59 protein-coding genes and 1 riboswitch (1 of these 60 cut by a window edge) are annotated in these 50100 nt (G+C 37.4%); of the genes, 48 read left to right on the top strand and 11 right to left on the bottom strand.

Annotation, left to right across the window (positions count from 1 at the left end):
* Positions 1 to 275: 275 nt before the first annotated feature.
* From ACFQRG_RS15115 to ACFQRG_RS15095, 5 genes are all read right to left on the bottom strand, one after another.
* Positions 276 to 917 carry an SdpI family protein gene (locus ACFQRG_RS15115; RefSeq protein WP_380967464.1) on the bottom strand — a complete coding sequence of 214 codons (642 nt, stop codon included), beginning with the start codon at positions 915 to 917 and terminating at the stop codon, positions 276 to 278.
* Entirely contained in the window at positions 914 to 1186 is a 273-nt protein-coding gene (locus tag ACFQRG_RS15110; RefSeq protein WP_380967463.1) for an autorepressor SdpR family transcription factor, read from the bottom strand. Before ACFQRG_RS15110 ends, ACFQRG_RS15115 begins: the two co-directional genes overlap by 4 nt.
* A 128-nt stretch (positions 1187 to 1314) precedes the next feature.
* On the bottom strand, positions 1315 to 1908 hold the full coding sequence (locus ACFQRG_RS15105; RefSeq protein ID WP_380967461.1) for a sporulation delaying protein family toxin: 594 nt from the start codon (positions 1906 to 1908) through the stop codon (positions 1315 to 1317).
* A complete protein-coding gene (locus ACFQRG_RS15100) occupies positions 1905 to 2867 on the bottom strand; it encodes a sporulation-delaying protein SdpB family protein (RefSeq protein ID WP_380967459.1) in 963 nt (320 codons plus the stop codon). The genes ACFQRG_RS15105 and ACFQRG_RS15100 overlap by 4 nt, the downstream gene beginning before the upstream one ends.
* Entirely contained in the window at positions 2868 to 3305 is a 438-nt protein-coding gene (locus ACFQRG_RS15095; protein ID WP_380967457.1) for an SdpA family antimicrobial peptide system protein, read from the bottom strand. It lies immediately after the preceding gene.
* A gap of 445 nt (positions 3306 to 3750) precedes the next feature.
* Here ACFQRG_RS15095 and ACFQRG_RS15090 point away from each other — a divergent pair, with 445 nt between their 5' ends.
* Entirely contained in the window at positions 3751 to 4140 is a 390-nt protein-coding gene (locus ACFQRG_RS15090) for a thiol-disulfide oxidoreductase DCC family protein (RefSeq protein WP_380967455.1), read from the top strand.
* A gap of 38 nt (positions 4141 to 4178) precedes the next feature.
* On the top strand, positions 4179 to 4994 hold the full coding sequence (locus ACFQRG_RS15085) for a YhfC family intramembrane metalloprotease (RefSeq protein ID WP_380967453.1): 816 nt from the start codon (positions 4179 to 4181) through the stop codon (positions 4992 to 4994).
* A gap of 155 nt (positions 4995 to 5149) precedes the next feature.
* On the opposite strand, the gene ACFQRG_RS15080 is transcribed toward ACFQRG_RS15085, so the two are convergent.
* Positions 5150 to 5302 carry a hypothetical protein gene (locus tag ACFQRG_RS15080; RefSeq protein ID WP_380967452.1) on the bottom strand — a complete coding sequence of 51 codons (153 nt, stop codon included), beginning with the start codon at positions 5300 to 5302 and terminating at the stop codon, positions 5150 to 5152.
* 304 nt (positions 5303 to 5606) lie between these two features.
* Between ACFQRG_RS15080 and ACFQRG_RS15075 the strand changes: the two genes are divergently transcribed.
* The 18 genes from ACFQRG_RS15075 to moaA all read left to right on the top strand — a co-directional run bounded on the left by ACFQRG_RS15075 (position 5607) and on the right by moaA (position 17821).
* The gene (locus ACFQRG_RS15075) at positions 5607 to 5783 is read left to right on the top strand and encodes a hypothetical protein (RefSeq protein ID WP_380967450.1); all 177 of its coding nucleotides are present in this window, start codon (positions 5607 to 5609) and stop codon (positions 5781 to 5783) included.
* Between the two features lie 46 nt (positions 5784 to 5829).
* Positions 5830 to 7026, top strand: coding sequence for a DUF4062 domain-containing protein (locus tag ACFQRG_RS15070; RefSeq protein WP_380967448.1), 1197 nt, complete (start codon positions 5830 to 5832; stop codon positions 7024 to 7026).
* Positions 7026 to 7199: a hypothetical protein gene (locus tag ACFQRG_RS15065; protein WP_380967446.1), complete on the top strand. Its 174-nt coding sequence runs from the start codon at positions 7026 to 7028 to the stop codon at positions 7197 to 7199. The genes ACFQRG_RS15070 and ACFQRG_RS15065 overlap by 1 nt, the downstream gene beginning before the upstream one ends.
* A 309-nt stretch (positions 7200 to 7508) precedes the next feature.
* A complete protein-coding gene (locus ACFQRG_RS15060; protein ID WP_380967444.1) occupies positions 7509 to 8633 on the top strand; it encodes a pre-toxin TG domain-containing protein in 1125 nt (374 codons plus the stop codon).
* A 10-nt stretch (positions 8634 to 8643) separates the two neighbouring features.
* Positions 8644 to 9060 carry an immunity 70 family protein gene (locus ACFQRG_RS15055; protein WP_380967442.1) on the top strand — a complete coding sequence of 139 codons (417 nt, stop codon included), beginning with the start codon at positions 8644 to 8646 and terminating at the stop codon, positions 9058 to 9060.
* Positions 9061 to 9148: 88 nt separating this feature from the next.
* Complete coding sequence (locus tag ACFQRG_RS15050; protein WP_380967440.1) at positions 9149 to 9664, top strand: hypothetical protein; 516 nt, start codon at positions 9149 to 9151, stop codon at positions 9662 to 9664.
* A gap of 9 nt (positions 9665 to 9673) precedes the next feature.
* Complete coding sequence (locus ACFQRG_RS15045) at positions 9674 to 10231, top strand: hypothetical protein (RefSeq protein ID WP_380967437.1); 558 nt, start codon at positions 9674 to 9676, stop codon at positions 10229 to 10231.
* A 345-nt stretch (positions 10232 to 10576) separates the two neighbouring features.
* Positions 10577 to 11566 carry an alpha/beta hydrolase family protein gene (locus ACFQRG_RS15040; protein WP_380967435.1) on the top strand — a complete coding sequence of 330 codons (990 nt, stop codon included), beginning with the start codon at positions 10577 to 10579 and terminating at the stop codon, positions 11564 to 11566.
* 347 nt (positions 11567 to 11913) lie between these two features.
* Positions 11914 to 12984: a competence type IV pilus ATPase ComGA gene (gene comGA / locus ACFQRG_RS15035; protein ID WP_380967433.1), complete on the top strand. Its 1071-nt coding sequence runs from the start codon at positions 11914 to 11916 to the stop codon at positions 12982 to 12984.
* Positions 12971 to 14002 carry a competence type IV pilus assembly protein ComGB gene (comGB, locus tag ACFQRG_RS15030; RefSeq protein WP_380967430.1) on the top strand — a complete coding sequence of 344 codons (1032 nt, stop codon included), beginning with the start codon at positions 12971 to 12973 and terminating at the stop codon, positions 14000 to 14002. Before comGA ends, comGB begins: the two co-directional genes overlap by 14 nt.
* Before the next feature lie 17 nt (positions 14003 to 14019).
* Positions 14020 to 14340, top strand: a complete 321-nt coding sequence (gene comGC / locus ACFQRG_RS15025; protein WP_380967428.1) for a competence type IV pilus major pilin ComGC — start codon at positions 14020 to 14022, stop codon at positions 14338 to 14340.
* The gene (comGD, locus tag ACFQRG_RS15020) at positions 14337 to 14765 is read left to right on the top strand and encodes a competence type IV pilus minor pilin ComGD (protein WP_380967425.1); all 429 of its coding nucleotides are present in this window, start codon (positions 14337 to 14339) and stop codon (positions 14763 to 14765) included. Before comGC ends, comGD begins: the two co-directional genes overlap by 4 nt.
* Complete coding sequence (locus tag ACFQRG_RS15015; protein WP_380967422.1) at positions 14749 to 15081, top strand: hypothetical protein; 333 nt, start codon at positions 14749 to 14751, stop codon at positions 15079 to 15081. Before comGD ends, ACFQRG_RS15015 begins: the two co-directional genes overlap by 17 nt.
* Positions 15078 to 15509, top strand: a complete 432-nt coding sequence (comGF, locus tag ACFQRG_RS15010; RefSeq protein WP_380967420.1) for a competence type IV pilus minor pilin ComGF — start codon at positions 15078 to 15080, stop codon at positions 15507 to 15509. Before ACFQRG_RS15015 ends, comGF begins: the two co-directional genes overlap by 4 nt.
* Positions 15506 to 15877 carry a competence type IV pilus minor pilin ComGG gene (comGG, locus tag ACFQRG_RS15005; protein ID WP_380967418.1) on the top strand — a complete coding sequence of 124 codons (372 nt, stop codon included), beginning with the start codon at positions 15506 to 15508 and terminating at the stop codon, positions 15875 to 15877. The genes comGF and comGG overlap by 4 nt, the downstream gene beginning before the upstream one ends.
* The gene (locus tag ACFQRG_RS15000) at positions 15874 to 16404 is read left to right on the top strand and encodes a shikimate kinase (RefSeq protein WP_380967416.1); all 531 of its coding nucleotides are present in this window, start codon (positions 15874 to 15876) and stop codon (positions 16402 to 16404) included. Before comGG ends, ACFQRG_RS15000 begins: the two co-directional genes overlap by 4 nt.
* A gap of 8 nt (positions 16405 to 16412) precedes the next feature.
* Positions 16413 to 16619: a YqzE family protein gene (locus ACFQRG_RS14995; protein WP_380967414.1), complete on the top strand. Its 207-nt coding sequence runs from the start codon at positions 16413 to 16415 to the stop codon at positions 16617 to 16619.
* Between the two features lie 179 nt (positions 16620 to 16798).
* Positions 16799 to 17821 (top strand): GTP 3',8-cyclase MoaA, encoded by a 1023-nt coding sequence (gene moaA / locus ACFQRG_RS14990; protein ID WP_380967412.1) that lies wholly within the window; start codon positions 16799 to 16801, stop codon positions 17819 to 17821.
* A gap of 153 nt (positions 17822 to 17974) precedes the next feature.
* Here the strand turns inward: moaA and ACFQRG_RS14985 are convergent, their stop codons facing one another.
* A complete protein-coding gene (locus ACFQRG_RS14985; protein WP_380967410.1) occupies positions 17975 to 18775 on the bottom strand; it encodes a YqhG family protein in 801 nt (266 codons plus the stop codon).
* Positions 18753 to 20432 (bottom strand): DEAD/DEAH box helicase, encoded by a 1680-nt coding sequence (locus ACFQRG_RS14980; protein WP_380967409.1) that lies wholly within the window; start codon positions 20430 to 20432, stop codon positions 18753 to 18755. Before ACFQRG_RS14980 ends, ACFQRG_RS14985 begins: the two co-directional genes overlap by 23 nt.
* Positions 20433 to 20559: 127 nt before the next feature.
* A riboswitch (glycine riboswitch) is annotated at positions 20560 to 20665 on the top strand.
* A gap of 242 nt (positions 20666 to 20907) precedes the next feature.
* Here ACFQRG_RS14980 and gcvT point away from each other — a divergent pair.
* Genes gcvT through gcvPB form a run of 3 tightly spaced genes read left to right on the top strand, consistent with a single transcriptional unit; the run spans position 20908 to position 24838 of the window.
* A complete protein-coding gene (gene gcvT, locus ACFQRG_RS14975; RefSeq protein WP_380967407.1) occupies positions 20908 to 22002 on the top strand; it encodes a glycine cleavage system aminomethyltransferase GcvT in 1095 nt (364 codons plus the stop codon).
* Positions 22003 to 22017: 15 nt separating this feature from the next.
* Positions 22018 to 23373: an aminomethyl-transferring glycine dehydrogenase subunit GcvPA gene (gcvPA, locus tag ACFQRG_RS14970; protein ID WP_380967405.1), complete on the top strand. Its 1356-nt coding sequence runs from the start codon at positions 22018 to 22020 to the stop codon at positions 23371 to 23373.
* Entirely contained in the window at positions 23366 to 24838 is a 1473-nt protein-coding gene (gene gcvPB, locus ACFQRG_RS14965; protein WP_380967403.1) for an aminomethyl-transferring glycine dehydrogenase subunit GcvPB, read from the top strand. Before gcvPA ends, gcvPB begins: the two co-directional genes overlap by 8 nt.
* A 31-nt stretch (positions 24839 to 24869) precedes the next feature.
* Here the strand turns inward: gcvPB and ACFQRG_RS14960 are convergent, their stop codons facing one another.
* The gene (locus ACFQRG_RS14960; RefSeq protein WP_380967401.1) at positions 24870 to 25253 is read right to left on the bottom strand and encodes a rhodanese-like domain-containing protein; all 384 of its coding nucleotides are present in this window, start codon (positions 25251 to 25253) and stop codon (positions 24870 to 24872) included.
* A gap of 515 nt (positions 25254 to 25768) precedes the next feature.
* Between ACFQRG_RS14960 and ACFQRG_RS14955 the strand changes: the two genes are divergently transcribed.
* From ACFQRG_RS14955 to ACFQRG_RS14945, 3 genes are all read left to right on the top strand, one after another.
* Entirely contained in the window at positions 25769 to 28333 is a 2565-nt protein-coding gene (locus ACFQRG_RS14955; RefSeq protein WP_380967398.1) for a vitamin B12-dependent ribonucleotide reductase, read from the top strand.
* A 135-nt stretch (positions 28334 to 28468) separates the two neighbouring features.
* The gene (gene mntR / locus ACFQRG_RS14950) at positions 28469 to 28894 is read left to right on the top strand and encodes a transcriptional regulator MntR (RefSeq protein WP_380967397.1); all 426 of its coding nucleotides are present in this window, start codon (positions 28469 to 28471) and stop codon (positions 28892 to 28894) included.
* 118 nt (positions 28895 to 29012) lie between these two features.
* Positions 29013 to 29897 carry a patatin-like phospholipase family protein gene (locus ACFQRG_RS14945; protein WP_380967395.1) on the top strand — a complete coding sequence of 295 codons (885 nt, stop codon included), beginning with the start codon at positions 29013 to 29015 and terminating at the stop codon, positions 29895 to 29897.
* A gap of 49 nt (positions 29898 to 29946) precedes the next feature.
* On the opposite strand, the gene ACFQRG_RS14940 is transcribed toward ACFQRG_RS14945, so the two are convergent.
* The gene (locus ACFQRG_RS14940; protein WP_380967393.1) at positions 29947 to 30348 is read right to left on the bottom strand and encodes an SA1362 family protein; all 402 of its coding nucleotides are present in this window, start codon (positions 30346 to 30348) and stop codon (positions 29947 to 29949) included.
* A gap of 45 nt (positions 30349 to 30393) precedes the next feature.
* Entirely contained in the window at positions 30394 to 31365 is a 972-nt protein-coding gene (locus ACFQRG_RS14935; protein WP_380967391.1) for a DUF1385 domain-containing protein, read from the bottom strand.
* Between the two features lie 188 nt (positions 31366 to 31553).
* On the opposite strand from ACFQRG_RS14935, the gene ACFQRG_RS14930 reads away from it, so the two are divergent.
* From ACFQRG_RS14930 to recN, 22 genes are all read left to right on the top strand, one after another.
* Positions 31554 to 32060 (top strand): YqhR family membrane protein, encoded by a 507-nt coding sequence (locus tag ACFQRG_RS14930; protein ID WP_380967389.1) that lies wholly within the window; start codon positions 31554 to 31556, stop codon positions 32058 to 32060.
* 355 nt (positions 32061 to 32415) lie between these two features.
* Positions 32416 to 32973: an elongation factor P gene (gene efp / locus ACFQRG_RS14925; protein WP_380967387.1), complete on the top strand. Its 558-nt coding sequence runs from the start codon at positions 32416 to 32418 to the stop codon at positions 32971 to 32973.
* Positions 32974 to 33366: 393 nt separating this feature from the next.
* Positions 33367 to 34308 (top strand): stage III sporulation protein AA, encoded by a 942-nt coding sequence (spoIIIAA, locus tag ACFQRG_RS14920; RefSeq protein ID WP_380967385.1) that lies wholly within the window; start codon positions 33367 to 33369, stop codon positions 34306 to 34308.
* The gene (spoIIIAB, locus tag ACFQRG_RS14915; protein ID WP_380967383.1) at positions 34305 to 34820 is read left to right on the top strand and encodes a stage III sporulation protein SpoIIIAB; all 516 of its coding nucleotides are present in this window, start codon (positions 34305 to 34307) and stop codon (positions 34818 to 34820) included. Before spoIIIAA ends, spoIIIAB begins: the two co-directional genes overlap by 4 nt.
* Before the next feature lie 264 nt (positions 34821 to 35084).
* Positions 35085 to 35288 (top strand): stage III sporulation protein AC, encoded by a 204-nt coding sequence (gene spoIIIAC, locus ACFQRG_RS14910; RefSeq protein WP_205004217.1) that lies wholly within the window; start codon positions 35085 to 35087, stop codon positions 35286 to 35288.
* Positions 35289 to 35326: 38 nt separating this feature from the next.
* Positions 35327 to 35722: a stage III sporulation protein AD gene (gene spoIIIAD / locus ACFQRG_RS14905; protein ID WP_380967381.1), complete on the top strand. Its 396-nt coding sequence runs from the start codon at positions 35327 to 35329 to the stop codon at positions 35720 to 35722.
* 79 nt (positions 35723 to 35801) lie between these two features.
* Positions 35802 to 36989 carry a stage III sporulation protein AE gene (spoIIIAE, locus tag ACFQRG_RS14900; protein WP_380967379.1) on the top strand — a complete coding sequence of 396 codons (1188 nt, stop codon included), beginning with the start codon at positions 35802 to 35804 and terminating at the stop codon, positions 36987 to 36989.
* A gap of 13 nt (positions 36990 to 37002) precedes the next feature.
* Complete coding sequence (gene spoIIIAF, locus ACFQRG_RS14895) at positions 37003 to 37659, top strand: stage III sporulation protein AF (protein ID WP_380967378.1); 657 nt, start codon at positions 37003 to 37005, stop codon at positions 37657 to 37659.
* Positions 37660 to 37662: 3 nt separating this feature from the next.
* Positions 37663 to 38355: a stage III sporulation protein AG gene (gene spoIIIAG / locus ACFQRG_RS14890; RefSeq protein ID WP_380967376.1), complete on the top strand. Its 693-nt coding sequence runs from the start codon at positions 37663 to 37665 to the stop codon at positions 38353 to 38355.
* Positions 38355 to 38888 (top strand): SpoIIIAH-like family protein, encoded by a 534-nt coding sequence (locus tag ACFQRG_RS14885; protein ID WP_380967374.1) that lies wholly within the window; start codon positions 38355 to 38357, stop codon positions 38886 to 38888. The genes spoIIIAG and ACFQRG_RS14885 overlap by 1 nt, the downstream gene beginning before the upstream one ends.
* A gap of 198 nt (positions 38889 to 39086) precedes the next feature.
* On the top strand, positions 39087 to 39587 hold the full coding sequence (gene accB / locus ACFQRG_RS14880; RefSeq protein WP_380967372.1) for an acetyl-CoA carboxylase biotin carboxyl carrier protein: 501 nt from the start codon (positions 39087 to 39089) through the stop codon (positions 39585 to 39587).
* Between the two features lie 10 nt (positions 39588 to 39597).
* Positions 39598 to 40950, top strand: a complete 1353-nt coding sequence (gene accC, locus ACFQRG_RS14875; RefSeq protein WP_380967370.1) for an acetyl-CoA carboxylase biotin carboxylase subunit — start codon at positions 39598 to 39600, stop codon at positions 40948 to 40950.
* 32 nt (positions 40951 to 40982) lie between these two features.
* A complete protein-coding gene (locus ACFQRG_RS14870) occupies positions 40983 to 41366 on the top strand; it encodes an Asp23/Gls24 family envelope stress response protein (RefSeq protein WP_380967487.1) in 384 nt (127 codons plus the stop codon).
* 182 nt (positions 41367 to 41548) lie between these two features.
* Complete coding sequence (gene nusB, locus ACFQRG_RS14865; protein WP_380967368.1) at positions 41549 to 41926, top strand: transcription antitermination factor NusB; 378 nt, start codon at positions 41549 to 41551, stop codon at positions 41924 to 41926.
* 24 nt (positions 41927 to 41950) lie between these two features.
* On the top strand, positions 41951 to 42814 hold the full coding sequence (gene folD / locus ACFQRG_RS14860) for a bifunctional methylenetetrahydrofolate dehydrogenase/methenyltetrahydrofolate cyclohydrolase FolD (RefSeq protein WP_380967366.1): 864 nt from the start codon (positions 41951 to 41953) through the stop codon (positions 42812 to 42814).
* A gap of 1 nt (position 42815) precedes the next feature.
* Positions 42816 to 44189 (top strand): exodeoxyribonuclease VII large subunit, encoded by a 1374-nt coding sequence (gene xseA / locus ACFQRG_RS14855; RefSeq protein WP_380967364.1) that lies wholly within the window; start codon positions 42816 to 42818, stop codon positions 44187 to 44189.
* The gene (xseB, locus tag ACFQRG_RS14850; RefSeq protein ID WP_380967485.1) at positions 44179 to 44421 is read left to right on the top strand and encodes an exodeoxyribonuclease VII small subunit; all 243 of its coding nucleotides are present in this window, start codon (positions 44179 to 44181) and stop codon (positions 44419 to 44421) included. The genes xseA and xseB overlap by 11 nt, the downstream gene beginning before the upstream one ends.
* Positions 44411 to 45301, top strand: coding sequence for a polyprenyl synthetase family protein (locus ACFQRG_RS14845; protein ID WP_380967362.1), 891 nt, complete (start codon positions 44411 to 44413; stop codon positions 45299 to 45301). The genes xseB and ACFQRG_RS14845 overlap by 11 nt, the downstream gene beginning before the upstream one ends.
* A 971-nt stretch (positions 45302 to 46272) precedes the next feature.
* Positions 46273 to 46884, top strand: a complete 612-nt coding sequence (locus ACFQRG_RS14840; RefSeq protein WP_380967361.1) for a hypothetical protein — start codon at positions 46273 to 46275, stop codon at positions 46882 to 46884.
* Positions 46885 to 46901: 17 nt separating this feature from the next.
* Positions 46902 to 48794, top strand: coding sequence for a 1-deoxy-D-xylulose-5-phosphate synthase (gene dxs, locus ACFQRG_RS14835; protein ID WP_380967359.1), 1893 nt, complete (start codon positions 46902 to 46904; stop codon positions 48792 to 48794).
* Between the two features lie 2 nt (positions 48795 to 48796).
* Positions 48797 to 49612 carry a TlyA family RNA methyltransferase gene (locus ACFQRG_RS14830; protein WP_380967357.1) on the top strand — a complete coding sequence of 272 codons (816 nt, stop codon included), beginning with the start codon at positions 48797 to 48799 and terminating at the stop codon, positions 49610 to 49612.
* Positions 49613 to 49731: 119 nt separating this feature from the next.
* On the top strand, positions 49732 to 50100 hold the 5' end (the start) of the coding sequence (gene recN / locus ACFQRG_RS14825) for a DNA repair protein RecN (RefSeq protein ID WP_380967355.1). 1329 nt of this gene lie beyond the right edge of the window; only the first 369 of its 1698 coding nucleotides appear in the window; its start codon is at positions 49732 to 49734; its stop codon lies beyond the right edge, outside the window.

Genomic DNA, 50100 nt, shown 5'->3' with positions numbered 1-50100 from the left:
CCGCAGGTGTGTTCACTAATTATACAGAAAGTATAGTGGTAAATTTCTTGTCATTTACTGGTACATTCTTTGTCACTCGGTGGTAAAAACTATGTCGTTGGTGGTACATTTCAGTGGCCGTAATCAAGAATTTCAGAAGACCCTATATAAGTTTGCCTACTGGGAAAATAACATGGTAAGTGATTGACATAGCCGCCTCCCTATTAAGAATTGAGCCCCAAAAAAAGAGCGCGCAATTTATGCGTGCTTCGTATAAAATGTTTGATGAATTGATCTTATCTATTTATTTTTTTATAAGTCCAGTATGAATAAACTAAGGGAAATGCAACCATTAATACGAGACATATTATCAAGATGATTGAAGGTAAAATTCCAGGTAAAAATCCCCCAAGACATATACAGATCCCAAAAATAATGAGTAATATGGCCCCAAACCTATTTGTTTTATTCCATACTTCTTCATTGCTTAAAGTCCAGGGTGTTCTGATCCCGATAAAAAAATTCTGTTTTAAAGAAAAAGAATAGTTACCTAAGAAAATAAATAAAACACCTACAATGAAAAATATAATTTCAGGGGAAGACGTACTATGATGAAAGCCTGTATACACTACCATTACATTAATAATTATAAAAAATGCATTAGTTACTAACTGAATTCTGTTTTGGTTTTTCAACGAGGTTTTATTGTTTTTTAATTTAGGATCAATTAATGGAATAATGACAAATAAAATATTTATTACAATCATTAGGCCAAGAAACACAAGCATTACTTGCATTTTTGATGCATAATGATTTATATTTCCATTGATATCCCAATGGGCGGGTAAAGTTGACGGTAACTTTGGATAAGAAAATATCCAAATTACTAGTGAAATAATGAATGAAAAAGCCGAAAATATTATTTGTTTTTTCATCATGAATCCTCCTCGCTTTTTTTTAAATTAAGAATCCAGTTTACTGCCTCTTCAAAAATGGTTGTATTTAATGAATAGTAAACATATTTCCCCGTTTTTACGGCAGTAACTAAATCAGCATTTTTTAATATGGATAGATGTTGTGAAATATTAGGTTTGCTCACTTGGAAATGTTCTGCTATTTCTCCAGAAGTTAAGTCTTTAACTTTTAGAAGATCAAGTATTTGTCTTCGTGTTGGATCTGCTAATGCTTTGAATAAAGCGTTAAGCACATTTTTTTACCTCCATCTGTCAAATTAACATTTAATTAATTAATTAAATGTTTAAATAAACAATACCTTAAAATGTTTCTTTTGTCAATCAAAAGAAGGGCCCAAAATGGCCCCTTCTTTTAAATTGGTTAATTTTGATTAACATTAACAATTAATTGCTTTACTGCTTTTTGCTTATCCAGTGTAGATGCATTGTCAGGATATTGAATATATGCAACAACTGCAGGGAATACTATGGCAGCTGCAGACACAACTGCTACTACCTCTACATATACCCATGCTGCGCAATTAGGATGAGCTGCATTGGTTTTTTTCGACATACTTTGTAAATCAGAACCATAATTCTCTTTTAGATAGTCTACGATATATTGTCCGCCTTCATTAATTAGGTCATAAGTTTGTTTATAATCTTTCTTGTAAACAGCTGATTCTAGTTTGTTATAATAATCTGGATGTTCTTTTTTAATTTGATCTGATATCTTGTCAGCTTCTTTTTGTAAGTCATCTTTATTGACTTTTGTTTGATTGGTAGGCCTAAGTGTATCTGGTACCATTTTAGAAACGGGACCAATCTTGAAGAATAAGCCTTTGAATATCTCCTCCCCGCTATACTTACTTTGAGTCTCAGCGTGTGCATTTGTGATGCCTGACATAACAGTCAGCAGAAGTAGTAGTGTACCACAAAGCACCAAAAATCCTTTCTTAAGTCTTGCTGTCATCATTTTGCCTCCTCATAATTTGGATTTGATTTATGTAAAAATCTCACTTGGAGATTTTTAAACCAATGATTGGTCAAGCGATTTAGCTTTTTAAACTTATATGGTTTTTCTAGAGGTTTGAGATATAAGATTAATATAGATAGCATATTTATTGAGAACGATACCAATCCCAACATAACTGCAAATAACTCATGCATAAAGACACCAATTGTTAATATAATTGACCAATATCTTTTAGGAGCAAATAGAGCTAAAACTAATAGTGTTTGTACAGCTAGGGTTAGATAGGTTGGTATGACTACTAATGAGCTATCAAGAACAAAATCAAATAATTTATGCAATAATTTTGGAAGACCAAGCATATTATCATTTAAATAGTAGTAGACAGCAGATCCATTAACCCAGTCCTCTTCAAACAGTTTTTGAATAACGGAGTCTAGATACAGAATTGCAATTTGAACTCTAATCATCCAAATAATTACTAATGGTATGCACCTGAAATATTCTTCTCTTTTTCTTCTTTTAGTTACTTTTGACCAATGCCATTTACGAGGATCTGTTAATGCTATTGGCAGTAACAATAGTGTAAATACTGCAGCAATTTGCTCGCCACCATCTAAGGTCAGAGCCGAATTTTGCATGCTGTAAGCTATCCACCAATGGAAAATGCATGTTATTTGCGGTCTCCAACCAATGATCACCAAACCCAACAAGATAAGACAAATTATTTTTATTATGACAAGAGATACATAGGAGTAATTGAAGATTGAGAAAATACTAAACGATGTTAAGAATCCATTACTTTGAGCGACTTTTTGAAAAGGAAAAAAGTATGTTATTTTATTGAGTAATAATGTTAAGAACATTGATAACGCTAAAAGGCTTCTGCTAAGACCATAGACATTTGTCCAAGGATTATAGTTATTTATGTACTTATATAATCTGATTGAGAGATTATTCATCTATATCACATCCACTCCAATATATCGTACAATTTTTTTCTTCTTCATAACTTCGCTCCACGCCCAAGGAGTTATTTTTTCATAAGCTATTATCATTTTTCCGTGTAAATTATCATTCCAAGAGGGATTTTTAATTTTGAAATAATGAATATTATTTTTTATTTTACCTGTATTCCAATCGCCTTTATCGGGTAAACGTGCGAGTATGGCTCCTAATTCTATTCCTTCCTCACGGCCCTTTCTATTTAGGCCAAATAAATGTTTTAAAGAATTGTTTGGCCATTCTGACTCAGGTTTCATGCTATTTGGATTGTAAATATTAAGGACTTCATCCTCTGGATTTTTACTAAAAAATCCCCATCCTTGGGTATAAAGACGATGTATATTTCCTTTTAATGGCCCTGTTGGACTGACGACTGCACTTGGTAGCGCAACCATAATACTACTGAATAACAAGATAAAACTACAAATACTAACTATTGATAGAAATAAGAGAATCTTCCTAGGGATAAGACAATGGGACTAACCTCCTTCTTTGCCAATTAGTTTACGATACCTTGTAAAATTTTGTCTACTGTTAAGATAATATAAAATTCGATATATTATAACAAATATAGAAGAAATCCGGCATATAAATTTCTGAATTAATATCAAAAAATGTCTTATTTGGTCGACTTCAAGCGAAAATTTTCTTATAATATTTTACAAATAAGTATCGATCCCCCATATAATAAAATCTTGGGTTGCCAATTTTTTAAAAAAAAGGTTAACAAACTATTTATTTTTTGTTAATATTTACTATAAATCAAAAATTGCTTCCGCTTTACGTAATAAATGTAAATGACGCTTTTAAAAAATCCAATCTAAAAAGGTGTTGTACTTTATGAAGTCACTAAAAATCATCGTGTTTTACGATAATTGGTGTCCTATGTGTATTGGGATAAAAGGTAAGATCGAAAAATTAGACTGGTTTCATTTAGTTGACATGGTAGGATTTAGAGACAAAAAGATAGATAGAGAGCTAAATATTCCGGTTGAAGACCTAGAGAATCGCATGCATGCCATTATTTTAAGAAATGGGTCCATAGTTTCTGGAATTAATGCTTTTATATCGATATCTTGGCGAATTCCACTATCAATACCTTTTTGGCCATTGTTAAAGGTTTTAAAATGTATTGGTCTAGGGCAAATAATTTATGACTATATTGCTAAGAGTCGTTCAGTTGTTCCAGTTGGAAAATGCAACGAAGGATCATGTAACTTAAAGAACTAAATTATATTTTGATTTTATTTTTGAAATGGAGGGATATATTGGTTAGTCAACTGTCAATGACTTTTATGGTTCTGACATTGTTAATATCATTAGCGATTCCTATTGTATTTTTTATTTATTTTTTTAAGAAGTATCGTATTTCTTGGAAACCCCTATTAGTTGGTATTTTAATTTTTATTGTCTTCTCACAGGTGCTCGAAAAAACTTTACATATGTACATTTTAAAAATAAACCATAATACAGCAGAATTGCTTAAAAACCCATATTTATATGCGTTATATGGTGGCCTAACTGCAGGTATATTTGAAGAGATCGGTCGCTTTGTAGGATTCCATTATTTATTAAAAAAGTACCGAGAATGGAAAGATGGTATTTCATATGGGATAGGTCATGGAGGGATTGAGGCTATACTGGTAGGTGTTTTTTCAAGTGTTCAAACGATATTTATTTCTAATCTTATTAATTCAGGAAGTTTTAATCAACTTCTCAATGTGCAGGGCGCAGCTAAAACCTCATTATTAACATTAAAAGAACAACTGATTGATACTTCATCATACCTTTATTTAATGGGCGGTTTTGAGCGTATTTTTAGCTTTTTAATACAACTAGGCCTCTCTATACTTGTCCTTTACACAATTCGTAAACGAAGAACTTTGTTCTTAATATATGCTATTTTAATTCATGCTTTTATTGATTTTATTGCGGCACTTTCTAATGCATTAAAGTTTAACGCCATTATACCAGAAATGTTTTTCTTTGTTATGGCTGTTTTTTCCATTATCTTTATTAGAAAGTCAAAAGAATTATTTGCAAGAATAGAAACTTCTGAAGATAATTTAGAGGAACTTAGATAGAATTGTTGAGAAGAGTCTTTATGTATAAAATGTTTCCGTACATTTTTACTTTTATCATATTTATGTTATTATGGACATATAATAATAAAGACGAGATGCGGTTACATCTCGTCTACGCAACGCTTGCCGCAAGGTGGTCGGTTGCTCTAAAAATATTACTTCTTAGAAAACCTCCCGGTCTTGGCGGACTTTTTGCGGGTGGTTTTCTTTTTAGCCTTTTTAGTGGATATCATGTTGAAGATGTAAGCGATAGTCGAGCTGACTATCGCCTTAACTGTAGCCACTAATAAGTCTTTAAGTATACCCATTACGATCACCTCCCTTCTCTATGGATTAGAGAAGGAAGAGCAATCTCCCACCCTGCTAGTTGCGTAAGATAATTATAACATAAAATTTTAGAAGCTGTCTTAATGCGTTTTCATCACAGAAAAAAATGGAACGTTTTTTGTTTATCCAAAATAAGTTAACTAAAAGACCTAACCTAAATAACGGTTAGGTCTTTTAGTTAACTTAAAGAAGAGAGTTCTATATGTTTATGACTGAGATTGAATCTTATGCTAATAAGTGAAAAAATTTCAGGTTTATAATAAATTACGAGAGGTCGTGTTAAGAATGGAACAAATGGATTTAAATTCTTTAACAATAGGTGATTCTGTTTTATTAGAAGATGGTGAATATACATTTAATCAATACATCTTTATTGTAAAGGATAGTATCATTAAACATATCTATTCTTCAGTCATTGACAGCAATCAGTTATCTTTAGAAATTGAACCAGCTTTTATTTAAAAAGTGGTATAATTTTCTTGCAAGATAAGGGGGAGTGAATACATAAATGGGTGATAAGACAAAGATATTTATAAGTTCGGCCTATGAGGATAGTTTAAAAGACATGAGGCTAAAACTTTATAATGATTTAAATAACCTCGGCCATGAAGCAATGATATTCGAGGAAAACTTTGGTCCTTGGGGAAAAGATAATATCAAGCATTGTTTAGAAAAGGTTGAGGAAAGTGATATTTTTATATTAATAATAGGGCAAAAAGTTGGTAGTAAAGACCCCAAAACAGGTCTTTCTATTACCCATTTAGAATATAAAAGGGCATTACATACGGGTAAACCAATATTGGTTTTTGCTGAAACTGCAGTCAAAAAAATATTTTTTGATAATGGCATGTTAAAGCAATTGTCTGAGAAAATAACATCTAATGAAGAAGTGCGTGGTTTGCCAGTTGATGATAAATTTGTTATTGAAAGTGCCGAACAAATTCATAAAGAAATAGGATCTATCATATATCAAGGTTCAGGATTCGAATATGATCCATATACATGGTTTTTCTTATGGGATGTTGCAAAAGATAATCAAGTTTATGAAATATCTACGGGGATAGATAAAATAAATGAGATAAAAAATTATTTAAGCCATTTTTTAAAGAAGTCAGTAGCCTATTTATCAGACGAAGAACTTTTTAATAGTTCGGTATACACGGCAAATGAATATATTGAAACGCAAAACTTTATTTTTGAAACGCTTGATTTAATGAAAAATGGTAAAATACAAGACTGGTATACTTTTCTCGCTAGTCTACAAGATAAGCTGAAGGAAGGCGTAATTCTTAAAGATGCCGGAACCTATGCACAAGAAACGATTTGTAAATTTAGTAATTGTAAAGCAATTACCTTATATAAATATGATGAGCAAGAAGACGTTATGGTCCTTGTTGAAGGTACCGGGATTTATGATAAAAAAAGAACAAAATTTAATTTAGATGATAATAACTCATATGTTGCTCAAACGTATAATTGTTCAGGCAATGATTATACTTATTTCTATAATGAAGATAAACAAACTCTGTATTTTACTTACAAAATAAGTCAAGCATTTGTATTATGCTGCCATTATAAGTTAAGTGAAAAATTAAGTGAAGATATCGTTAATGGCTTTGAAGATGAAATTTTAGATGGTATAATGAATTCACAAGGTGGGAATTTACACGTATTTACAAGCCGTTTATTGGGAGGGATTTATTAATGAGCATAAGAATTCGAAAACGTTTTAGCGATGGAACTGTTTTTGTTGCTTCCGTCCCAAAGGTAAAAGCTGATAAATTAGTCACTGATCGTATGAATAGGCTTAAAGAAGCGAATAATCGATTAATTAATAAAATCAATAAAATTAATTATTCCAATTATAAAGATAAATAATTTTCAAAGCAGTTTCCAAGGAAACTGCTTTTTATTAGTTTGAGACAAAAGTTCTTATATAGAGCGTTTAATATATCTTCAATATCCTCTATAAGGGAATAATTTGCTATAATTGGATAAGAGATACTCACTTTAAATTTGGAGAGGAGCGATATCTATGAATCACATTATAAATTTGATTCGTGAAAAATCGCTGTTTCTATCTTATCCTTTTAGATGCTTTAAATTTATGATACAAAATGATATTAAAGAATTTAGTATAAATATGCCGCACATTCTTTTAAAACTAACTTTAGGTTAGGTTAATTTATGGGAAAAATTAAAGTAGATCCTGACCGACTTGAAGAACTTGCTAATAGGGCAGGTAATGCAGAAGAATTGTGCGGTGCTGCATTATTAGAGCTAAAATGGCATTTTACATCTCTTATAGCTGAAGCATCTGATTTAGAAGGAAGTTATGCAAGCTCACTTTATCAACAATTGATTAATCACATTGATCATTACAAGGAACTTTTATGCCAATCTCAAGATTTCCTAATGAGAACAGTAGCAGAATTTCGTCAAGCTGATGAAACTACACTTGATCATATATGGAATATTGCAGCAGAAATTCTTCCTATTCATGATATGGAACGAACACAAGTTGATTACGACCCTGTAACTGGAGAAAAAATAGGATTAGGTGACAGTCTTTTAGCTAGTACAATGGTAGTTCTTCCTGGAATAAAGGGCATTAAATTTTTAGCAAAGAGTAAAAAAGTAGCAAAACTTGTTAATGGGATTAGAAATGTATTGCATCCTAATCTTATTAAAAAGACTTTTTACAATACTTATCAACGAATAAAACATCAGTCTCTCAGTCTTATAAACAAGGGTGTTAAAAAAATTGGCAATATACGATTGCCACAGGTTTTACAGCCATCCTATGCTGGGATAGGAAAAATAGATACGACTGTGAAAGATTTATTCGCTAAAGAGGCTATTATAAAGGCTGCAAGTAAAGAAGGCGGAGGAAGAGCCGCTGCTGGTAGCGCAAGTCATGGTGTTGATAGACCAAGACCCTCATGGAGACAATCAGAAATTGATGTTGGTAAGGAGAATCCGGAATATAATGCTCAAAAGTCTTTTAAAGATGGGAAAGAAGTTCCTTACGGTGAAAAAGGTAGCTCTAGGCCAGACTTCTATCGGACAGGGCATAGCATCGAAGTTAAAAATTATAAAATAACAACTTCAAGCGATCGAAGCAGATTAGCGAATAATGTCTCAAAGCAGGTTGAAAAAAGGCTAACTGATTTGCCGAATGATACCAAACAGTCTGTTATAATCGATATTAGAGGTCAAAATGTATCAGATGAGATATTAGATAAGCTTTATGAAAAGATTATGGAAAAGACAAAGGGAAGAGTAAATATACGATTTAAAACAAATGAATGAAGGTGAGAAAATGGCCGTAGGATTTAAAGTGAAATACTATTGGTACCAAATAGGTCATGGCGACTTTTTACATTCGTTTTTCTCTACAGTAAGCTATCATTTAGAGCCAAAGGGTTGGGGAACTGAATATCCGTATTTATTAAACGACCTATATAAGGGGAAGCTTGAAAATAAAAACATTACAAATGCTATAAAAGAGTTGGATGAGATTAAAGATAAATTAAAGAACTATAGTCCTTCTCAAGTGGTATGGGATATTGACAATCTATCTAAGAACCCACCTTGGGGAGATAATATTAGTAATGATATTACGAATTTATCCAATTACTTTGTAACAAGTGAAGGCGAAGATTTGATTAGCTTGTTGAGAACGGCATTAGAGAAAGGACTAAAAACTAATTCTGATGTATACATTGAAAGCTTATAAATATATTTTTAGTGTGGAATACCGGTTCCTTTGAGAGGATTCGGTTTTAAAAATGTATTTTTCAATTTTCAAGAAATGGGGTAGGGGAATGGAGGAAAAGGGAAGTATTCCTATAACTTACGAGGATTTTTGTGATAAAGTAAGCAAATTTACTGGGCATGATTTCCAAGATTTTTGTAATAGATATCAATCCATTTTTTATAGGAAATTTAGGGCAACAAAAGCTAGGGGTCGCTTAGGAGATTATGCGTGTGACGGGATAATAATACCGAATGAAAGATTATTAGCTTGTTATGGTTTCTATAATGACACAAAGGAAATTGGAAAAGCAATTGCTAAAAAAATGAAAGATGATTTTGTGAATATGTTGGAAGAACACCCAAATATAGAATGCATGATATTTATGACAAAAACATCTGGAATGGAAAAGACTGTTATTAAAAAAATTGAGGAGCTAGAGAGTAAAGAATTTCAGTTAAATAATATCAAAAGATTTAAAAACTTTAAATCTGATCCTGATAGATTTATTGTAAAAAAGATTGAATATGTTGACTGTCAAGTTATGTTTAACAGATTACGTGACATCAAAAAGGGGGAGATGTAGGAGTATTTATTGAACGAAAAAATATGTTTTGTGCCTCCGATACAGTTTCCAGATAAACAATTAGATGAACCAGCTTTTATTGCTGAATGGTTGCGTTGTGCGGTTAAGCGTTATGATAATTATGAAGCATGGGCTCCTATGAAATTTGAAGAAATAAAGAAATTAAGACAATGTGCTGAAGCTAAACTTGAAAGAGATAAAAGAAAATATCAGAGTTTAGGATACACTGTAAAGGATTATAAGGATATCCCTTATGTTCCATATAAAATTATAGGCATTCCTGTTCAGGAAAGTGATATACAAACTTTTTTTTCACCCTTTTTTGAAATACCAACAGGATTAATAGACGATTCACAAGAATTTTACTTTGAATTAACACCTTACGATTTATTAGAAATTATTAAGTCTATTGAATTGAAATTTAAACTTATGCCAGTGAAAATTGACACATTATTTGTTGATTTATTTTTAGAGGGATATTTTAGGTTAAGATCCTCTTATGGAAATTATATTTGGTATACAAAGGGGCAGCAATTTGGAGAATTACTATTAAATAAATTTCTTTGATAAATATAAAAAATAACTCAGACAGATAGAATGTGGTCTGAGTGAAAACAAAATAATTACATAAAATTTTACTTTACGCAATTATTATCGATTCTTGAAAAAGGGAGGCTTCTTCTAAATTTATCGCTGAACCTGACCGTCACTCTGTTACCGTGGATGGTCATAACTAATAAAAAATAGTGTTAAAAGGAATCTATTATTATTGTTTCACATGATAATGATTTTTGTATTAAATATTTGTAATGATATTTATACTTTTACAAATAATGGCCTTATTAAACAATCTAAAAGCGTTGAAAACTATTTAGTGTAACTAAAAACATCGATTTAGAGAGGGTATACTAATTGTCTAGAAAAGTAAAAAAGATGTTAATTTATTATTGTGTGGTACTTATATTGTTCGTTAGTGGATGCTCAAACTCCAGCAGTGTTAATTCCAATCAGAAGAATAAGGAAGAAACGCATACTCAATCTAAAATCCAAAAACATTCAAATGGGGCAGTTGCTTCATTTAAGAAAATTACCGTTAAAGGCCTTGATCCTTCACTTGATGCATATGAAATGATGTATTGGAGTGAAGGGCTAAAAGTTGCCGCTTATGTTAGTGTTCCAAAAGAAGAAGGATCATATAATTTGTCTGTAAATGCCCATGGAGGTAGCCCATTACCCGATGATAATAGTAAGCATGTTAAATCCCCTCAAGGACTTATGATGGATAAATCTCTATTAAAGCAGTCTTTTCCCGGTGAGGTTACTCTAGTTCCTTTATATAGAGGGTATGGAGATAGTATGGGGACAATACCAGGATTATACGATGCTACTCTTGATACAAACAATGCTATTGATGCCGTAAAAAATTATTTGAATAAAAATGGTAGTAAAAGAAAAATTATTGCGGACCATACCAGCCTAATGGGTACATCATTCGGTGGAGGGGTTGTTCTAAAACTAGCGTCTATTAGGTCAGATATCGTTAGTATAGTAGCCATTAGCCCATATGTTGGGGTTGATTATGTTTACCCATGGTCAAAGAAACATCAAAACAATGATTGGGCAAAAGAGTATTTGAAAAGATTTAACAGTAATTTTGGCACTTTTAATCCTTCTTCTAAAGTCACCAGAAAAGAATCTATCAATGTCAAAAAGATTAATAATGAACCAGTCCTAATGGTACAGGGTACAGCAGATAACTATATCAATTGGCATCCAGTACAAGAATTTTATAAAGATTTAAAGCAACAAGACCCAAATGTCACCTTTAAACTTATAGAGGGTGGAAATCATGGATTGGATAATAAGCGAGAACAGCTGATTCAAATTATTAATAATTGGTAAAAAAATAAAAAGGAATTTATTAAAATACTACCTTTTATATCAAAATAAAATTTTTAAAGCAGTTCCAATTCCGTCCCTAATTCTTGAAACTAGTTATATCTTGGCTTTAAGAATATGGCCTTATGGGCCGAAAGCCTAAGAATCGTTGCCATATCCCAAAGGCGACAGGCCGCTAAAATTTAGCGCTGTCGCCTTTGGGATAATCTTTTTTCAAGATGATTGTTACTTCCCGTTCGTAAAGGTATGTTTTTACGCACACTTTTTATAAAAATTTTTAAAAATAAAGAAGGAATTTGTCTATAAAAAACGAAATTATTACTTAATTAAAATAGAAAGAAGGTGCTGCTTTGGATGAAGTAGAAGAAAAAGGGCGGGAAATACTTTTTGAAGCCTGGAGTATCGAAGCCTCAGATATCCACTTTATTCCCCGCCAAAATGATACGCTTATTGAACTTCGCATTCACAACCACTTGTATGAAATGGATATCCTTTCAAAGGCATTCAGTGAAAGAATCATTTCCCACTTTAAATTTTTATCAGGTATGGATATTGGCGAAAGGCGAAGGCCTCAAAATGGTGCTATGGAAATAACGATTAATAACCAGAAAGTTGATCTGAGATTATCAACACTCCCTGCCTCGTACAATGAAAGCCTCGTTATCCGTTTATTGCCTCAAAGCCATCATCTTAAGGTTGCCGATTTATCTATCTTTCCGGAATCAACATCACAATTGCTATCTCTTCTCAACTACGACAACGGTTTGATTTTATTGTCGGGGCCGACGGGTTCAGGCAAAACGACCACACTCTACACACTTCTTTCCGCCGCGCAAAAACGTTATAATTCCCGAATTATCACCTTGGAAGACCCCGTTGAAAAAAAACATGAATCCTTCGTTCAAATGGAAGTTAATGAAAAAGCAAATTTCAATTACTCCGATGGTTTTAAGGCTATATTGCGCCATGATCCGGACATTATTATGGTCGGGGAAATTAGAGATCTTGAAACCGCCAAAATCGCTGTACGTGCCAGTTTAACAGGTCATTTGGTGTTTTCAACGGTCCATGCGTCGGATACCATCGGAACTATTCAGCGTCTTATAGAATTGGGCATTCCCCGTTTTGATTTAAAGGAAACTTTAGTTGCTGTTATCTCTCAAAGACTTGTTATGATCCATTGTCCAATTTGCGGGGCCGTTTGCAAACCGGAATGTCCAAATCGCGGTCATCCTAAAAGGACGGGGATTTTTGAAATTTTGGCAGGGATGCCTTTGCATGAAATTCTTTCAAACGATAAAAGGAATACGCGCGTGTCCTATAAAACATTAGATGATTTTATAAGACAAGGGATATCAATGGGCTATATTCCAAAACAGATATCACTAAATCAGCAAGGTGACCATTATGTTTACCCGTAAATGGAATAAGAAGGACCGCGCGAAGTTTTTAATGAATGCTGGAAAATGTCTCAGTCAGGGATATCCGCTGCACTTAGCTATTAAACTTCAAGGGTATCACCAGAAAAAAACCGTTATAAAATTTATAGATAAGATACTGGGGCTGTTGCAGAAAGGGCATCCTCTCCATTTGGCGTTAAATGATTCTTCGTTTCCAAGTGAAGTTTGCAGTTTCATCTTTTATGCTGAAAAAAGCGGACAGCTTGCCGATGGATTATACGAAAGCGGTGAAATGCTCCGTAAAAGGGAGGAACATAAGGAAACATTACAGAAGCTGCTTCGCTACCCTTTGTTTTTGTTATGGATGTTTATCATGATGATTTTTCTCATATCACAATACTTGTTTCCAAGTTTTCAAAGATTATATCAATCTATGGATATTGAATTGCCATGGTTTACAAAATTTCTTATGTTAGTCAGCGATCATTTGTATGTTGCCGGGGGATTAATCTTATTTTTCACATGCAGTCTGTTTGTCTTGATATTGTTCCTCTATAATCGCCTTTCCTCTGAAAAGAAAATGACAATTCTTCTTCACTTTCCCATCGTTTCCACTTATGTCAAACTCTATTTTACACATTATTTTTCCTTCCATTTCGGCAGTTTGCTTAAAACAGGTATGTCTGTCAATGAAGCGTTAAAAACACTTGCTGAACAAAAGTTCATGTCATTTTTCCAACGTGAAGCGATTAAAATGCAATCTGATTTAAAAAGAGGTGAACGTCTCGATCTGGTTATTCACTCGCGGCCTTTTTATGTTAAGGAATTCTCTCATGTTATTCATAACGGCCAGCTCAATGGTATGCTTGGTCCCTCTTTATTTGATTACAGTGACATTATATTGAAAAGAATGGAGGAACAGACAAAAACGTGGCTGGCCGTCATACAACCGGCGACACTTATTCTTATCGGCCTGCTAATTTTATTCCTGTTTTTATCGATCATGTTACCGGTATTTAACATTATGAACGGATTATAGTTTAGGAGGTTCTTATAATGAAATGGATTAAACAAAGTCAGGATGGTTTTACCCTAATTGAAATGATGATCGTACTGATGATCATTTCTATATTATTGTTAATTGCGGTGCCAAGTATGCTGAAAAGCAATAAAATTGTTGAATCAAAAAGCTGTCAAGCAACCATTAAGTTAGTTAATGGACAAGTTGCCGCTTATAATATGGATCATAATACTAATTTGACTAATCTGGAAGATTTGAAAACGGAAGGTTATGTTGACAGTGTCACATGTCCGGACGGGGGTAAACTTGTTTTAAATAGTGATGGAAAAGTTACGGAGGCCGATAAAAAATCATGAATCAAGACGGCTTCACTTTAATCGAAACGCTCATTGTAGCATCGATAGCTTTTATCATTATCCCGATCTCTTTTGTTAAATTCGCATCAGTCAATCAAACGCAAACGCTTGATTATTTTGTAAAACAATTAAAGGATGCACTGCATCACGCACAAATGACAGCAATGGCAGAGGGGAAAACTGTAGAAGTTCTATTTGACGATCAGAATCATCTCGTAAGGATTCAAGAAGGCGGAGACTATATTGATAGTTTTCACTTTGACAATGACATTGAAATTGAAAAAGGGACTCAAGGGAAAAAAGTGACCTTTTTAAGTAACGGACATATTCAAAAGACAGGCACTGTTTTTATTAAACTGGGCCTAAGGCAATATAAACTGGTATTTTTATTAGGGCAGGGCAGATATTATGTTGAAAAACAATAGCGGCATCTTCCTGATGGAGGCAATGTATGCCCTGTTAATTACCGTTACAGCGGTATTGGCTCTTTTTCCTATAGCCTGCCGCGTTTATACAGAAAAAATGACTATTAGTGAAACCCACTGGGCTATTAGCATTTTGAATGAACAACTAATAGAGTGGCAGCAAGATAAAGCCGATCCTCCCAAACAAATTGAGGATCATGGTCAGCTTTTTCATCTTAGCTCAAGTTTAATTGAAAAGAATCATATAAAATTGTGTGTGCAATGGAAAGGCAGCAATGGACGAGAATTAAAACAATGCGCAGAGGCAAAAAGATGAACAACCAAAAAGGTTTTACACTTTTATCAATGATGCTGGCAATAAGTACGTTAGGAGTGGCTGCTTTTATGTTAACATTAATCATGACAAGTGTTGAAAAAGGATCTGATCCATTAACGGCTAACAGTAAAGAAGTCTACACTTTCTTTCACCAAGTCACATCAGAGGTTCATCAATCCTCATCATTAGAATGCAAACAAAACAAACTTTACCTGACAAAAGATAGTGAACTGGTTGCCTATAACCGATCAGGCCAACGGATTTATCGTCAGGTTGAAGGAAAAGGTTATGACATTGTTCTTCAACAATTATCTGATGTCAGTTTTCTTTGTGAAAAAGATATGGTGAAAATGACGGTTAAGGATCTGCAAGGTCATGAAAATCATTGGGCTGCTTCGCTGATTATCAAACCGGAGAGTAAAAAATGAAACAAAATGGGTTTATTTTACCGCTGACTGTCATTATCGTATCCATTTTTACATTTTTTCTTCTTCATATGATTATTGCCTGTCAAATGGATCGTGATTTTCTCAGAGAGCGGCTCAGCCTGTTTGAATTCGGTGAATTAAGCCAATTAGCCAAAACAGATATTTTGGCAAAAATAAAGGAAAAGGATTTTCCAAAGGATGGCAGCATGCATTACGAAATAGGCAATGTTGATTACCAAACGAAAAAAGTGAATGAAAATGTGATAGAGGTTACGTTATCGATGCAAAAAAATACAACAAAACAAAAACAGATATTTTATTTTGATGTTAAGCAGAGTCAGATTGTAAAGTGGGTGGAAGGGTTATGAAAGGTGAAACAATTTATTTAACCGGTTTTATGGGAGCTGGCAAAACTACTGTCGGTAAAAAACTTGGCGAAGAATTGTCTATGACCGTTATAGATACAGATGAAATGATAGAACAAGTATGTCGAAAAAAAATTTCTGATATTTTTAAGGAAGAAGGAGAAGCGCGCTTTCGAGAATATGAAAGCCGTATCCTTAGGAAATTATCTTTCAAACACGTTATTATCACAACGGGAGGCGGAATGATTATTAATCAAGAAAACCGCCGTTTTATGAAAGAAAACGGTATAACGATTTATTTACATTGTGATCCTAAAATAATTTTAAGACGATTACAAGGCAATACAACCCGTCCGCTTCTTAAAAATAATCAAGAAGAGTCAGTGATTCATATGCTTGATCGCCGTCTTCCGTATTATTTAGAAGCTGATTACACAGTTAATACAACGATGAAAAGTGTAGATTCAATTGTCACCGAATTAACAAATTTTTTGAATAGACATACGGCATCTTGGGTACAACATAGATAGGTGATACTATGAAATCTAATGATTATGTGAAATTTTTAACTGAGCAGTTCGTTCAATATATGGAACAGCCGAGAACTGTCAGAAAAAATATGAGGCAGGAAAGAAGACAATATCGAAAACCGCTTAAGAATGAACTGTTTGGATTAATTCCAAATGCCTGTTCCCATTATTTTCAATCAGCTAAAAATCGTATAGCAAAAAACAGAAAAAAATAAAACGGGCGGGTATCGCCCGTTTTATTTTATATTCTAAATAAATATTCAATTGAAACAAGCTTATTCATATTCATTCTTTTACTGACATGTTATGATTACATTAATGTGAAACTTCCATCAGCGGGGCTTCTTTTATTCCCGCTGATGGTTAGTTCCACCGGGATAAAGGGGTGGTTAAAATGGAAAAGATTCAATCTTTATTAACGGACACTCTGCAACGGCCGCTTCGGGATTTACGTATATCGGTGACGGACCGATGTAATTTTCGTTGTACTTATTGTATGCCGAAAGAAGTTTTTGATAAAAATTATCCATTTTTAAATAAAAGTCAGCTGCTGACCAATAATGAAATCGTTCGCTTATCGAAGCTGTTTGCTCAACTGGGTGTGAAAAAGATTCGTATTACAGGCGGGGAACCATTGTTAAGAAAAAATTTAAACGAAATCATTTCGGGATTATCCAGGATTAATGGTATTGAGGATATCGCTTTAACGACAAATGGAACTCTGCTTCCCAAGAAGGCAAAGGAGCTGAAAAAGGCTGGACTTAAGCGGGTGACAGTCAGCCTTGACTCATTAGATAATGAACGTTTTGGAAGCATTAACGGGCAGGGTATCGGGGTTGGTCCAGTGTTAGCCGGTATTCAGGCGGCAGAAGAAGCGGGTCTTGAGGTTAAAATTAATATGATGGTGAAAAAAAGTGTTAACGATGATGAAATTATCAAAATGATTGAACATTTCAGCGGGTCCGGTCACGTTCTGCGTTTTATTGAATTTATGGATGTCGGTAATTCAAATGACTGGTCATTAAGACAAGTTTTTGCTAAAAAAGATATTTTGGATCTGATTAAGCGCCATTTTACAGTTGAAGTTTTAGATCAACACTATTTTGGCGAGGTGGCAACAAGATTTCGAATAAAAGAAACAGGTGATGAATTCGGCATTATCTCTTCAATTTCTGATGCATTCTGTTCAAGCTGTACAAGAGCACGTTTGTCCGCTGATGGATCTATTTATACTTGTTTGTTCGCTTCGCAAGGTACAAGTTTAAGAAACCCGATGCGGAACGGCGAATCCGATGAGATGTTATTGGATCGTATTAAAGAAGTTTGGCTGCATCGGTCGGATCAATACTCTGAAGAGCGGAAAAATATACAACCCGCAAAAAAAAGAAAAATTGAAATGTCTTACATTGGCGGCTAAAGCTTATTTAAAGTAACTTCTTTAAAATGGAAGTGTTGCTAAGGTGCTTCTGCGCCGACACCTATTCTATTGTTGCAAAGCTGTGCAGAAGCCTTTTTAACCAGTTGCTTCCTTGTCTACGCGTTTTAATGCTTGCCAATCGGTACGTCTTTTTTAAGTAGTATGAAGGAAACTCGACTTGTCTAAATAGAAGAGGCCCCCGTTAATAATTTGAACATTTACTTTTGGTTCATACTGTTCTTTTAATGCTTCTTTTTCTTTTACATAGGTATCCGGGGCTTCTTCATTTGTTTGATCTTCATAGAATTGATCCAATAAGCTTTGGTCTTTTTGCCAGCGTATTCTGGCATTATCAGCCCATTGGTGGTCATCGTTTTGAATCTTTTGCTCTATAAAATGCTCCAGACGCTTTAAACCGCTGATTGGTTTTATCATCGGAGTTAAAGTATAGCAATAATCAGGAATTTTTGGCGTTAAAGGCATTTGTAAAAGTTGTTCATGAAAATGTGTAGCAATCGTCCCGTTCATTAGATGGAGGCCGAGTGATAATAAATCATCTTTTTTTAAATCACATTGATAACTAATTTTAAAATTAATGCCAAGCCAAGGTACTAAGGGTGTGAAATTCCCTTCACTGCCTGTTTCCTGGTACAGCCTAATATATGGAGCTAATTGTTTGGCCGCACGGAAAATTTGATGTAACCGCGGTGAGCCAAAATGAATCAATTCCCCATCCTTTTCTTCAGATGGAGCCGTTTTTAAAGTAAGTGTCGTTGTTTCAGGTACCCCGCCGATTTTTTCAATATAATGCCAATAAAAAGATCGATTCATTAAAAGCTTATCAAGAGCGACGGTTAATTTTACTTTTAACAGGCCGTCTTTATTTTCAAGAAATTCACATTCATTTGCAATAAAAAAATGCTCAAGAAAATTATGAATAGCCGCTTGCTGCATTTTCGCTGTCCTCCTCAATCTGCTCCCGCTCTGAGTTGATAACGCTCGTTAAATTATCCATCTTAATTTTTATTTCGCCAGCTGATTCTGATTCTTCAAAAATAGCTGCTATCTGCTTATCAAGATTTTTGATATTCAGACGTGCCAAAATATCATCAAGCTCGCCAATCACATTTTCAAATAGATTGATTTTATCATACAATAACTGTAAAATGTGTTCTTCGACAGTATCCTTAGTAGCAAAGTTATAAATATGGACATCGTTTTCTTGGCCAAGACGGTGGATTCTGCCGATGCGCTGCTCTATTCGCATAGGATTCCAAGGTAAATCATAATTAATAATATGATGACAAAACTGTAAGTTAATTCCTTCGCCGCCGGCTTCAGTTGCAATCAGAACTTGTGCCTGGTTTTGAAAAAGTGTTTTCATCCAGTCTTTTTTACCTCTTTTAAATCCGCCCCGGAAAGGGACCGATGAGATACCATGCTGTTTCAGGAACCATTGAAGATAAAGTTGGGTGGCCCTGTATTCTGTAAAAATAATAACTTTATCATTAATTTTTTTTATGATTTCTAATGCTTTTTCAGCTTTAGAATTTTTATTAATGAGTTGAACTTTCTCCATAATAGGCTGAATGAAATCTGATAATGCGCTCTGTTCCTCCGCTTTTTCTAACATCTTTTTCAATGTCATATAGACAGCTTCACGGCTTGAGCATGCCTCTCTTTGTAATGTTAATAATGAGAATCCTTGAATTTGAGACGAATCTTTTAATAGGTTAAGCGAATCATATAAGTCACGTTCTTCAATAGACAAGGGAACTTCTACTGACTCAACAATTCTCTTTGGCCAGTCCATCTTTGTGTCCTGACGGCGGTTTCTTACCATCACTTGATTAATTAAATCTCGCAATTTCCCCTCATTTTTAACATCATTTTTCCCGGAACGGTAATCTTGTGCAAATGTGTCGGCGCTGCCTAAGTAACCTGGTTTTAATAATGAAACAAGATAGAATAGTTCATCCAAGCGGTTTTGAACAGGTGTTGCAGTTAATAATAAACAAAATTTCTTTTTTAAAGACTGTACAAATTGATAATTTTTCGTTTTATGATTTTTAAGTTTATGAGCTTCATCAATAACGATAAGATCATAGTTTTGTTTTAAGATAATTTCTTTGTGCGGACTCCGTTTCGCGGTATCAATGGATGATATAACAACATCGCACTGTTCCCATACATAAGACTTTCTTTGAGGGACAGCCGGAATATAAAATTTACTGTTTAATTCATTTGACCATTGTAAAACTAAGGATGCCGGTACGAGTATCAGTATTTTTTTAACGAGTCCCCGGATCATATATTCTTTCATAATGAGCCCTGCTTCAATGGTTTTCCCGAGTCCTACCTCGTCAGCGAGTATCGCTTTGCCATGCATATCTTCTATAACAGTTTGAGCAGTCTCAACTTGGTGTGGAAGCAGCTTTAGGTTGGGAAGCTGCTCAGGTGCGATTAATCCATGAAAAGACGGAACTATCAGCTGCTTTTCCGCTTCATAAGCAAGCTTGTACATATCCCAATGCGCCCATGGGCCGTCAGCGTCAATTTTTGATAGAAATTCTTCATGCCAAGAGCGATTAAAAACTATTTCTGGAATCATGATGCCCTTCCTTTCATCCTAAATTAAACATTGCAAAAATTGATGAAAAAAGTTAGGATAATACTTGTAGTATGATCAATATGATATAGACATATAAGTTCAAGTTAAAAAATGAATATTTAAGCGAATGACAACAAGGGGAGAGACCCGCTGCTTTAAGTTTTATGCAGCAGGCGCCGAAGGAGCAAGCAAATATTTGTGAATCTCTCAGGCAAAAAGACTCTTGTTAGACGCACCTCTGGAGAGTGCTCTTTGAGCCACCAACGGGGAAACCATTTCGGCTATAATGCCGGTTTGGAATAAAACTTTCAGGTTTAAGGACAGAGGAACACAAGAGGATTGTGTTTCTTTGTCCTTTTTTGTACTTTCTGAAACTTTAGCTTTTTAAGAATGAATGTACAAACATCATTTAGATATTCATTGCCAGCCGGCTCGTAAGAATATCAAGCTTTCTTTATTAATTGGAGGGGATGACATGACTGAAGGAAAAAAGACACCAATGTATGAAATTTACAAAAGCCAAGGGGCTAAGCTTGTTGACTTTGGCGGTTGGGATCTTCCGGTTCAATTTTCAAGTATTAAAGAAGAGCATGAAGCTGTTAGAACAAAAGCGGGTTTATTTGATGTTTCCCATATGGGAGAAATAGAAATCACCGGGAAAGACGCGGAAAATTTTATACAATATATGGTTACTAATGATGTTTCTAAGATGACGGAAGGCTCTGCCCAATATAATGCCATGTGTTATGAAGACGGCGGAACTGTAGATGATCTCATTGTTTATAAAAAAGGGCATGATAATTTCCTCCTGGTTGTTAATGCAGCTAATACAGATAAAGATTTTGACTGGATTAAATCACATCAAAAAGGCGATGTAGAAATTAATAATATTTCTGATGAAGTCGCTCAGCTTGCGATTCAAGGACCGAAAGCAGAACAAATTTTACAAACACTCGCAGAATTTGACCTTAGTACAATTGGACCTTTTAAATTCAAAGAAATTTCAATTAATAGTGTTAACAGTTTAGTATCCAGAACCGGCTATACCGGTGAAGATGGATTTGAAATCTACTGTCCATGGGATAGCGCGCCGGGATTATGGGAAGCGATTCTTGAAGCCGGAAAGGATGAAGGACTTCTTCCTTGCGGTTTAGGCGCCCGTGATACGTTAAGATTTGAAGCTAAACTGGCTCTTTACGGCCAAGAGCTTTCTAAAGATATTTCACCGATTGAAGCAGGCATCGGCTTTGCTGTAAAAACGAAAAAGGAAGCTGATTTTATTGGAAAAGAAGCATTAAAAAAACAAAGAGAAGATGGTCCCGCCCGTAAACTTGTGGGGATAGAAATGATCGATAAAGCTATTCCAAGAACACATTATGAAGTTTTTGCCGGGGATAAGAAAATCGGCGAAGTGACCACCGGGACGCAATCACCAACATTAAAGAAAAACTTAGGCTTAGCTCTGATTGATGCAGCTTATACTGAGCTTGGCACTGAGTGTGAAGTTGATATTCGCGGTAAACGCCGTAAAGCTAAAGTTGTAAAATCACCATTTTATAAGAGAGGCTAATAGGGAGGCGACACCATGACAACGTTTCGATATCTACCAATGACAGATCAAGACCGCCGTGAAATGCTGGGTACCATCGGCGCAGCATCCGTCGATGAATTGTTTTCAGATGTACCTGAAAAAGTACGCTTTAAAGGGGATTTGAAAGTAGAGAAGGCTTTATCTGAACCGGAACTTCTCCAATTTATGACTAATCTGGCTAAGAAAAATGTTAATACTAAGGAGACGCCTTCTTTTCTTGGGGCTGGTGTATACGATCATTATATTCCATCTATTGTTGACCATGTTATTTCACGTTCTGAATTTTATACAGCTTATACACCATACCAGCCGGAAATATCTCAAGGCGAACTGCAAGCCATTTTCGAATTTCAAACATTAATTTGTGAATTAACGGGCATGGAAGTAGCTAACTCTTCAATGTACGACGGTCCAACCTCGCTTGCTGAAGCGGCTATGTTAAGCGCCGGTGTTACACGCAAAAAGAAAATCATTGTTTCCGGTGCCGTTCATCCTGAAGCGCGGCAAGTATTGGAAACATATGCTAAAGGACCGAATATTGAAATTGTTGAGGTGCCTGTTAAAGACGGTAAGACAGATTTAGACGTCCTTAAGACAATGGTGGACGATGATACTGCATCTGTTATTGTTCAATACCCTAATTTCTATGGTCAAGTTGAATCTTTGAAAGAAATAGAGCAGGCAGCAAGACAAGGTAAGAAAACGATGTTTATTGTATCAAGCAATCCGTTGTCATTAGGCCTATTAACCCCTCCCGGCAAATTTAATGCTGATATCGTTGTGGGCGATTGTCAAGTATTGGGTATTCCTTCATCTTTCGGGGGCCCGCATTGCGGCTATTTTGCAACAACAAGTAAGTATATGCGTAAAATTCCTGGACGTTTAGTCGGTGAAACAGTTGATGAAGAGGGAAGAAGGGGTTATGTATTAACGCTTCAAGCCCGCGAGCAGCATATCCGCCGCGATAAAGCGACATCAAATATTTGTTCAAACCAGGCTTTAAATGCCCTGGCATCATCTGTTGCCATGACAGCGTTAGGCAAGCAGGGCATCCATGAAATTGCTCATCAAAATATACAAAAAGCTCACTATGCAGCTGAACAATTAAGATTGAACAACGTAGATGTATTATCTAAACCTTCCTTCTTTAATGAATTTGTTATTAATTGCGGCAAGCCTGTTAAAGACATTAATCGCCGCTTATTAGAGTCCGGCTTTATCGGCGGATACGATCTTGGCCGCGACGATGAAAAATTTAACGGCCATATGCTGATTGCCGTAACGGAACAACGGACTAAAGAGGAAATTGACCGCTTTGCAGACGTGTTAGGGGGGCTCGTTCATGAATAAACAAGATCAGCCATTAATCTTTGAATATACAAGACCAGGACGTGTTGGATATAGTTTGCCTGAACTCGATGTACCAGCTGCAGATGTTCATGAATTTATTCAAGATGATTATATTCGTGATGAATCACCTGATTGGCCGGAAGTATCTGAGTTACAGATTATGAGGCATTATACTGCATTGTCTAAACGGAACCATGGCGTAGATTCAGGCTTCTATCCCCTTGGCTCATGCACAATGAAGTATAATCCTAAAGTAAATGAAGTCATTGCCCGTATGCCGGGGTTAAGCCATATTCATCCTTATCAAGATGAGGAAACTGTTCAAGGTGCTTTAGAGATGATGTATCGCCTCCAACAGAACCTCTCCGAAATTACCGGTATGGATGAGGTCACTCTGCAGCCGGCTGCAGGCGCCCATGGTGAATGGACAGGATTGAGCATTATTCGGGCGTACCATGAGTCTAATGGCGACTTTAATCGAACAAAAGTGATTGTTCCGGATTCCGCTCACGGTACAAACCCTGCCTCTGCCACGGTAGCCGGTTTTGAAACAGTGACAGTTAAATCGAACGAACAGGGTCTGGTTGACCTTGAGGACTTAAAACGTGTTGTTGATGAAAATACAGCGGCGTTAATGCTGACTAATCCAAATACGCTTGGTTTGTTTGAAAAAGATATTCTGGAAGTAGCGGCAATCGTTCATGAGGCAGGCGGTAAGCTGTATTATGATGGTGCCAATATGAATGCAATTATGGGTGTGACAAGACCGGGAGATATGGGATTTGATGTTGTCCACCTTAATCTTCATAAGACGTTTACCGGACCGCACGGCGGCGGCGGACCCGGATCTGGACCGGTCGGCGTTAAACAAGAGCTTGTGAAATTTTTACCAAAACCTGTCCTTGTTAAAAAAGACGATCTATATACGTTTGATTATGATCGTCCGGAGTCTATCGGCCGCGTTAAGCCGTTCTACGGAAACTTCGGCATTAATGTCAGAGCGTACTCATATATCCGTACAATGGGGCCTATAGGTCTTGCTCAGGTCTCTAAAGATGCCGTATTAAATGCCAACTATTTAATGAGAAGACTGGAACCGTATTTTGATCTGCCATTTGATCAACATTGTAAACATGAATTTGTCCTCTCCGGCAAACGTCAGAAAAAACAAGGTGCAAGGACATTGGATATGGCTAAGCGTATGCTGGATTTTGGCTACCATCCGCCAACCATTTATTTTCCAACAATCGTTGACGAATGTCTTATGATTGAACCAACCGAAACAGAATCTAAAGAAACGCTTGATGAATTTGTTGACACATTAATTCAGATTGTTCGTGAAGTCGAAGAAAATCCGGAAATCGTTCAAGAAGCACCTCATCATACAGTTGTCGGCCGTCTTGATGAAACCCGGGCGGCAAGGCAGCCGGTTCTTCGTTACGAAAGACCGAAACAGGAAGTATAAAAAAAGCAAGCCCGGCGGGCTTGCTTTTTTTTTATTTAGTGCTTTTAACTTTACCTGACCATTTCTTAAATCCGCCTTTCAGCATACTGATGTCTTTGCAGCCCATTTTTTTAAGTGCGGCGGCTGCCCGTGCACTTCTCATGCTGTTTTGGCAATATAGATAAATGGGCTTGTCCTTGCGGATTTCTGATTTACGCATCTTAAGCTGTGTAAGGGGAATGTTTCTAGCACCTAAAATATGCCCGTTTTCAAACTCATTAGGCTCTCTTACATCAATAAGCTGTGCTTTCCGATAACCCGAACGAAATTCTTCTTCTGAAAGAGTTTTTAAATATGTTCGTTGATAGAGAGATCTGACTAAGGTTACGATAATAAAGATAACGATAATAGCCAGAAGGATGATCCATTGCCACATTTACACATTCTCCTTTTATATAAATCTCATTTTTGATAATCCGATTTAAGGTCAACATCTTTTATTATAACTTTTTACAGTCATTTTTTAAATATATAAGAAAGTAATTAAGCATGTTTTCCAAAAAATTATACTTATAAAAGTAAAAAGTTGGCTGGAGCAATCCCGTTGCATTTTAAACAAAATGATGTGATAATGGACAGGCTGATTTTGCTTTCGGCACTTCTAAACTTGATAAAAAAATCAACGTACAAAATTATTCAAATATGATGTTCTCTTTTTAATTACTCGTTTACACTTCAAAAATCGCCGGGTTTTGACGGTTTTTGAAATTGACATTTGCTCATAAATAATATTGAATATACAATATGTAGTGTGAATGTGCGGATATTAAACACAATATGTTGTGTCCTTTTTGGAAAAAGGGTAAAATAATCATAGTACATAATATGAACGCAGCAAGGATCGACAAAGTCTTTCCATTACGGGTTTTTAAATGTCTAAGGAGGATGAATATGAGCACGGTATTATCCGATCATATGGTGATTAATAAAAACCAATTGAATGAGGACATTAAAGAATTTCCTCAAGTTTTTCCAATTACAGATGATATGAAAATCACTCACAGCGGCGTCTCCCGGTTGGTGATGCTCGATAGATATGCTTTTAAGGATACAGAAAAAAGGACACTGAGAAATGGTGACTTTGTTGTTTTAACCGTCAAACCTGATCCGAAATTTCCTGCCAGAGGATTAGGGTTTATTCAATCTATAGATTGGGCTTCTAACAAGGCTGACATTTTAATCAATGAAGAATATCGCCAGGTGCTTGAGGATGAATCGGAGCGCGAAACGGGTCTGATTACCAGATCCCTTGACATTATTGATAAACCTTTGGAAGTTTATTATGAACAAATCGCTAAAAGAAACGCAAAGGGTTTATCTGATGTAGAAGAAACGGAAGAAAAGCGCAAGGCGTCATTTGAACGTTTTTATCATGAATTGGTGAATATGAATTTTGTTCCGGCCGGCCGTGTTTTATACGGTGCGGGAGCGAATACCAATGTCACATATTTTAACTGCTATGTGATGCCTTATGTTAAAGATTCAAGGGAAGGTATTGCTGAACATCGTAAAAAAGTAATGGAGATTATGAGCCGCGGCGGCGGTGTCGGTACAAACGGTTCAACCTTAAGACCAAGAAATACATTAGCCCGCGGTGTTAATGGCAAATCCTCGGGATCGGTCTCATGGCTCGACGATATTGCCAAGCTCACACATCTTGTTGAACAGGGCGGCTCAAGGCGCGGCGCTCAAATGATTATGCTTAGTGACTCGCATCCTGATATCGTTGAATTTATTATTTCCAAGATGCAAAATCCGCGGATTCTCCGTTATCTTCTCGAGACAAGCGGCGATGAGCAAATTAAAAAGGCTGCCAGGGAAAAGTTAAACTTCACACCGCTGACGGAAACGGAAAAAGCAATGTACCAGGGGATTGTCAACTACAAATACATTCCGGGACTTGGCGGTTTTGACCCTAAAGTCATTAAAGAGGCTGAAGATAAGTTAGCGGTTGGCGGTAATTATACGGTTAATAACCCAGATTTTCTGACAGGCGCCAACATTTCTATTTGCTTAACCCGGGATTTTATGGAAGCCGTTGAAAAAGATGAAGATTTTTCATTGCGATTCCCGGATGTTGAGCATTATTCTCCGGAGGAAATGGAGATTTATAATAATGAATGGCATTTATGCGGAGATGTTAGAGAATGGGAAGCCCGCGGATATGCGATTCGAACTTACCGTAAGATCAGAGCAAGAGAATTATGGAATTTAATTAATGTTTGTGCAACATACTCAGCCGAACCTGGCATTTTCTTTATAGATAACGCTAATGATATGACTAATGCTAAGGCATACGGCCAAAAAGTCGTTGCGACTAACCCTTGCGGTGAACAGCCTTTAGCTCCTTACTCAGTATGTAATCTTGCGGCTGTTAATTTGGCAGAAATGGCCAATAAAAAAGACAAAACGGTTAATTTTGAAAAGCTGAGAAAAACAGTGGCAACGGGTGTTAGAATTCAGGACAATGTCATAGATGCGACACCATATTTCCTCGAAGAAAACCGTAAGCAAGCCCTTGGTGAACGCCGTGTCGGCTTAGGGGTTATGGGACTTCATGACTTACTTATTTATTGTGAAACTGAATACGGCTCAGCAGAAGGCAATAAACTTGTTGATAAAATATTTGAAACGATTGCAACCACTGCCTACGAAACATCGATAGAATTAGCTAAAGAAAAAGGCAGCTTCCCATATTTAGTCGGCGAAACAGACGAAGAAACAGAACAACTGAGGAAAAAGTTTACAGAAACAGGTTATGTTAAAAAACTGCCTGAAACAATTAGACAAGATATCTTAAAATACGGTATCAGGAATTCCCATCTCCTTACTGTTGCACCAACAGGTTCAACGGGAACAATGGTAGGTGTGTCAACAGGCCTGGAACCATATTTCTCATTTTCGTATTTCCGGAGCGGACGTTTAGGTAAATTTATCGAAGTTAAAGCGGATATTGTCAAAGAATATCTGGATGCTCATCCTGAAGCCGATGAAAATCATTTACCTCACTGGTTTATTACAGCCATGGAATTAACGCCTGAAGCCCATGCTGACACACAATGTGTCATACAGCGCTGGGTGGACAGCTCTATCAGCAAAACTGTAAATGCACCAAAAGGATATACGGTTGATCAAGTAGAAGCGGTATATGAACGCCTTTATAAAGGCGGTGCCAAAGGCGGTACGGTTTATGTTGACGGCAGCCGCGATTCTCAAGTGTTAACACTAAAAGCAGAAGAAAACAGCTTTGATGATGAAGTTGTTGAACCTGAGGATAAACCAAAAAGCAAAAAGGTTGTGCTTGTGGATACCATTACACAACTTGATAAAACAAATGTCACATATGGTTCAGAAGTCGGCGATACATGCCCGGTTTGCCGCAAAGGAAAAGTAGAAGAAATCGGCGGCTGCAATACATGTACAAATTGTAATGCCCAATTAAAATGCGGCTTATAATTAATTTAAAAAGGTTGGACGATGTCCAATCTTTTATTTTCGTGACAACGGCACTTATTGCGCTTGTTTTTCAAAAAGATGTATAGTAAGATTTTATTGAAAAGTAAATTGGCGACAATGTTAGGGGGGGACCACATGCCGCCGACACCGAGTATGGAAGATTATATAGAACGTATATATTTATTGATTCAGGATAAGGGTTATGCCAGGGTATCGGATATCGCCGAAGCCCTAGAAGTCCACCCCTCTTCAGTGACAAAAATGGTCCAGAAGCTCGATAAGGATAACTATCTAATATATGAAAAATATCGAGGCTTTATCTTATCATCAAAGGGTGAGAAATTAGGTAAACGTCTTGTTGACCGCCATGAATTATTAGAAGGATTTCTTAAAGTCATAGGCGTTAGTCAAGAGAATATATACGAAGATGTCGAAGGTATCGAACATCATTTGAGTTGGGACGCTATTGACCGGATAGGCGATCTTGTCCAGTTTTTTCAAGATGACCCGTCCCGTGTTGAACAATTGAGAGATATTCAGCAACAGAATGAAGACATATAATAAACAACTTAATGATTAAAAAATAACTGTTTTTAAAACTCGTCCGGCGAGTTTTATTTTTTGGTCTATTCCAGCCGAAATAAAACTAAATATCTAAAGTAAGAGGGGAGGGGCAATTTTGTGGATTGATGGCGTTTTTTCAGGCGGCGGAGTAAAAGGGTTTGCATTTGTAGGTGCTTTAGAAGTGATAGAACAAGCGGGATTTCGTTTTCGGCGCCTAGCAGGAACAAGTGCTGGCTCGATTATTGCGGCATTGTTAGCAGCAGGTTATACGAGTAAAGAAATTCGCTATCATATGGAAAACATGCATCCCGACATTTTTATGGACAAAAAATCTTTTTTTCGCTTTCCTTTTTTTAAATGGTTAACACTGTACTGGAAAATGGGGCTGTATAAAGGAAATGTTTTAGAAAAATGGATGAAGGATCTTCTTCATAATAAAGGGGTGGAATCTTTTTATGACTTAGGGCCTGACACACTTAAAATTATAGTTTCAGATTTATCCCGGGGATCATTGGTCGTCATTCCTGATGACTTAGTTCATTATGGTATTGACCCTGAGAAATTTTCTGTAGCAAGAGCAGTACGAATGAGCTGCAGTTTACCGTTCTTCTATGAACCTGTCACTCTTTATAATCAAAAAGGTGAAAAATGTATTATTGTTGACGGCGGTGTGTTGAGCAACTTTCCGTTGTTCGTTTTTGATACACAAAATAATCTTCCTGTAAGACCTTTTTTGGGGTTTCAATTAAGCGGTCAATCCGAAATGTTTGCAGCAAAAAAGATTAAAAACGCAGTCGATCTCTTTCACAGGTTATTTTTGACGATGAAAGAAGCGCATGATGCAAAATATATATCGAAATATGCCGCTTCAAATATTATATTTATTCCGGTAGACAAGGTACAGACTGCTGATTTTAAACTTTCAAAAGAAGACCGCGATGAGCTTGTTGAAATCGGGAGGAAACGGGCACAACGTTTTCTGAAAAAATGGACGTATTAAAAAAACGGTTTGGAGAAGAATCCAAGCCGTTTTTTGTAAACTTTTTTATCTAGAAAAGCATACGTTTTTTCTTTTTATTTTTTTTACCGTCGATCACTGTTAGATGTCCATGATTTTTACGTTTTAATTTGGTTATTGAGGATTGTCTTTTTTGTTGCTTTGATCGTATCACTTTAAGGTGGGAGCTTCGGGCAGCGCGGGACTTGGAACCCAATTTAAATCGCCTTTTTGATTGCCTGACTGCTCTTCTGTAGGCCGCTGATTCGTTGCCTTTATTTGATTGATGGTTGATGAAGCGTTTATATAGTAAAACCCCTAACCCAATCACAAGTCCACCTATTGCTATTTGAATGATGAGAGATACGGGATTAGTCACCATAAACGATACTAATCCAACAAAGCTCAAAGCAATAATAAGATAGAAAATGAGGTTATACACAGACGCTTTCACCACCACTCACCTCCTTGAATTTTAAACAGAAAAATAACGGGTGTATTACATCTCTGTCTTTTCTAATGGTTTACCAATCAGCAAATTTTCTTGAAAGGCAGCTTCCCGCTTTCTCATCTCTTCAAAAGCGCAAATCGCGACCTCAATTTGTTCACTGTCAGGTTCTTTAGTTGTTAGAAGCTGCAGCCATAAACCGGGATAACCTAACCATTTTAAAACAGGGACATGGCGAAGTTTATTTGTAAAACGGAGAACTTCATAAGCAATCCCTAAATCCACTGGAATCAATAAAATTCGATAAATGAGCCGCAGCCAGAGCGGATCAGTTGGTACAAAAAAGTAAAGGACAATACTAATAATCGCAGTGAAAAGAATATAACTGCTTCCGCAGCGGTAATGAAGGCGTGAATGTTTTTTTACATTACTGACTGTCAGAGACACATGCTGCTCAAATGTATTAATAACTTTATGTTCGGCACCATGGTACTGGAATACGCGCTTCATTAACGGTGTTAATGATACAAAATAAATGTATCCTAACAATAAGACGATTTTAAAAAAGCCTTCTAATAAAATCTGTGATGTTTGTCCTCTGAATATAGCAATCGGTCTAAATAAATCCGCTATGACTGCGGGAACTAAAGTGAAAACAAATTTTGCAAATATAAAGGAAAGAATGCCCAGAATAGCGATTCCAATAACTAATCCGATATTCGTTTTCTCTTTTGGCTTCTCTTTATTTTTATCCGGCAGATGTTCCGGGTCGACATCGTATACTTCAGAGGCAAAATTTAAATGTTTTGTTCCTAAGGCGCTTGATTCCAGGATAGCAACTATCCCTCTTAAAAAAGGAATCTTTTTAAGTATGTTTACAACAGGAAAGGATTGTTTCGGACATTCATAATAATCAATTGAATGGTCCTTAAGACGGACAGCTGTTACCGTCGTATATTTTCCTCCCATCATAACGCCTTCAATAACCGCTTGCCCGCCGTAAGCAGGCTGCTTTTTATCCATGGAATCACCAACCTAATGACTTCAATTTATTATTTCCATTTTACTAGAAATAATAAAAAAGCTCTAGGCTGTTGTTCTTTTTCGATAATATTTTTACCCGACAGAATAAATTTATACACCTAAACCCATTATCTTTTTATTACTTTTGGATATACTACCTTAAGAATAATGGATTGGAGGTAATCAGCATGAGTGGATCTTCAAAACTTGAACAAAATAAACAAGAAAAAAAAATGACATCAAACGGCCGTGCAGCATTGATAGGATTTTTTGGCGGTTTGATTTGGAGTTTAATTGGTTACTTAGCTTATCTTATTAATTTTTCTAAAGTAGGACCTTCACTAATCTTAGCGCCGTTTGCAATCGGGAAATGGAAAAATAAGGTCGGCGGGCAATTTTTAGGCATATTTATCATTTGTATTATTTCTATTCTTATAGCGCTTTTATATAAGTATGCTTTAGGAAAAATAAAATCCATGTGGGTCGGTATCATATTTGGATTAATTCTTTGGGTCATTATTTTTTATGTTTTACAGCCATGGATACCTGGATTAGACCCGGTAAGCAAGTTAGGAAAAAATACAATTTCAACAACTTTGTGCTTATATGCCCTTTACGGTTTATTTGTTGGCTACTCCATTTCTTTTGATCTCGAAAGCTTAGCCAATGAAGAATCCGCCTCAAAAAATAATTAAAAATAACATTATGAAAGGTCTTTTTCATAATATTCTATTTTTAATTTTCTACATTCTTTGGCGTAAACCTTCAAAAATTTAATAAAAATTAATGTTATCCTGTCATTTTAAAAAAAGATCAGACCCATACAAGGAGATTAATACCATTATATTTACAAAAAAGCTTTAAAATAAGGCTGTTAAATATAAAAATTTATAGTGAGGGTCAATTTTAATTGCCACATTGCCATTCAACAGTTAAAATATTTTAGGGAGAACCTACAATTTGAATGTGACAGGAACTAAGTACATAGCCTATAAAATGTTTTTGTTTCATGTAAATAAGTTCCGAGAAAGTTTAGAGGAGGAAAAATAGATGATATCGGTAAATGATTTTCGTACAGGGCTAACAATAGAAGTGGACGGCGGGATTTGGTCTGTTATAGAATTCCAGCATGTTAAGCCGGGAAAAGGAGCTGCTTTTGTAAGGTCAAAACTACGTAATTTAAGAACTGGGGCCATCCAGGAAAAGACTTTCCGTGCGGGTGAAAAAGTAAGTAAAGCCCATATTGAAAACCGTAAGATGCAATATTTATATGCTAACGGTTCTGCTCATGCCTTTATGGATTTAGAAAGCTATGAACAAATTGAATTAAATAGTGATCAAATTAAAGATGAACTGCAATTTTTGAAAGAAAACATGGAAGTTAATATTCAAACATATGAAGGCGAAACGATCGGCATTGAGCTGCCAAACACTGTTGAACTGGAAGTAACTGAAACTGAACCGGGCATTAAAGGCGATACTGCTTCAGGCGGATCAAAGCCTGCGACTCTTGAGACCGGCTATGTTGTCAACGTCCCATTCTTTATTAATGTAGGCGACAAACTAGTTATTGACACACGTTCTGGTGATTATGTTTCCCGTGCATAACTATAAATTTATTTTAAGAGACTGTCTGACATTTACAGACGGTCTTTTTTTTATGTTCTGGTTTTCTTCATATACTGGATTTTGCTGAATTAATAGGACATTCCTTTTTTAAATCGCATAAAGCGTACAAGCATGCATATATTGGTGTTAAGCAATAATTAAGCCTTCTATTAAATTGATCCCGGTGTAACCGTCCGTAAAACTCCCGCCTCAAAACTTGAGTTTAAGCGCTGAAGTTTAGGCGGGGGATAACGGACGCTAACACCCCGATTTGTTCAACTAACCATCAGTGGGGGATGAACAAATCCCCCGCTGATAGAAGTTTCACATTATAAGAAAAAAGAGGACAAATACTTCAAAGTTTTTTGAACGATCTTTAAAAGGATGATAAATATGAACGAAATCATTCGTCTGCTGCCGCAATCTGTTAAGGAATATATTCAGAAAATACCGGAAGATAAAAGAGCTCTTATAGAAGAAATCAGACTTCGTGTTCAACAACCGATTGAAATATTAATCCAAGGCAGGCCCTATCCGTTAAAAAATCAAAAAGAAGTTACTTTTACCGTTCAGGAAGCCGGGGAGCTGATGAATCGTTTAAGTGAATTTTCTCTATACACATTAGAGGAAGAACTCCGAAGAGGCTATGTCACAATTAAAGGCGGCCACCGGGTCGGCTTGGCCGGAAGGGTAATCACTCAAAAGGGCCAAGTCAAAATGATTAGAGATATCAGCTCTTTTAACATTAGAATTGCTCATCAACAAATAGGTGCTGCGATACCGCTTATTCCTTATTTATATAAGCATGGACGCTGGCTAAGTACACTTATCATCGGATCACCTCAAACTGGAAAAACAACAATGTTAAGAGATTTGGCAAGAATAATCAGCCAGGGTGTTTCTAACAGACGTATTCTATCACAAAAAGCAGGTATAGTTGATGAACGGTCGGAAATTGCCGGATGTGTCAAAGGCATTCCGCAAAATGAATTGGGGCATCGGGTGGATATTTTAGATGCTTGTCCAAAAGCGGAAGGGATGATGATGATGATTCGTTCCATGAGCCCGGATGTCTTAATTGTTGACGAAATTGGAAGAAAGGAAGACGCCGATGCTCTTCAAGAAGCTTTGAATGCGGGGGTCAGCGTCATTGCGACTGTACATGGCAGCGGTTTGGATCATTTAGTAAAACGCCCGACATTAAAGCCGTTATTGCAGTGCTCTATTTTTGAAAGGTTTGTTGAATTAACCCGTGATCAGAGAGCTGGGCGAATCCGCCGTGTATTGAATGAAGATGGAAAGCCAATACGCTTGATCGGTGAGGCAACATCATGATAAAAATCATCGGCGCTGTCATTATTATAACGTCAACAACCGGGATAGGCATGCTTGTTTCAAGACGATTCAGCGAACGGCCGAGGCAACTTAGGCAATTAAGGTCCGCACTGCAATCTTTAGAGGCCGAAATCATGTATGGATTAACGCCTGTCAGAGAAGCTGCAAGTCATTTATCAACTCAGCTCCCTAAGCCTCTTTCTTTGTTTTTTAAGCAATTGGAAGCAAAACTTTCTGAAGAGGCAGTAACTTTACAATCCGCATGGGAAGAGACATTAGAATCTTTCTGGGAGCAAACTGCTCTGCAAAAAAGTGAAAAGGAAATCATGTATCAATTTGGCGCAACTTTAGGCAAGCATGACAGTGAAAATGAAAGAAAACAAATCAGGCTCGCTTTAGCTCATTTAGAAAGAGAGGAAAACGAAGCGCGTCAAGCTCAAGGTAAATACGAAAAAATGTCCAAAAGTTTAGGACTGCTTGCCGGGCTGCTCATTGTTTTGCTGTTGTTATAAAGTGAAACTTCCATCAGTGGGGGTTTTGTTCATCCCCTACTGATGGTTAGTTGAACAAATCGGGGTGTTAGCGAAGCAACTAAATGAATTGCCTCTGTGCAATTTGCGACGAGCTTTGTTCAACTTCTTCGAAGATTCGTCGCGCAGGAGCACTCCGTTATCTCCCGCCCAAGCTTCAATGTTTAAACTAAAGTTTTGTGGCGGGAGTCTTACGGACGGTTGCACCGGGATAAATGTGTTTAACCTCTAAAGGGAGGAAGGTCCATGTCATTTGATGTAAATACCATTTTTCAAATTGCTGGTATCGGAATCATTGTTGCCATGATTCAAACGGTATTAAAGCAAATGGGGAAGGATGATTGGTCCCAATGGGTGACTTTAATAGGGTTTGTTGTTGTTCTTTATATGGTTGCATCAATTATTAGCGATCTTTTTGACAAAATTAAGAGCGTTTTCTTGTTTAAATGACAAATAGTCTTTAGAAAAAGCTCCGCCTTTGGGAGGTGATGTCGATTGGTATCTTACAAATTGTCGGCCTTGGTTTAGTTGCAACTTTCCTTGTTTTAGTTCTTAAAGAGCAAAAACCTGTTTTTGCATTTTTATTGACTGTATTTGTCGGCGCCTTTATTTTCTTGTTTTTAATTGACCAAATTCGTGAAGTTATTAATATGTTAGAAAAAATTGCTGCTAATGCCCATCTTAATCCTGTATACGTTGAGACCATCTTAAAAATTATCGGCATTGCCTATATTGCGGAATTTGGTATGCAGATTACGAAAGATGCGGGTCAAGGCAGCTTAGCATCGAAAATCGAACTTGCCGGAAAAATACTCATTCTTGTTATGGCTATACCGATTATGACAGCCATCATTAAAACAGTCATTGGGTTAATTCCGCATTGACGAGCGAAGCTTCTCTTTCTGTAAAGGAGGTGGTAACATCCTAAGCCGAAGACAATTGGGCGAATCAGAATTCGTAAAAATGTTTAATCAAAAACCTTTAAAAGTTTTTGTATTATTTGTACTCATGATGATCTTTTTTTTATATTTTTATCCCCATTTGGCGCATGGACAAACTTCACAAGAAGAATGGATGAATAACCAGCTTTCGGAGTTAAATACAAAAGATATTCAGGAATACTGGGATAAAGTGATTACAGAGTATCATGGATTTCTGCCGGAAAGCCAAAAGATGGACTTTCAAAGCTTTCTAAAATCGGATAAAAGCGACCTGTTCCAAGGCTGGCTCAAGGCTTCATTGAAATTTCTATTCCAAGAATTGCTTGCCAATGGCAAATTATTAGGGATGTTAATTCTATTAACAGTATTTTCGATGATTTTGCAAACGATTCAAAACGCTTTTGAGCATCGGGCAGTATCAAAAGTCGCTTATGCCATTGTTTATTTAGTTTTAATGATTTTTATTTTGAATAGTTTCAAAGTTGCCATCTCGTATACGACCGACGCAATCAGCACGATGAGTCACTTTTTGTTGGCGTTAATGCCGCTGATATTGGCTTTAATGACATCGGTGGGGGGCATAACATCTGCTGCCTTTTTTCACCCGATTATTATGTTGCTGATTAATATCAGCGGTTGGATAGTCGGAAAATTCGTTTTACCGCTTATCTTTTTATCAACGTTATTGCAAATTGTCAGCACGCTCTCCGATCACTATAAAGTGACCAAGCTCGGTTCGCTTTTAAGGAATATAGCTGTCGGTACATTAGCGGTATTTTTCGCAGTTTTTTTAGGAGTCATGTCAGTTCAAGGATCGGCAACAGCGATTGCCGACGGTGTCCTTATTAAAACAGCAAAATTTCTGACCGGTAATTTTGTTCCCGTTGTCGGCAGAATGTTTACAGATGCAACAGATACAATTGTCAGCGCCTCAGTACTTTTGAAAAATACAGTAGGTTTGGCAGGTTTATTTATTCTTGTGTGTCTCATCGCTTTACCGCTGATAAAAGTCTTTACCATTGCACTCATTTACAATTTGGCAGCGGCCATTCTGCAGCCGTTAGGGGGAGGACCGGTCATAGAAAGTCTATCAATTATGGGGAAAAGCATGATTTATGTCTTTGCTTCACTGGTCATGGTCTCTTTAATGTTCTTCTTAGCAGTTACCATCATCATAGCCTCAGGTAATCTATCACTGATGGTTCGATGAGGAGGAATTTTAAGTGTCGTTTATTTCTAATTGGATGACGCAGATTATATTAATCATCCTGTTTGCTATCATCTTAGAATTACTATTACCGAACGACAGCTTTCAAAAGTATGTCAAGATGGTGGTCGGATTAATTATTATCATTGCTTTGTTAAACCCGATTATGAAGCTATTAAATGTTAATGTAGATCAAATCATTACAAATGTCAGTCAAGTTGGTCATCGGGAGGACCCCTTAAAAAATTCAATAAAAGTGAAGAAAAGTGAAATAGAACAGACGCAAGATGCATATATTCATAAACAAGTGGCTGTCCAAATGAAAAACTATGTAAAGGAGGCATTGGTCGACCGCTATGGTTTAGCAATAAGAGACTTAAATTTAAAACTGGAAGCGAGTAAGGATTTAAATCAAAATCAAAACAAGATTCCAATTAAGCATGTTGATGTAGTGGTGGGACAAGCAAATAAACAACAAAAGAATCAAGACAATAAAAATCAGATCAAGCCCGTGCAAGAAGTTAACATCAATGTTGATCAGAATCAACGGGAACATCCCAAAATAAACACCAAGGAAAATCAAAAAATAAAAAAGGTTTCAGCATTCCTTGCTAAGGAATGGGATTTAGACCCAAGCAAGATTACGGTCCATATGGAAGGAGGCGATGGCTAAATAATGAATTTTTTAAACCGGCTGTTAGAAAATTTAAAAGCGGCATTTTTCCAAGACAAGAATAAAGATCATCAAGATAAACCAAAAAAGAAAAAGTCGCCTATCCGCACTTTAGCTTTATTGATGTTATGCGGGGTTGCGCTAATGCTTGTGAGTCACTTTACAGCAAAACATAATTCAGAGAAAGATGCATCTTCAACTCAAGTGTTCAGCAACCAATCTAAATCCCAAAAACTATCAGCCATCAATTCCAATCTGGACAAGAATAAACATTTCTCTTCTATGGGTGAGTATGAAAAATATTATTCTGATAATCTAAGAAGTATTTTAGAACAAATCAATGGCGTTTCCGATGTGTCTGTCATGGTTACATTAGCATCTTCAGAGAAAAACATTTATCAGGAAAATGAAAAAAAACAAACCAGCCGTACTAAAGAAACCGACAGCAATGGGGGAAAAAGAGAAGTTAACGAAACGAACGAAGATGGTGAAGTCGTGACTGTTGATAACGGCCAAGAAAAAAAGCCGGTGATCATCGGAAAGCAAAAACCTGAAATACGCGGCGTTCTCGTTGTTGCCCAGGGAGCTGAAAGCCCAACAGTCAAAGCTTGGATAATGGAGGCTGTCAGCACGGTTCTTGATATACCTGATTATAAAGTCCAAGTATTACCAAGAAAATCTAAGGGGGATTACTAATGTTATTAAAAAAGCAGACCGTATGGCTTTTAACAATGTTAAGCCTTATCATCGTACTATCAGTCTATTATATGACTTCTCCGGGACAAGCGCCCGGTGACAAAATGGCAGCCACCGATCATAAGCAATCAAAAGAACAAGCAAATAAAGGAAAAGATAGCGTTGCTGTTTCAACGACAGTATCAAGTGATAAGCTTGCAGAAATTCGTTTGAAAAAAGCTGACGACAGAAAGAAATTGGCTGAACAATATCAAGACGCCATTTCATCAAGTAAAAGCACTGCCAAAAGCAGTAAGGCCTATGATAAGCTTGAAGCGTTAAATACGCTGTCAAATAGTGAAAAGCTGCTTGAAGATATGATTAAATCAAAAGGCTATTCAGACGCAGTTGTAGATACTAGCGGGAATGATGTTAATGTCTATGTCGCCTCAAACAACATGTCAAGCAAACAAGCAACTCAAATTGTTAATATGACCCATGAATATTTAGGTGATGATAAGCTTGTCAGTGTGAAATATGAAACATCTAAATAAGATGGAAAGGGCTGTTGTACAGACAACAGCTTATTTTTTTGTTTGGGTTGTGGATAACTTCCCTTTTTGGGGTCTGACCCCGTGAACTGTGGATAACTTCCTGAAAAATGGTCTGTGATGGACTGATTCACATTTTAAAAAAAGGTATGCTATAATTATGGTAAAAATATTTGCTTTGTTATAAAGGAGTGCTAGCTCTTGTTAAAAGTACAAGAAATAAGAGAACTAATAAAATTAATCGATGATTCAACAATCGATGAATTTGAATATGAAAATGATGGATCAAAAATAACCATAAAAAAAGCAGCTAAAACAGAATTTGTTCAAGCAGCACCGGCATTACAGACTGTACAGCCTGTACAAGCATCTGTTCAAGCCGCTCAAACTCCTGCACAAAAGCCGGAAACTAAAGAAACGGCCGTTAAAGAAGAGAGTGCCAATGTTTCGGCTGACAGTGAATTACATAAAATTGAGTCGCCAATGGTTGGGACTTTCTATGCTAAATCAAATCCTGATTCAGAACCATTCGTAAAAGCAGGAACAAAGGTTGATAAAAACTCTGTTGTTTGTATTGTAGAAGCAATGAAATTGTTTAATGAAATTGAAGCGGATGTAAAAGGTGAAATTGTAGAAGTCCTGGTTGAAGACGGACAGCTTGTTGAATTTGGACAGCCACTTTTTTTAGTAAAGCCGGAGTAAGGGGATCAATATGATAAAAAAATTACTTGTGGCCAATAGGGGAGAAATTGCTGTTAGAATTATTCGCGCCTGTAAAGAACTGGATATCGAAACTGTGGCTGTTTACTCGCAGGCGGATAAAGAAGCGCTTCATGTCCAATTGGCTGACGAAGCTTATTGTATCGGACCGACATCATCTAAGGAAAGTTACCTTAACTATACAAATATAATGAGTGTCGCAACCTCGACGGGTGTCGACGCCATTCATCCCGGCTACGGTTTTTTGGCTGAGAATGCCGACTTTGCTGAAATATGCGGAGAATGTAACATTACATTTGTTGGCCCAAGCCCAAAAGCCATTAGTAAAATGGGAATTAAAGATATTGCCCGGAGCACAATGAAAGAAGCAGGTGTTCCTACTGTCCCGGGATCAGAGGGTGTTATTGAATCGATTGATGAAGCGATTAAAGTTGCTGAAGAAATCAATTATCCCGTCATTATCAAAGCGACAGCCGGCGGCGGCGGAAAGGGAATCCGGGTGGCCCGCAATGAGGCGGAACTTAAGAAAGGCGTGGCCATTACTCAACAGGAAGCTGAAACAGCTTTCGGTAACCCGGGTGTATATATTGAAAAATATATTGAAGATTTCCGTCATGTTGAAATTCAGGTTTTGGCAGATAACTATGGCAATGTGATTCACCTTGGAGAAAGGGATTGCTCTATTCAAAGAAGACTGCAGAAGCTTGTAGAAGAATCACCGTCTCCTGCATTGAGTGAAGAAAAACGTCAAGAAATGGGTGAAGCTGCTGTTAAAGCGGCAAAAGCTGTTAATTATTCAGGTGCCGGTACCGTAGAGTTTATTTACGATGCTGACGGTAATTTTTACTTTATGGAAATGAATACCCGTATTCAGGTGGAACATCCTGTCACTGAATATGTTACAGGCATAGATCTGATCAAGGAACAAATCTGTGTTGCTTCCGGAAATAAATTGAAAATCAAACAGGAAGATGTTCAATTCAAAGGATGGGCAATAGAATGCCGGATAAATGCAGAGAACCCGTTTAAAAATTTCATGCCGTCACCAGGTAAAGTCGGAATGTACTTAACACCGGGTGGTCCAGGGGTAAGAATAGATTCCGCTGTATACCCGGGTTATATGATCCCCCCATATTATGACTCAATGGTTGCGAAGGTTATTACACATGGCAAAACGAGAAAAGAAGCCATTGATAAGATGAGGCGTGCCTTGGGGGAATTTGTTATTGAGGGTATTCATACAACAATTCCTTTTCATCTTAGGTTATTGAATCATCCCGTCTTTGTCGGCGGTGATTTTAATACGAAGTTTTTAGAAAACTATCCGTTGATGGATCAGGACTAATTTGGAGGTGGACAGGGTTGGAAGAGAATCGAATGTTTGAAATGGAAGAAACCCAATCCGATCTTGGGAAAGTCGAAATATCACCTGAAGTCATTGAAATTATTGCGAGTCTTGCCGCTACTGAAGTGGAAGGTGTTGCCGCAATGCATGGCGGATTCGCCACAGGCGTTGCTGAAAAAATTGGCAGAAGAAATTATGGCAAAGGTGTAAAAGTCGACTTGACTGATGAGGGGATCTTAATTGACGTGCAGCTGCATATGAATTTCGGTGTATCTATTCCCGAAGTAGGACAGCAAGTTCAAGAAAATATTTTACAAACTTTGAAGACAATGACTGCATTAGATGTTAAAGCAATTAACATTCATGTTGTTGGCGTTCATATCGATCACCTTGACAAAAAGGCTTTTGAAGAATAAGGCATTTTAATAAAATCAAAGGGATTTTCTCCCTTTGATTTTATTTATATAGGGAAAATTTTATGATGAAGTGGTGTATAACTAAAGTTGAGTGTTATACTTCTTTATAGTATAGAAATTTTAAAATGAAACACGGCGCAAGCCTTTTAAGTTGTAAGAAATTATAATAGAGGAGTTAAGTCATGAATCGTAGACAAGCAAGGGAAAAAGCTGTCCAAGCTTTGTTCCAAATTACTGTTGGCCAAACAGATCCGGAAGAGGCCATTGGAAATGTTACTAATAAGGAAGCTGATCCGTTTTTAATGCAGTTGGTGCAAGAAACGGTTAGTCACTTAAATGATATAGATGAAGTGATCAAAAGCCATTTAATTAACTGGCAATTTGATCGAATTGGTAATATTGATAAAACAATTTTAAGGTTAGCTGTTTGCGAATTAAATTACTTTGAAGATATTCCTTCCAATGTTACGCTTAACGAAGCGATAGAATTATCAAAAACATTTGGTGATGAGAAGACCAGAAAGTTTGTTAATGGCGTTCTTGGAAAGGTTGTAAATTAATATAGACAAAGGGAGCGAGGCCACATGACAGCACAATTAATTAATGGTAACGAAATTGCAAAAAACAAACGACAAGATATGAGACAAGTTGTTGAGGAATTGAAAAATAAAGATATTCTCCCGGGACTTGCTGTCTTGCTAGTCGGCGAAAATCCAGCGTCACAATCGTACGTTAAAGGCAAGATCAAAGACTGTAAAGAAGTTGGTATCCATTCCGAGTTAAAACAGTATCCAACATCAATTTCTGAAGAAGAGCTTTTAAATGAAATTGAAAAATGCAATCAAGATGATCATATTGATGGTATCCTTGTTCAGCTGCCGCTGCCGGATCATATTTCTGAACAAAAGGTCATTGAAACGATCAGCCCGGAAAAAGATGTCGATGGTTTTCATCCAATAAGCCTTGGGAAAATGTTAACAGGCCAGGATACATTTTTGCCATGTACGCCATTTGGCATTATTGATATGGTCAAACGCATGAATATAGAAATATCCGGTAAGCACGTTGTCATTGTCGGCCGCAGCAATATTGTCGGAAAGCCGGCGGGTCAGCTGTTTCTAAATGAAAACGCAACAGTTACATACTGCCACTCAAAAACGCAAGATTTACGGTATTACACAAAACAGGCGGACATTCTTGTCGCAGCTGTCGGAAAGGCACAGTTAATCGGCGCTGAAGATGTAAAAGACGGGGCAGTTGTTATAGATGTCGGCATGAATCGCAATGAAGAAGGAAAATTAGTCGGTGATGTCGCATTTGATGAAGTGAAAGAAAAGGCAAGTTATATTACACCTGTACCGGGCGGTGTTGGTCCTATGACTCGTACAATGCTGCTACACAACACCATCAAAGCGGCAAGGCTTCGTAAAGAAAAGGGCGGAAAGTAAAGTGGCACAAGAGAGATACATTAGTGTCAGTGCTTTAACGAGATATCTTAAGAGAAGATTAGAATCTGATCTTCATCTCCAAGATGTTTGGTTAAGGGGCGAAATTTCAAATTTTAAAAAGCATAGCCGCGGCCATATGTATTTAACTCTAAAGGATAAACATTCCCGTGTTCAATCTGTTATGTTTTCCAGCCAAAATAAAAAACTGCTCTTTCAACCTGAAGATGGGATGAAGGTGCTCGTCCGCGGCGAAATTTCCGTCTATGAACCTTATGGGCAATATCAGCTTTATATTAAAGAAATGCAGCAAGACGGGATTGGCAACCTGTATCTTGCTTTTGAAGCCTTGAAAAAGAAATTATCAGAGCAAGGGCTTTTTGCTGAGGAAAAGAAAAAGCCCTTGCCGGCTATTCCTAACGAAATCGGTGTGATAACTTCACCGACGGGGGCAGCGATCAGGGATATTTTCACAACCGTTAAAAGGCGCTTTCCGGCGGCCAGAATAACAGTTTTTCCTGTTTTAGTTCAAGGGGACAAGGCTGCGTCTTCAATTGCCCGGGCAATTAAAGATGCCAATGTCAGGGGCTCTATCGATGTGCTGATCGTTGGCCGCGGCGGCGGATCAATAGAAGAACTTTGGGCGTTTAATGAAGAGATTGTTGCTCAATCTATTTATGATTCAATGGTTCCTGTTATTTCGGCTGTTGGACATGAAACAGATTTCACGATTGCTGATTTTGTCGCTGATATTCGAGCTGCAACACCGACTGCAGCAGGGGAATTAGCTGTTCCGCATGTCGAAGAGTTGAAAAATCGGATTGACGATCGGCTTAGCAGGCTGACTTATGCCATTAAGAAAAAAGTAGAGCGGGAAAAAGAAAAGCTGCAGCGTCTAAGAGAATCATATGCCTTTCGTTATCCTGAGCAGCTTATGAGGCAAAAAGAGCAAGATCTTGACAGGTTAATGATGCAACTGACGAAATATACCAAAAGACATATGCAATTAAAACGGGACAAGGCTCAGCAAAGTCTGCGTCTGTTATATAAGCATCATCCAGCCGAACAAATGAAGCTGTCGAAAAAACGGTTGGAGGAATTGTCAGAACGCTTAAACCGGTCTATGAAACTTCAAAATAAGCAAAAGCAAAGTGATCTGAAACAGTTATTAGGCCAGTTAAATGCGCTTAGCCCATTAAAAGTCATGGAACGGGGCTACAGTCTCGCTTATGACGAACAGAAACAGTTAGTAAAAACCGTTAAACAAGTACAGCCCGGTGATCCTTTAACAATAAAATTGAGCGATGGCACGCTTGATTGTCAAGTTTGGGGTATAGAGGAGAGTGAAACAAGTGTCCGAAGAGAAGATGGAAAATGAACAACACTTGAGTTTTGAAGAAGCCATGACGAATCTTGAAGTGATTGTAAAGCGATTAGAAGAAAATGATGTCCCTCTTGAAGAAGCCATTGATTTATTTCAACAGGGTGTTGCCTTGTCCAAGCAATGCCACAAACGACTTCAAATAGTTGAAGAAAAAATGGATCAAATTATTGAAGAAGATGAGATCAGACCGTTTAAAATTCAGGAGGACGACATGAGTGAACAATGAAATTAATCAATACCTTAAAGAAAAAAAGCAGTTAATAGATATATCTTTACCTGAATATATAACAAAGCTGCGGGCTCCTGAAATTTTAAAAAAATCAATGGTATATTCACTGAAAGCGGGCGGCAAAAGGCTGCGGCCAATTCTTTTAATGGCTTCAATCGAAGCTTTGGGTCATGACGGTCAAAAAGGCATTGAAACAGCTTGTGCGCTTGAGATGATTCATACGTATTCTTTAATCCATGACGATTTGCCGGCCATGGATAATGATGACCTGCGGCGCGGGCAGCCGACAAACCACAAAGTCTATGGCGACGCTACGGCGATTTTGGCCGGTGACGCGTTACTTACCTATGCTTTTGAATGTATTGCGGGTATTGATCATCCGGATATTGATAATGATATGAAAATGGCTTTAATACAAAAATTGGCTAACGCTGCCGGACCGGAAGGAATGGTCGGCGGCCAGCAAGATGATTTAACAGCCGAAGGAAAATCATTAACAATACAAGAACTTCAAAGCATTCACTTACGAAAAACGGGAAGACTTTTATGTTTTGCTGTTGAAGCGGGCGCTATTCTTGGTCAAGCGAATGAACAACAAGCAGAAAACCTTTCTGACTTCGCCAAACATCTCGGTATTGCCTTTCAAATTAAAGATGATATATTGGATATTATTGGAGATGAAATCACGTTAGGTAAACCTGTTGGCAGTGATGTTACAAACAATAAAAATACTTATCCCAAACTGCTTACACTGGAAGGAGCAAAAGAAAAAATGAATAAGCATGCAGATGCCGCTCTTCATTATTTAAAGGCGGCAAATGTGGACTCATACCGCCTTCAGCAGTTAATGGGCTACGTATTAGACAGAAATCATTAAAGCTGATGTTCAAAAAGTCCGGGAAAATAGCTGTCGAGACTGTAAGGTAAAGTGCTCCTGCGCCGGCGTCTATTCAATGTAGTATCGCCAACTTCTCGTCGCAGCTCGCAGTAATTCGAGAAGAGTCGCTCGGTGCTCCTGCGCCGGCGTCTATTCAATGTAGTATCGCCAACTTCTCGTCGCAGCTCGCAGTAGTTCGAGAAGAGTCGCTCGGTGCTCCTGCGCCGCAGTATATTTACTGAAGTATCACTGCTTCTCGTCTCTTTTTGAACACGTACTTAAAACTCTTTTTGCAATTTTCATTAATAAATTATCACATTGAGTCTTATACTATAATATGTTATGATAGAGGCAGAATGTAAAGGTGGTGCAGTATTCTAGTCAGTCTTCCTGTTTTTGAAGGCGGGGCTAAAAATCCGCCAAAGGGCACATCGATGAAGTTCTTAGTATCGGCTTGGGGCGCCCAGCCTTGGGTCGATGCTGGGAGTAAAGAAAGTAGGGCGATCCACAAGGGCATGTGGGCGAAGACCCTGCTTTCGCGGAGGCTCACTTTTTCAACTGATAAAGTGGGAAAAACCTGATTGTTGGCCGAAGATTCGGTACGACAAACAGCGTAGCCTGCCTTGAGTGGAGTTTGAGGGGATTATGATTATTTAGGGGCACTGATCTGTTTGGCCGACGATCAGACCCAGCGTCATATGAAATCATCTCTGCAAAAGAGGCTAGGAAACAGTGTCGGCTGTTGAGGAAAACTCCTAGACTGTTCGCACCGCGACATTTGAGAAGGATTATAGTGCGGTCTAAGTGGCGATCCAGTTCAACGTTTGGCGACAGCGTTGGTAAGGCTTTAAAAGGAAACTGCCAGAGTGGCGACGCTCAGGTAGCTTTACGGGAAAACCTACTGGACCTAAAGCCGCAGCGTTTACTTCTCAAATGGCCACCTGCTCTTATTCTTTACATAGGGGATTAACATGAAGGTTGATATAAAGAAGTCTTTAAAATGGAGCATTAGTATAGCCGTTATCACATTCGTGTTAGCGGCTCTTTTTTCAATTGTTTCTAATACTTTGCTCAATGGCGTCAGCTGGGCTGTCGGCATGATTATTGTATTAATCATTGTCCTGATCGGTATATTTTTTGATATTATAGGGGTTGCGGCGACAGCTGCTCATGAAATCCCATTTCATGCTATGGCATCAGAGAAAGTCAAAGGGGCTAAGCAGGCCATTACAATTACCCGTAACGCCGACCGGGTTGCTAATTTCTGCAATGATGTGATTGGCGATATTTCCGGCATAGTAAGCGGAACGGCATCAGCTGTTGTTGTTATTGAGCTTATGGTTCAATTTGGAAAAGGTGAAGGGTCCGCCCTGCAAAACACGGTTTCAGTACTGCTGACTTCGGTCGTTTGTGCTCTTACAGTCGGTGGCAAGGCTTTTGGCAAATCATTTGCCATTAAGTATTCAACGAAAATTATTTTTCAAGTTGGCAGGGTGTTTTACTTTATCGAAGACCATTTCCATGTTAATTTATTAGGCAATGGGAAAAAGAAGAAAAAAACTGCCAATAGAAACGTCAAATAATAAGGTGATGATGACTCATGGAGCTAAATTGTATTAAGAATCCGAATGTTTTAAAGGGTATGGGTGTAAAAGAAATGGAGGCCCTAGCCGCCGATATCAGGCAGTTTTTAATTACAAAGCTGTCTGAGACGGGAGGACATATCGCCCCTAACTTAGGTGTAGTGGAGCTTACATTAGTTTTGCATAAACTGTTTGACAGCCCAAAAGACAAATTAATATGGGATGTTGGCCACCAATCATATGTTCATAAAATTTTAACAGGACGTTCAGAGCAATTTAATACGTTGCGTCAATATAAGGGTTTGTGCGGTTTCCCTAAGCGATCGGAAAGCGAACATGATGTTTGGGAAACAGGCCACAGTTCAACATCATTGTCTGCGGCAATGGGCATGGCTGCTGCAAGGGATATTAAAGGAACGAATGAACAAATTGTCCCTATTATCGGGGATGGTGCACTGACAGGCGGTATGGCCTTGGAAGCTCTTAATCATATTGGTCATGAACAGACAAATATGATTATTATTTTAAATGATAATGAGATGTCGATCGCACCAAATGTCGGTGCTATGCATAATATGCTTGGCCGGCTCAGAACTGCGGGCAAATATAAGAAAGTCAAAGATGATCTCGAGTATTTAATGAAGAAGATTCCGGCATTTGGCGGGAAAATTGCCGGTGCTGCCGAACGTGTGAAAGATACAGTCAAATATATGCTTGTTTCCGGTGTCTTTTTTGAGGAACTTGGTATTACTTATTTAGGTCCTGTTGACGGCCATAACATGAACAATCTAATTGAGAATATCAACTATGCCAAAAAGACTAAAGGACCGGTGCTTGTTCATGTTCTTACGCAAAAAGGAAAAGGCTATAAACCGGCTGAATTAGATGTTTCAGGGGAATGGCACGGGACCGGACCGTATAAAATTGAATCGGGAGACTTTATCAAACCGGTTAATGCGCCTCCGGGATACAGCAAAGTAGTAAGTGAAACGCTCAGAAAACTGGCCCGTGTGGATGAACGTATTGTTGTTATTACACCGGCGATGGTTGTTGGCTCTAAATTAGAGGGTTTTGCAAATGAATTTCCGAAAAGATTCTTTGACGTCGGAATAGCCGAACAGCATGCGACAACGATGGCGGCCGGCTTGGCAACTCAAGGGATGAAACCGGTTGTTTCTATTTATTCAACATTTATGCAACGGGCATATGACCAAATCGTCCATGATGTGTGCAGACAAAATCTTAATGTTGTTTTTTCTGTCGACCGTTCCGGATTAGTCGGTGCGGACGGAGAGACACATCAAGGCGTTTTTGATGTAGCATTTCTCAGAAGTCTGCCAAATATGGTGATTGCTATGGGTAAAGACGAAAATGAATGTCAGCACCTTGTCAATACAGCTTTAAAATATGATAATGGCCCTATTGCTGTCAGATGTCCCCGGGGCAACGGCATCGGAATCAATATGGACAAAGAATTAAAAGAACTGCCGATTGGCCGTTGGGAAATCTTAAAAGAAGGTAAAGATATTGCTATCCTTTCTTTTGGTCCAATGCTTCAGACAGTTATGGAAGCAGCAAAACAATTGCAATCGGAAGGTATATCTGTTTCGGTGGTTAATGCCCGATTCATTAAACCTCTGGATGATGACATGTTAAGAAAAATAGCCGAGCTTCACATGCCTGTATTAACGGTTGAAGAAAGTGTGCTGCAAGGCGGCTTTGGCAGTGCCGTATTAGAATTTTTCCATGATGAAGGCTATCATGATATGGTGATTGACCGTATGGGTATTCCTGACCGCTTCATTGAGCATGGGAATGTCAAAGACCTGCTTAATGAAATCGGATTAACGTCTGAACAAATTTATCACCATGCAAAAAAATTAATTCCTACTCATCGTCAGAGGGCCTGATCATGAAGGAAAGAATCGATGTTATGCTTGTAAAGCAAGGGTTTTTTGATTCAAGGGAGAAAGCGCAAAAAGCAATTATGGCAGGCTTAGTTTTTTCCAAGCAGCAAAGAATTGATAAACCGGGTACAAAAATAGACAGTGATGCAGAAATAGAAGTCAAAGGAAATCCGCTGCCTTATGTAGGCCGCGGAGGCTTAAAACTTGAAAAAGCATTAAAGGTTTTTAACTTTACGGTTGAAAATAAAATCATGTTGGACATCGGTTCATCGACAGGCGGGTTTACTGATTGCGCCCTGCAAAATGGTGCAAAGCTCGTCTATGCCTTAGATGTTGGATATAATCAGCTGGCTTGGAAGCTAAGGAGCGATGAGCGGGTTGTTGTAATGGAAAGAACGAATTTCCGCTACGCCAAACCTGAAGATTTCCAAGCTGGGCTCCCTGATGCCGCAACGATGGATGTTTCGTTTATCTCCATCAAAAAAATGCTGCCAGTGCTTTCAAATATTCTTATACCTAATGGACAAGCTGTTACTTTAATTAAACCTCAGTTTGAAGCTGGCAAGGAAGAGGTTGGCAAGAAAGGGATTGTCAGAAACCCTTCAACTCATTTTCAAGTCATTAGTGATATATTAGACTTTGCCGCATCCTTAGGTTATGAGATATTAGCGCTTGACTTTTCGCCAATAACCGGCGGTGACGGCAATATTGAGTTTTTAGCGCACCTTGAATGGAAAGGCGCAAGCGTTACCGGAAGAAATTTAGATGATAATACAATTCAACACGTTGTTGAAGCAGCGCATGCACAATTAAAAAAATAAGAAACTCGTCAGTTCAAGCTGACGGGTTTCTTTTTTTCTTGACGAAATCAGACGAATCGCGTAACAATAAAGTGAGAACAAAAATTCGGGCCAAAATCGGGAAAAGGAGCTTGGTCACTTTGTTATTAGAATGTCGAGTAGAAAACTTTGCGATTATAGAAAAACTAAATATTTCTTTTGAACAAGGATTAACCGTATTAACTGGTGAAACGGGCGCAGGAAAATCAATTATTATTGATGCAATCAGTCTGCTTGCCGGGGGAAGAGGTTCAGCCGAATATGTTCGCCACGGGGCAAAAAAAGCCGAAATTGAAGCGCTGTTTGAAATCAATGACTCACATCCTGTCATTGCAGTTTTGGAAGAAATAGGCATTGATTCTCCTGATCAAATGATTGTCATTCGCCGGCAAATTTCTGAAAATGGAAAAAGTGTATGCAGGATAAATGGGAAATTAGTGACTTTATCTAACTTAAAGGAAGTCGGACAA

The sequence above is a fragment of the Scopulibacillus cellulosilyticus genome (assembly GCF_042665295.1).
GTDB lineage: Bacteria > Bacillota > Bacilli > Bacillales > Sporolactobacillaceae > Scopulibacillus_A > Scopulibacillus_A cellulosilyticus.
Note: the sequence above shows the minus strand (reverse complement) of the source record. Positions and strands in the feature narration are given on the sequence as shown.

Bases quoted from the DNA above. Each gene is read 5' to 3' on its own strand.
- ACFQRG_RS15115 (WP_380967464.1), bottom strand. From the start codon at position 917: ATGATGAAAAAACAAATAATATTTTCGGCTTTTTCATTCATTATTTCA.
- ACFQRG_RS15105 (WP_380967461.1), bottom strand. From the start codon at position 1,908: ATGATGACAGCAAGACTTAAGAAAGGATTTTTGGTGCTTTGTGGTACA.
- ACFQRG_RS15100 (WP_380967459.1), bottom strand. From the start codon at position 2,867: ATGAATAATCTCTCAATCAGATTATATAAGTACATAAATAACTATAAT.
- ACFQRG_RS15095 (WP_380967457.1), bottom strand. From the start codon at position 3,305: ATGGTTGCGCTACCAAGTGCAGTCGTCAGTCCAACAGGGCCATTAAAA.
- ACFQRG_RS15090 (WP_380967455.1), top strand. From the start codon at position 3,751: ATGAAGTCACTAAAAATCATCGTGTTTTACGATAATTGGTGTCCTATG.
- ACFQRG_RS15080 (WP_380967452.1), bottom strand. From the start codon at position 5,302: ATGGGTATACTTAAAGACTTATTAGTGGCTACAGTTAAGGCGATAGTC.
- ACFQRG_RS15075 (WP_380967450.1), top strand. From the start codon at position 5,607: ATGGAACAAATGGATTTAAATTCTTTAACAATAGGTGATTCTGTTTTA.
- ACFQRG_RS15070 (WP_380967448.1), top strand. From the start codon at position 5,830: ATGGGTGATAAGACAAAGATATTTATAAGTTCGGCCTATGAGGATAGT.
- ACFQRG_RS15065 (WP_380967446.1), top strand. From the start codon at position 7,026: ATGAGCATAAGAATTCGAAAACGTTTTAGCGATGGAACTGTTTTTGTT.
- ACFQRG_RS15060 (WP_380967444.1), top strand. From the start codon at position 7,509: ATGGGAAAAATTAAAGTAGATCCTGACCGACTTGAAGAACTTGCTAAT.
- ACFQRG_RS15055 (WP_380967442.1), top strand. From the start codon at position 8,644: ATGGCCGTAGGATTTAAAGTGAAATACTATTGGTACCAAATAGGTCAT.
- ACFQRG_RS15050 (WP_380967440.1), top strand. From the start codon at position 9,149: ATGGAGGAAAAGGGAAGTATTCCTATAACTTACGAGGATTTTTGTGAT.
- comGB (WP_380967430.1), top strand. From the start codon at position 12,971: ATGTTTACCCGTAAATGGAATAAGAAGGACCGCGCGAAGTTTTTAATG.
- comGC (WP_380967428.1), top strand. From the start codon at position 14,020: ATGAAATGGATTAAACAAAGTCAGGATGGTTTTACCCTAATTGAAATG.
- comGD (WP_380967425.1), top strand. From the start codon at position 14,337: ATGAATCAAGACGGCTTCACTTTAATCGAAACGCTCATTGTAGCATCG.
- ACFQRG_RS15015 (WP_380967422.1), top strand. From the start codon at position 14,749: ATGTTGAAAAACAATAGCGGCATCTTCCTGATGGAGGCAATGTATGCC.
- comGF (WP_380967420.1), top strand. From the start codon at position 15,078: ATGAACAACCAAAAAGGTTTTACACTTTTATCAATGATGCTGGCAATA.
- comGG (WP_380967418.1), top strand. From the start codon at position 15,506: ATGAAACAAAATGGGTTTATTTTACCGCTGACTGTCATTATCGTATCC.
- ACFQRG_RS15000 (WP_380967416.1), top strand. From the start codon at position 15,874: ATGAAAGGTGAAACAATTTATTTAACCGGTTTTATGGGAGCTGGCAAA.
- ACFQRG_RS14995 (WP_380967414.1), top strand. From the start codon at position 16,413: ATGAAATCTAATGATTATGTGAAATTTTTAACTGAGCAGTTCGTTCAA.
- moaA (WP_380967412.1), top strand. From the start codon at position 16,799: ATGGAAAAGATTCAATCTTTATTAACGGACACTCTGCAACGGCCGCTT.
- ACFQRG_RS14985 (WP_380967410.1), bottom strand. From the start codon at position 18,775: ATGCAGCAAGCGGCTATTCATAATTTTCTTGAGCATTTTTTTATTGCA.
- ACFQRG_RS14980 (WP_380967409.1), bottom strand. From the start codon at position 20,432: ATGATTCCAGAAATAGTTTTTAATCGCTCTTGGCATGAAGAATTTCTA.
- gcvT (WP_380967407.1), top strand. From the start codon at position 20,908: ATGACTGAAGGAAAAAAGACACCAATGTATGAAATTTACAAAAGCCAA.
- gcvPA (WP_380967405.1), top strand. From the start codon at position 22,018: ATGACAACGTTTCGATATCTACCAATGACAGATCAAGACCGCCGTGAA.
- gcvPB (WP_380967403.1), top strand. From the start codon at position 23,366: ATGAATAAACAAGATCAGCCATTAATCTTTGAATATACAAGACCAGGA.
- ACFQRG_RS14960 (WP_380967401.1), bottom strand. From the start codon at position 25,253: ATGTGGCAATGGATCATCCTTCTGGCTATTATCGTTATCTTTATTATC.
- ACFQRG_RS14955 (WP_380967398.1), top strand. From the start codon at position 25,769: ATGAGCACGGTATTATCCGATCATATGGTGATTAATAAAAACCAATTG.
- mntR (WP_380967397.1), top strand. From the start codon at position 28,469: ATGCCGCCGACACCGAGTATGGAAGATTATATAGAACGTATATATTTA.
- ACFQRG_RS14935 (WP_380967391.1), bottom strand. From the start codon at position 31,365: ATGGATAAAAAGCAGCCTGCTTACGGCGGGCAAGCGGTTATTGAAGGC.
- ACFQRG_RS14930 (WP_380967389.1), top strand. From the start codon at position 31,554: ATGAGTGGATCTTCAAAACTTGAACAAAATAAACAAGAAAAAAAAATG.
- efp (WP_380967387.1), top strand. From the start codon at position 32,416: ATGATATCGGTAAATGATTTTCGTACAGGGCTAACAATAGAAGTGGAC.
- spoIIIAA (WP_380967385.1), top strand. From the start codon at position 33,367: ATGAACGAAATCATTCGTCTGCTGCCGCAATCTGTTAAGGAATATATT.
- spoIIIAB (WP_380967383.1), top strand. From the start codon at position 34,305: ATGATAAAAATCATCGGCGCTGTCATTATTATAACGTCAACAACCGGG.
- spoIIIAC (WP_205004217.1), top strand. From the start codon at position 35,085: ATGTCATTTGATGTAAATACCATTTTTCAAATTGCTGGTATCGGAATC.
- spoIIIAD (WP_380967381.1), top strand. From the start codon at position 35,327: ATGTCGATTGGTATCTTACAAATTGTCGGCCTTGGTTTAGTTGCAACT.
- spoIIIAE (WP_380967379.1), top strand. From the start codon at position 35,802: ATGTTTAATCAAAAACCTTTAAAAGTTTTTGTATTATTTGTACTCATG.
- spoIIIAG (WP_380967376.1), top strand. From the start codon at position 37,663: ATGAATTTTTTAAACCGGCTGTTAGAAAATTTAAAAGCGGCATTTTTC.
- ACFQRG_RS14885 (WP_380967374.1), top strand. From the start codon at position 38,355: ATGTTATTAAAAAAGCAGACCGTATGGCTTTTAACAATGTTAAGCCTT.
- accC (WP_380967370.1), top strand. From the start codon at position 39,598: ATGATAAAAAAATTACTTGTGGCCAATAGGGGAGAAATTGCTGTTAGA.
- ACFQRG_RS14870 (WP_380967487.1), top strand. From the start codon at position 40,983: ATGTTTGAAATGGAAGAAACCCAATCCGATCTTGGGAAAGTCGAAATA.
- nusB (WP_380967368.1), top strand. From the start codon at position 41,549: ATGAATCGTAGACAAGCAAGGGAAAAAGCTGTCCAAGCTTTGTTCCAA.
- folD (WP_380967366.1), top strand. From the start codon at position 41,951: ATGACAGCACAATTAATTAATGGTAACGAAATTGCAAAAAACAAACGA.
- xseB (WP_380967485.1), top strand. From the start codon at position 44,179: ATGGAAAATGAACAACACTTGAGTTTTGAAGAAGCCATGACGAATCTT.
- ACFQRG_RS14840 (WP_380967361.1), top strand. From the start codon at position 46,273: ATGAAGGTTGATATAAAGAAGTCTTTAAAATGGAGCATTAGTATAGCC.
- dxs (WP_380967359.1), top strand. From the start codon at position 46,902: ATGGAGCTAAATTGTATTAAGAATCCGAATGTTTTAAAGGGTATGGGT.
- ACFQRG_RS14830 (WP_380967357.1), top strand. From the start codon at position 48,797: ATGAAGGAAAGAATCGATGTTATGCTTGTAAAGCAAGGGTTTTTTGAT.